Source organism: Pasteuria ramosa, from assembly GCF_056496785.1.
On sequence record NZ_CP143099.1, the window covers coordinates 1,287,059 to 1,344,729 of the forward strand.

General features: G+C 30.3%; 52 protein-coding genes (1 of these 52 cut by a window edge). 44 read left to right on the top strand and 8 right to left on the bottom strand.

The window, feature by feature from the left end; all coding sequences use genetic code 11:
- Positions 1–534: the 3' end of a FumA C-terminus/TtdB family hydratase beta subunit gene (locus VS182_RS05520; RefSeq protein WP_479492427.1), read on the top strand. 1,116 nt of this gene lie to the left of the window's left edge; the window shows 534 of its 1,650 coding nt (coding positions 1,117–1,650); the start codon falls outside the window, past its left edge; it ends in the stop codon at positions 532–534.
- Between the two features lie 177 nt (positions 535–711).
- Positions 712–1,755, top strand: a complete 1,044-nt coding sequence (locus tag VS182_RS05525) for a DUF1002 domain-containing protein (RefSeq protein WP_479484287.1) — start codon at positions 712–714, stop codon at positions 1,753–1,755.
- Positions 1,756–1,847: 92 nt separating this feature from the next.
- Here VS182_RS05525 and VS182_RS05530 read toward each other — a convergent pair whose 3' ends face one another.
- Together VS182_RS05530 and VS182_RS05535 are read right to left on the bottom strand one after the other, a co-directional pair.
- Positions 1,848–6,746: a hypothetical protein gene (locus VS182_RS05530; RefSeq protein WP_479492428.1), complete on the bottom strand. Its 4,899-nt coding sequence runs from the start codon at positions 6,744–6,746 to the stop codon at positions 1,848–1,850.
- A gap of 820 nt (positions 6,747–7,566) precedes the next feature.
- Complete coding sequence (locus VS182_RS05535; protein ID WP_479484285.1) at positions 7,567–7,770, bottom strand: hypothetical protein; 204 nt, start codon at positions 7,768–7,770, stop codon at positions 7,567–7,569.
- Between the two features lie 1,678 nt (positions 7,771–9,448).
- Between VS182_RS05535 and VS182_RS05540 the strand changes: the two genes are divergently transcribed.
- The 3 genes from VS182_RS05540 to VS182_RS05550 all read left to right on the top strand — a co-directional run bounded on the left by VS182_RS05540 (position 9,449) and on the right by VS182_RS05550 (position 15,608).
- Positions 9,449–14,782 (top strand): hypothetical protein, encoded by a 5,334-nt coding sequence (locus VS182_RS05540; protein ID WP_479492429.1) that lies wholly within the window; start codon positions 9,449–9,451, stop codon positions 14,780–14,782.
- Between the two features lie 293 nt (positions 14,783–15,075).
- Positions 15,076–15,216, top strand: a complete 141-nt coding sequence (locus VS182_RS05545; protein ID WP_479484283.1) for a hypothetical protein — start codon at positions 15,076–15,078, stop codon at positions 15,214–15,216.
- Between the two features lie 2 nt (positions 15,217–15,218).
- Positions 15,219–15,608 carry a hypothetical protein gene (locus tag VS182_RS05550; RefSeq protein ID WP_479484282.1) on the top strand — a complete coding sequence of 130 codons (390 nt, stop codon included), beginning with the start codon at positions 15,219–15,221 and terminating at the stop codon, positions 15,606–15,608.
- Positions 15,609–15,760: 152 nt separating this feature from the next.
- Here the strand turns inward: VS182_RS05550 and VS182_RS05555 are convergent, their stop codons facing one another.
- Together VS182_RS05555 and VS182_RS05560 are read right to left on the bottom strand one after the other, a co-directional pair.
- The gene (locus VS182_RS05555) at positions 15,761–17,077 is read right to left on the bottom strand and encodes a hypothetical protein (RefSeq protein ID WP_479492430.1); all 1,317 of its coding nucleotides are present in this window, start codon (positions 17,075–17,077) and stop codon (positions 15,761–15,763) included.
- A 556-nt stretch (positions 17,078–17,633) separates the two neighbouring features.
- A complete protein-coding gene (locus VS182_RS05560; RefSeq protein ID WP_479488601.1) occupies positions 17,634–17,909 on the bottom strand; it encodes a transposase family protein in 276 nt (91 codons plus the stop codon).
- Between the two features lie 989 nt (positions 17,910–18,898).
- Between VS182_RS05560 and VS182_RS05565 the strand changes: the two genes are divergently transcribed.
- The 4 genes from VS182_RS05565 (at position 18,899) to VS182_RS05580 (ending at position 20,251) form a co-directional block, all read left to right on the top strand.
- A complete protein-coding gene (locus VS182_RS05565; protein ID WP_479488600.1) occupies positions 18,899–19,369 on the top strand; it encodes a transposase family protein in 471 nt (156 codons plus the stop codon).
- A gap of 21 nt (positions 19,370–19,390) precedes the next feature.
- Complete coding sequence (locus tag VS182_RS05570) at positions 19,391–19,561, top strand: hypothetical protein (protein WP_479484278.1); 171 nt, start codon at positions 19,391–19,393, stop codon at positions 19,559–19,561.
- Positions 19,562–19,618: 57 nt separating this feature from the next.
- Positions 19,619–19,786 (top strand): hypothetical protein, encoded by a 168-nt coding sequence (locus VS182_RS05575; protein ID WP_479492431.1) that lies wholly within the window; start codon positions 19,619–19,621, stop codon positions 19,784–19,786.
- A gap of 96 nt (positions 19,787–19,882) precedes the next feature.
- Positions 19,883–20,251, top strand: a complete 369-nt coding sequence (locus VS182_RS05580) for a hypothetical protein (RefSeq protein WP_479484277.1) — start codon at positions 19,883–19,885, stop codon at positions 20,249–20,251.
- Positions 20,252–20,450: 199 nt separating this feature from the next.
- On the opposite strand, the gene ccsA is transcribed toward VS182_RS05580, so the two are convergent.
- The 4 genes from ccsA to VS182_RS05600 all read right to left on the bottom strand — a co-directional run bounded on the left by ccsA (position 20,451) and on the right by VS182_RS05600 (position 24,497).
- On the bottom strand, positions 20,451–21,761 hold the full coding sequence (gene ccsA, locus VS182_RS05585) for a cytochrome c biogenesis protein CcsA (protein WP_479492432.1): 1,311 nt from the start codon (positions 21,759–21,761) through the stop codon (positions 20,451–20,453).
- 71 nt (positions 21,762–21,832) lie between these two features.
- Positions 21,833–23,413, bottom strand: a complete 1,581-nt coding sequence (locus VS182_RS05590) for a cytochrome c biogenesis ResB family protein (protein WP_479484275.1) — start codon at positions 23,411–23,413, stop codon at positions 21,833–21,835.
- Entirely contained in the window at positions 23,410–24,315 is a 906-nt protein-coding gene (locus VS182_RS05595) for a pseudouridine synthase (RefSeq protein WP_479492433.1), read from the bottom strand. Before VS182_RS05595 ends, VS182_RS05590 begins: the two co-directional genes overlap by 4 nt.
- Before the next feature lie 35 nt (positions 24,316–24,350).
- Entirely contained in the window at positions 24,351–24,497 is a 147-nt protein-coding gene (locus VS182_RS05600) for a hypothetical protein (RefSeq protein WP_479484273.1), read from the bottom strand.
- A gap of 874 nt (positions 24,498–25,371) precedes the next feature.
- Between VS182_RS05600 and VS182_RS05605 the strand changes: the two genes are divergently transcribed.
- The 35 genes from VS182_RS05605 (at position 25,372) to VS182_RS05775 (ending at position 57,586) form a co-directional block, all read left to right on the top strand.
- Positions 25,372–26,592, top strand: coding sequence for a cysteine desulfurase family protein (locus VS182_RS05605; RefSeq protein ID WP_479492434.1), 1,221 nt, complete (start codon positions 25,372–25,374; stop codon positions 26,590–26,592).
- On the top strand, positions 26,582–28,810 hold the full coding sequence (gene recD2, locus VS182_RS05610; RefSeq protein ID WP_479492435.1) for an SF1B family DNA helicase RecD2: 2,229 nt from the start codon (positions 26,582–26,584) through the stop codon (positions 28,808–28,810). Before VS182_RS05605 ends, recD2 begins: the two co-directional genes overlap by 11 nt.
- Positions 28,811–29,054: 244 nt before the next feature.
- Positions 29,055–29,252 carry a hypothetical protein gene (locus VS182_RS05615; RefSeq protein ID WP_479484270.1) on the top strand — a complete coding sequence of 66 codons (198 nt, stop codon included), beginning with the start codon at positions 29,055–29,057 and terminating at the stop codon, positions 29,250–29,252.
- A gap of 107 nt (positions 29,253–29,359) precedes the next feature.
- The gene (locus tag VS182_RS05620) at positions 29,360–29,554 is read left to right on the top strand and encodes a hypothetical protein (protein WP_479492436.1); all 195 of its coding nucleotides are present in this window, start codon (positions 29,360–29,362) and stop codon (positions 29,552–29,554) included.
- A gap of 347 nt (positions 29,555–29,901) precedes the next feature.
- Positions 29,902–30,834 (top strand): AI-2E family transporter, encoded by a 933-nt coding sequence (locus VS182_RS05625; protein ID WP_479492437.1) that lies wholly within the window; start codon positions 29,902–29,904, stop codon positions 30,832–30,834.
- A 448-nt stretch (positions 30,835–31,282) separates the two neighbouring features.
- A complete protein-coding gene (alaS, locus tag VS182_RS05630; protein WP_479484267.1) occupies positions 31,283–34,174 on the top strand; it encodes an alanine--tRNA ligase in 2,892 nt (963 codons plus the stop codon).
- An 81-nt stretch (positions 34,175–34,255) separates the two neighbouring features.
- On the top strand, positions 34,256–34,672 hold the full coding sequence (gene ruvX / locus VS182_RS05635) for a Holliday junction resolvase RuvX (protein ID WP_479492438.1): 417 nt from the start codon (positions 34,256–34,258) through the stop codon (positions 34,670–34,672).
- Between the two features lie 238 nt (positions 34,673–34,910).
- A complete protein-coding gene (locus tag VS182_RS05640; RefSeq protein ID WP_479484266.1) occupies positions 34,911–35,222 on the top strand; it encodes a DUF1292 domain-containing protein in 312 nt (103 codons plus the stop codon).
- A gap of 33 nt (positions 35,223–35,255) precedes the next feature.
- Positions 35,256–36,341, top strand: a complete 1,086-nt coding sequence (mltG, locus tag VS182_RS05645) for an endolytic transglycosylase MltG (RefSeq protein ID WP_479484265.1) — start codon at positions 35,256–35,258, stop codon at positions 36,339–36,341.
- Between the two features lie 51 nt (positions 36,342–36,392).
- The gene (locus VS182_RS05650) at positions 36,393–38,114 is read left to right on the top strand and encodes a hypothetical protein (protein ID WP_479492439.1); all 1,722 of its coding nucleotides are present in this window, start codon (positions 36,393–36,395) and stop codon (positions 38,112–38,114) included.
- Between the two features lie 543 nt (positions 38,115–38,657).
- A complete protein-coding gene (locus tag VS182_RS05655) occupies positions 38,658–39,854 on the top strand; it encodes a transposase (protein ID WP_479492440.1) in 1,197 nt (398 codons plus the stop codon).
- 200 nt (positions 39,855–40,054) lie between these two features.
- A complete protein-coding gene (locus VS182_RS05660) occupies positions 40,055–40,867 on the top strand; it encodes a M12 family metallo-peptidase (protein WP_479484262.1) in 813 nt (270 codons plus the stop codon).
- Between the two features lie 24 nt (positions 40,868–40,891).
- Positions 40,892–41,341, top strand: coding sequence for a type II 3-dehydroquinate dehydratase (aroQ, locus tag VS182_RS05665; RefSeq protein WP_479484261.1), 450 nt, complete (start codon positions 40,892–40,894; stop codon positions 41,339–41,341).
- Position 41,342: 1 nt separating this feature from the next.
- A complete protein-coding gene (locus tag VS182_RS05670; protein WP_479484260.1) occupies positions 41,343–42,425 on the top strand; it encodes a M24 family metallopeptidase in 1,083 nt (360 codons plus the stop codon).
- A 17-nt stretch (positions 42,426–42,442) separates the two neighbouring features.
- On the top strand, positions 42,443–43,000 hold the full coding sequence (gene efp / locus VS182_RS05675; RefSeq protein WP_479484259.1) for an elongation factor P: 558 nt from the start codon (positions 42,443–42,445) through the stop codon (positions 42,998–43,000).
- 23 nt (positions 43,001–43,023) lie between these two features.
- Positions 43,024–45,165 (top strand): heavy metal translocating P-type ATPase, encoded by a 2,142-nt coding sequence (locus VS182_RS05680; RefSeq protein WP_479484258.1) that lies wholly within the window; start codon positions 43,024–43,026, stop codon positions 45,163–45,165.
- 870 nt (positions 45,166–46,035) lie between these two features.
- A complete protein-coding gene (locus tag VS182_RS05685; RefSeq protein WP_479492441.1) occupies positions 46,036–46,269 on the top strand; it encodes a hypothetical protein in 234 nt (77 codons plus the stop codon).
- Between the two features lie 451 nt (positions 46,270–46,720).
- On the top strand, positions 46,721–46,963 hold the full coding sequence (locus tag VS182_RS05690; RefSeq protein WP_479492442.1) for a hypothetical protein: 243 nt from the start codon (positions 46,721–46,723) through the stop codon (positions 46,961–46,963).
- A gap of 196 nt (positions 46,964–47,159) precedes the next feature.
- Positions 47,160–47,402, top strand: coding sequence for a hypothetical protein (locus tag VS182_RS05695; RefSeq protein ID WP_479484256.1), 243 nt, complete (start codon positions 47,160–47,162; stop codon positions 47,400–47,402).
- 196 nt (positions 47,403–47,598) lie between these two features.
- The gene (locus VS182_RS05700) at positions 47,599–47,826 is read left to right on the top strand and encodes a hypothetical protein (RefSeq protein ID WP_479492443.1); all 228 of its coding nucleotides are present in this window, start codon (positions 47,599–47,601) and stop codon (positions 47,824–47,826) included.
- 451 nt (positions 47,827–48,277) lie between these two features.
- Complete coding sequence (locus VS182_RS05705; protein ID WP_479492444.1) at positions 48,278–48,520, top strand: hypothetical protein; 243 nt, start codon at positions 48,278–48,280, stop codon at positions 48,518–48,520.
- 189 nt (positions 48,521–48,709) lie between these two features.
- Positions 48,710–48,934 carry a hypothetical protein gene (locus tag VS182_RS05710; protein WP_479492445.1) on the top strand — a complete coding sequence of 75 codons (225 nt, stop codon included), beginning with the start codon at positions 48,710–48,712 and terminating at the stop codon, positions 48,932–48,934.
- Between the two features lie 189 nt (positions 48,935–49,123).
- On the top strand, positions 49,124–49,354 hold the full coding sequence (locus VS182_RS05715; RefSeq protein WP_479492446.1) for a hypothetical protein: 231 nt from the start codon (positions 49,124–49,126) through the stop codon (positions 49,352–49,354).
- A 197-nt stretch (positions 49,355–49,551) separates the two neighbouring features.
- Positions 49,552–49,788: a hypothetical protein gene (locus tag VS182_RS05720; RefSeq protein ID WP_479492447.1), complete on the top strand. Its 237-nt coding sequence runs from the start codon at positions 49,552–49,554 to the stop codon at positions 49,786–49,788.
- A 196-nt stretch (positions 49,789–49,984) separates the two neighbouring features.
- The gene (locus VS182_RS05725; protein ID WP_479492448.1) at positions 49,985–50,215 is read left to right on the top strand and encodes a hypothetical protein; all 231 of its coding nucleotides are present in this window, start codon (positions 49,985–49,987) and stop codon (positions 50,213–50,215) included.
- A 451-nt stretch (positions 50,216–50,666) separates the two neighbouring features.
- On the top strand, positions 50,667–50,906 hold the full coding sequence (locus tag VS182_RS05730) for a hypothetical protein (protein WP_479492449.1): 240 nt from the start codon (positions 50,667–50,669) through the stop codon (positions 50,904–50,906).
- Between the two features lie 189 nt (positions 50,907–51,095).
- Complete coding sequence (locus tag VS182_RS05735) at positions 51,096–51,329, top strand: hypothetical protein (RefSeq protein ID WP_479492450.1); 234 nt, start codon at positions 51,096–51,098, stop codon at positions 51,327–51,329.
- Between the two features lie 196 nt (positions 51,330–51,525).
- Positions 51,526–51,750: a hypothetical protein gene (locus VS182_RS05740; RefSeq protein WP_479492451.1), complete on the top strand. Its 225-nt coding sequence runs from the start codon at positions 51,526–51,528 to the stop codon at positions 51,748–51,750.
- Between the two features lie 189 nt (positions 51,751–51,939).
- Positions 51,940–52,173 carry a hypothetical protein gene (locus VS182_RS05745; protein WP_479492452.1) on the top strand — a complete coding sequence of 78 codons (234 nt, stop codon included), beginning with the start codon at positions 51,940–51,942 and terminating at the stop codon, positions 52,171–52,173.
- A gap of 454 nt (positions 52,174–52,627) precedes the next feature.
- Complete coding sequence (locus VS182_RS05750; protein ID WP_479492453.1) at positions 52,628–52,861, top strand: hypothetical protein; 234 nt, start codon at positions 52,628–52,630, stop codon at positions 52,859–52,861.
- A 189-nt stretch (positions 52,862–53,050) separates the two neighbouring features.
- The gene (locus VS182_RS05755) at positions 53,051–53,305 is read left to right on the top strand and encodes a hypothetical protein (protein WP_479492454.1); all 255 of its coding nucleotides are present in this window, start codon (positions 53,051–53,053) and stop codon (positions 53,303–53,305) included.
- Between the two features lie 189 nt (positions 53,306–53,494).
- The gene (locus VS182_RS05760; protein ID WP_479492455.1) at positions 53,495–53,719 is read left to right on the top strand and encodes a hypothetical protein; all 225 of its coding nucleotides are present in this window, start codon (positions 53,495–53,497) and stop codon (positions 53,717–53,719) included.
- Positions 53,720–54,385: 666 nt separating this feature from the next.
- Entirely contained in the window at positions 54,386–54,520 is a 135-nt protein-coding gene (locus VS182_RS05765) for a hypothetical protein (protein WP_479492456.1), read from the top strand.
- A gap of 762 nt (positions 54,521–55,282) precedes the next feature.
- Positions 55,283–57,310 (top strand): hypothetical protein, encoded by a 2,028-nt coding sequence (locus tag VS182_RS05770; RefSeq protein ID WP_479492457.1) that lies wholly within the window; start codon positions 55,283–55,285, stop codon positions 57,308–57,310.
- Between the two features lie 123 nt (positions 57,311–57,433).
- Entirely contained in the window at positions 57,434–57,586 is a 153-nt protein-coding gene (locus VS182_RS05775) for a hypothetical protein (RefSeq protein ID WP_479488584.1), read from the top strand.
- Positions 57,587–57,671: the final 85 nt, after the last annotated feature.

Consider the following 57,671-nt stretch of genomic DNA (forward strand, 5'->3'; position numbering starts at 1 on the left):
TTATTAAATGGACCTATCTATACAGGACGGGATTCATTACATAAACATTTAATTAACCATCACTCACCATATAATTTGCAAAATGGCGTCATCTATCATTGTGGACCAGTAGCTTTAAAAAATCTTGAGATCGATAAACAAACAAAAGATCAATGGCTTATTAAAGCAGCAGGCCCAACAACAAGCATACGGGAAGAACCATATCAAGCTGATATTATCGCTAAATTTGGCATAAGGGCTGTCATCGGTAAAGGTGGCATGGGGACAAAAACACTAGCTGCATTAAAAAAACACGGTGCTGTATACTTAAATGCCATCGGTGGCGCAGCACAATTCTATGCCAATTGTATTAAACAAGTTCTTGGTGTAGAATTTATGGAATGGGGTATTCCTGAAGCTATGTGGAACATTGAAGTAAAAGATTTTCCTGCAATAGTCACAATGGATGCTCATGGTAATAGTTTACATCATGATGTTGACAAGAGCTCTGCAGATAAATTAAAAGAAATGGCTGAACCTGTATTTAAAACATAGATCGTTTATAGATATAATATCTTCCATTAAATTATTTAGTTTTTTATTTATTCATTTGGTGGATTTTTATTTATTAAAAATAACCAGAATATTTTTAAATAATAAATAAATTTATATAATGATAACTTAATAAAAGAAAAAGCTTGGCTATTTTTTAAAATCAAAAGGAGTGAAAAGTTGTTTAATATATTTGGTATAATTCAAAAATTTAAAATAAAAAAAATAAGTACCATATTTATGCAAAAATTTCTCTTATCCATCTTCCTCATACTTAGTACCTGCTCCATGGGATCAATTAACTACATCTATGCAGACGCTGTGGAAGAATTAGTCGTCACTGTAGGAGCGGATTTAAATCCGATGCAGAGACAAATGATTTTACAAAGATTTGGGATATCCTTGGTAGGCCATGATCAAATCACAGAAATGAGCACAGGAAAAAAAGGTCGCTTAATTGTCGTCACCAATGCTGAAGAACATAGTACACTAGGACAAAGTTTTGATGCTCGGACAATCGGTAACCAAGCACTTTCATCAGCTAAAATTTCCATGCACGATACAGTGGCAGGGATATCTATAAATACAAATAATATTTCTAATGTTACAAAAGAAATGTATGCTGGAGTTTTGACGACAGCAGGTATTAAAAATGCCGATATAAACGTTGACGCACCTTTTAGAGTATCAGGTACGGGTGCCTTAACAGGTATTATAAAAGCTTTTGAAATAGCAACAGGCAAAAAAATCGACCCTAAAAATAAAAAAATCGCTGCAGATGAGTTAGCCTTAACATCCCAAATTATGCAAACCACTAACGATCCTAACAAAACAGCCCAATTTATGTTAGCGCTAAAAAAAGAAATCTCGGATAATCCACCAAAAACCCCTGCCGAGTATACACAAATTATTAACAATATAAGCCAAGAATTAAAAATAAATATAAGCCCAGAGATAACCCAGAATATAAGTAATTTTGCCGAAAACTTTAAAAGTCTCAACATACCATGGAGTGAGCTCCTACCACAATTTCAAGGTATGAGCGAAGAATTAAAAAAAGTTTTCAATCTAGAACATATTAAAAATATCACAGGTATTGAATTTGATGATAATTTTTTCACTAAAATAACAAACCTTTTAGGCCAATTATTAGCTTTTGCATTAAAAATAATAGAAGTTGTGCTTGAATTCATACGTGGAATTTTTGTAAATATAGCCAAATAAAATTTAACATAAAATAAAAACCAAGAGGAAGAAATGGAAACCTCTCGGTTTTTATTTTTTCTAAATATATAATAAGACTTAATTAAAAATTTTTATATACGTTCTAAACCGGGAATCGTACGTTCTAAACCTGGCGTTATAAGTTCTAAATCAGGCATCGTACGTTCTAAATCAGACATAGCATACTCTGGATTATGAATCATATCTTCTGGATTATGAATCATATCTTCTGGATTATGAATCACATCTTCTGGATTATGAATTACATCTTCTGGATTATGAATCACATCTTCTGGATTATGAATCACATCTTCTAGATTATGAATCATATCTTTTGGATTATGAATCATATCTTCTGGATTATGAATCATATCTTCTGGATTATGAATCATATCTTCTGGATTATGTATCGTGCGTTCTAAATTAGTCATCGTACGTTCTGAATCTGGTATTATAAGTTCTAAATCAGGTATTTTATACAATATAGCTAATTTATCTTCAATATTTTTAAAATAATTATCTATATCGTTTAGATTAGATCCAGAAATAGGAATGGTATATTGACCCCCATCATACTTAGACTTGATATCTTGTGCATCTATTAATGTTTGTTTTAATGTTACGCTTAAATTGTCTGACTTACTAATCTTTTCTTCAAATATTGAAATTAATTTCGATAAGTCCTCAATTAAAATATTTCTGTTATCAGATATTTTAATTTCTAAATCTGTATGAAATTTTAGTTTAGTCATAAAGTCCGTTTTAAAAATCAGTAAATGTTCATTTAAAGCTCTTACTTGTTCACGGTTACCAGCATGCTTAGATTCATTTCTAAAGTAATCTATTTTTTTATTAATAATATCATAAAAAAAATCATATAAAGATTTATTTAATTCTTTAAATACATTATTTATCTCCAGGTATAGATTAATATTCTTAATACGAGCATCAAAAGAATTAATATTATCCAAATTTCTATTTATAAATTCATTGCGTAAAATATATCCCATAGCAAGTTCTAATGACTCCGAAAATTTTTGCGCTAATGGTAAAATAAGTTTGTTCTTCTCTGAAAAATCACCATTATTTAATAATTGTATATTAAACTCATCCAACTTTGCGGAAGCTGCCTTAAAATCATCAATATATCTATGAACCATAGGTGATGGAGAATCTGCGTATGAAGATAGAAAATTAATTTGTGCATCGAGTGCGTCTTTCCATCTTTTAAAATTTTCCAGACTAAAAAATTTAACTTTATCAAGCATAACCTCCACGCCTTCTATAAAGAAAGGTCGAGATTTAGAATTACCTCCATTACCAGAATATAAAAATGAAGTTTCTTGAGATGTCGATGCTTCTGATATATATCTTTGTAATTCTGGTAAATTAGTAGATGCTGTGTTTAATGTGGGGTGAGAAACTGAAGAAGATTTTAAAGACATACTTTTTTTAAAATATTCATATTTAAGACAAAAATTTTCCCATTCTTTAGTGATATTATAAAACTGTCGATCAAGCACAAATAATTTTTCAACTAATTCTTGATATAAAACCATGTGTATATACTTTTCAGCGGAGCTACGTAGCAATTTTTTCTTTTTTAAAAATTTTATCATATAATTTAACTTATCCTTAGCCTCGTTATATATTCTTTCCCATTTTTCATAAGCTTGCTTAGCCTCTTCATATACCTCTAAATTCATTTCAATTTCTTTGGATTTTTTGTTCAAGGAAGAAAGAATATCATCTGATTCTTTAGTTGTATCGTATTTGGTAATATACTCTTTTTTAAAAGAATCTATTTGAATCAATAAATTCTTTATATCTGGTTTTTCTTTGCTTTTGTTTACATTATTAAAGAAATATTTCCTCGGATATTCTTGTGCACTATATTTTTGTTCAAATATCTTAATTCGATCATCTAACAAATCTAACCATTTAGGGATATAACTACGATAATCTAAAACTTCTTTACGTAAATTTAAAAACATTTGTTTTGATATTAAACTTTGAAATTTATCTTTATCAATATCTACATCTAAATCGATTTTTAGCTTAAAAAAATTTTCTTTTATTTTTTTATATTTATCCACACCTTCTTTATAAGCTTTAAGCAAATATTCGGGAGATTCAAATGTTAATCCCAAGTTTGGATATGGCTTTGGTGTTTTTTCTTCCATCCCTAAAATATGATCTTTTATTTCATGTATAGTTTGATTTTCGCTGAAATCCTCCCTATACTTCTTGATTTTATCTGCATCCTCTTTGCCTAACAACATTTCTAAATATAATGTCATATCTTCTTCCCGAGGTCTTTTATTTTCTAAAGATTGTGATGAATTAGAACCGGTTGCAGGTTGTTCTGCATTAGAACCGGTTGCAGGTTGTTCTGCATTAGAACCGGTTGCAGGTTGTTCTGCATTAGAACCGGTTGCATGTTGAGAAACTGAAGAAGATTTTAAGGGCATACCTTTTTTTAAATATTCATATTTAAGACAAAAATTTTCCCACTCTTGAATGATATTATAAAACTTTCGATCAAGCGCAAATGATTTTGCAGCCAATTCTTGATCTAAAACCATATATATATAACTTCCAGATACGCTGTTCTGCAATTCTTCTTTTGAATTTGATAAAAATTCTATTATATAATTTAACTTATCCTTAGCCTCGTTATATATTCTTTCCCATTTTTCATAAGCTTGCTTAGCTTCTTCATATACCTCTAAATTCATTTCAATTGCTTGGGATTTTATTTTCAAGGTAGACAGAATATCACTTGAGTTGTTAGTTGTATCGTATTTGATAATATATTCTTTCTTTAAAGAATCTATTTGATCAAATAAATTCTTTATATCTGGTTTTTCTTTAATCTTCTTTTCATGATGAAAGAAATGGCTCCTTGTTAATCTGATTTCACTATATTTTTTTTCAAATATCTTAATTCGATCATTTAAAAAAGCTAACCATTTCTCGATATATGTATGATAATCTAAAACTTCCTTACGTAAATTTAAAAATATTTGCTCTGATATTAAACTTTTAAAGTTATCTTTATCAATATCTACATCTAAATCGTTTTTTATATTTAACAAATTTTCTTTTATTTTTTTAAATTTATCTAGTCCTTCTTTATAAGCTGTCAGCAAATATATGGGGGATTCAAATTTTAAAATCCTGTTTGGATATGGCTGTGGTGTTTTTGCTTCCGTTACCAAAATATTATCTTTGATTTCATATATATTTTTATTTTTTATAAAATCCGCCCTATACTTCTTTATTTTATCCGCATCATCTTTACCTAACAACATTTCTAAATATAATGTCATATCTTCTTCCCGAGGTCTTGTATTTTCTAAATATTTTGATGAATTAAAACCGGTTTCATGTTGTGCTGCATCAGAGCCTGTTGCGTGTTGAGAAACTGAAGAAGATTTTAATTGCATCCCTTTTTTTAAATATTCATATTTAAGACAAAAATTGTCCCACTCTTGAGTGATATTATAAAACTGCCGATCAAGCGCAAAGGATTTGTCAATCAATTCTTGATATAAAGTAATTTGTATATTCCTACCAGGTAAACTTCGCTGCAATCCTTCTTTTGAATTTGATAAAAATTCTATCATATAATTTAACTTATCCTTAGACTCGTTATATGTTATTTCCCATTTTTCATAAGCTTGCTTAGCCTCTTCATATATCTCTAAATTCATTTCAATTTCTTTAGATTTGGTTTTCAAGGAAGAAAGAATATCATCTGATACTTTAGTTATATCGTATTTGGTAATATATTCTTTCTTTAAAAAATCTATTTGATCAAATAGATTTTTTATACCTGTTTTTGTTTTAATCTTCTTTTCATCATAAAAGAAATTTTTCCTTCTTCCTTTTATTTTACTATATTTTTTTTCAAATATCTTAATTCGATCATTTAACAAATCTGAGCATTTCTGGATATACGTACTATAATCTAAAACTTCTTTATGTAACTTTAAGAACATTTGCTTTGATATTAAACTTTGAAATGGATAGTTAAAAATATCTAAATCTAAAAAGATTTTTAGATTAGACAAATTTTCTTTTATTTTGGCATATTTATCCACCCCTTCTTTATAAGCTGTCTGCAAATATTCAGGGAATTCAAAGATTATTTTCCGGTTTGGATATGGCGGTGGTGTTTTTTCTTCCATTTCAAAAATATTATCTTGGATTTCATGTATATTTTGATTTTCTATAAAATTTGCCCTATACTTCTGTATTCTATCTGCATCATCTTTACCTAACAACATTTCTAAATATAATGTCATATCTTCTTCCTGAGTACTTTTACTTTCCGCAGAGTTTCTAGATTTTTTATAACTCTGACCTCCAGTAATAGATTCAACATCATCCGTCCTTTGTCTTTTACCTCCTTCACGATTACTTTGTCTAGAAACTGGATTACCTGAAGAATGTGCAGTTAATACTGAAGCATCAGCCGAGGATGATCGATTATGTAAAGAAAAATCTATTGACAAGGCTTGTTGAACATTTGTACGTAATAATGGCATACTATTTACATTAGGACCAATTACATGTGTTACTAATCCCCTATTTACATTAGTATTAGTTGCATGTTGTGCTACATTAGTATTGGTTGCATGTTGTGCTACATTAGTATTAGTTGCATGTTGTGCTACATTAGTATTAGTTGCATGTTGTGCTACATTAGTATTAGTTGCATGTTGTGCTACATTAGTATTGGTTGCATGTTGTGCTACATTAGTATTAGTTGCATGTTGTGCTACATTAGTATTAGTTGTATGTGTTACTAATCCCCTATTTGCATCTGACAATGATTGTCCTGTTCGAATCACTTTTACTGCATCAACAAATGTCAATAGAGGTGTAAATAGAATACTAGATGAAAAAATCAACGATTTATTTAATAAATTCCATTTTTTAAAAACTGTTTTATTTTTATTTATTGGTTCAGATATATCTATCACTGTTGAACACCTATCCTAATTATATTTATTTAGTTAATATGACCTCGATATATCTCGACAAAAAAAATTAAACTTAAAATTCCTTGGTAACTGATAGCTTTGAATACTTAATATAAAAGCATACAAAAAAGCTTTTTTATATTTTATTCAATTTTTTTAATATTTTAAAAAATATTTTAATATCTAAAAAATGTTGATTACATAGCGTTGTTTTTCAAATTAATATATAAAGATTTTCCAAAAATCACTGTAAAGAGAGTTTAAGTACATAATAGAATACATTATAATTGCTACTTTTATGTTTAAATTCCATAATATAGAAAGAATTAATCAACTCAGAAAATCAAGATTTATAATACATAAATTATTAATATTCTAAAATATAACAATTATACGCCAAACAATTTAAAAAGAAAAAGTAATGATTGAACCAACATTTTTAAGTTTAGCAAATTAATTTAAATAAAAAATCTGAACTTTACAGAAATATATACTAAATTAAAATCCATATGCAAATATCTGTTATCCAAAATCAATATTTGCATCTCATAAAAAATCAATTTAATATTAAATTAAGATTAATTAATTATCTTAAGACGATAATATACTTATATGTAACTAACCAAACTATATATTATAATACTATAAAAAATAATCTTTGTCAAAAGTATTGCCCTAAATTTAAATATAAAAACCACAACAAACACTAGATAATATTGTAATTTTAAGCATAGATATAAAATAAAAATAATAAACCTAACAGAATGTCATAATTTGATTTAATAAGAATTTATATTTGAAATTTATACTTTTGTTATCTCTATGCACATACAATAGCCATCCCTATATTAAACTTATTCAACTTTGCTGAATCTGCCTTAAAATCATCAATATATCTATTAACCATAGGTGATGAAGAATCTGCGTATGAAGATAGAAAATTAATTTGTTCATCGAGTGTTTTTTTCCGTCTTTTAAAATTTTCCAGACTAAAAAATCTAACTTTATCCAGCGTAACCTCCACGCCTTCTATTATAAATAAAGGTAGAGATTCAGAATTACCTCCATTACCAGAATATAAAAATGAAGTTTCGTGAGATGTCGATGTTTCTGATATAGGTCTTTGTAGTTATGGTAAATTAGTACATGTTGTGTTTAATTTGGGTTTAGAAACTTTGAGAAGATTTTAAAGACTATATTTAATCAAAACAATAAATTGCAGGAAAATTTTTTACTTATTTTACTTATTTTACTTATTTTACTTATTTTACTTATTTATGGTCGCTTTGATTATAATTAATAATATCTTTGATTTTTAATCGTACAAGTTAATTTTAAAACTATTTATTGAATTGAAACACAAAAATATAACTTTTAGTGCATTCTATTAGGTGTTTAAACGCTCTTTACAGCGATGCTTGGATCAGCTCTAATTACAGTAATAAGGAAGCATAATTATAGACTAGCTTCTTCTGTAGAATTAACATCCGTTATGAGGTCTGTTTTTTCTACATACATTGAGCTTTTCAAATAACCCATGTTAAATAGGGGTTAAGACTCTAATTTAATGCACAAAAATCTATGATAATGGCTATTTTTGTGCATTAAATTAGACATTACTAATCGGCTATATTAATATTTCTGGACAATTCCGATTTAAAACTTATTTTATAAAATGGAGTTGTATTTTCTATCTTGTAAAATATTTGTTCAAACCTTCTTTTTGTGTTAAAATAAGTATATTAGTCGATATTTATTTTTCTCATCTGTTTTGGATTTTGTTTCAGAACAATTTCTGTTTTATACATTAGAATGATAGAATGTCTATTTTTGTGTTTTTTCCTATCTAAATTTATAATTACATTTTTTACAGTTATTTAACGTTTTTACAGCTATTTTTAGTAGATACAGGATGTTTATTTTATCAATGATGAATTTTTAGAGAAATATAAAGTGGGTTTATCATCTCGAAAAAAAATTTTCTATTTTTCTATTTTTCTATTTTTCTATTTTTTAACATTTTTTGCTATATAGTATAAATTATTTTAATTTTATATTTAATGGTATGGTAGTTATAGTTATAGTTATAGTTATAGTTATAGTTATAGTTATAGTTATAGTTATAGTTATAGTTATAGTTATAGTTATAGTTATAGTTATAGTTATAGTTATAGTTATAGTTATAGTTATAGTTATAGTTATAGTTATAGTTATAGTTATAGTTATAGTTATAGTTATAGTTATATAACTAATATTTCGCAATATTCGCAATATATTGTTTATATAAATTAAGAGTTGATTTTTATTATAAATATCTTTTTAAATTTAATATATTAAAATATGTTTATTTAACGTTATATTTTGTATCGAAAGCAAATATTTCTATAAAATCTTGATTGTATAGTTTGAATGAAAAATAGTCATCATCATAATTTTTAGTACATCTTATTAGTTTTTTAAACTCTCTTCAACACAGATTTTTGGATAAGATCGAAGGCTATTTTTTTTATTTATGATATGTTTAGATTCGAATTACAATATATTAGTTTTTTATATTTTAAAACTATTTATAGAATTTAAACACAAAAGTAGTCATTATTATATCCTTTATTACATGTTATTAGGTTCTTAAACGCTCTTTAAATTTGTTTTTGGACCAGCTCAGTAAATATAGATCATTTATTCGTATAAGGGGATTAAGTATGGATATGCCTAATTTTAGATATAAATTAATATATTCATGGTTTGTTTTTTCAGCAGGTGAGTCATTTACTGATTTATTTGTCAATCCTGTTTCTGCTATAGAAACTGGGATAAATGATGAATTTAAAAAATCGTATATTATTATGACGGATAAAATAATTAAAGCTAATAATGCATTGCAAAATTTAGATATAGACAAACCAGCATTTAAGTTATTTGAGGAAGCATTGGAAGATTTATCAACTTTTCCAGCTAGATTTTCTGTAAGTGTAACTTCTGAGTTAGAATCTGAATTATACCATATGAAAGAATTATTAGAAAAAAACTATTTGCTATATAAGGATCAATTTTCTGAAGCTGCAATGACATATAAAGCTAAAAAAGAATCAACAGCTTTGTGGGAATCTTTGATTTTACCAGGTAGTAATTTATCTGGTGTTTTGTTGCTTGAATCAAATAAAGAAAATGATTTTATGGATTACTTGCGATTGTTTTTAAATAAAATACCTAAAGAAGATAACAAAGGTAGTTATTCAGCCGAAAAATTAAATATGATAAATGATCGATATGTAAAATTGTGCTTTTATTCTATGGAAGCTTATTTGCAAAAAGCGATATACTTAATGGAATTTTCTATGCTAAATTATCGACCAGGTGATTATGTTAAGGCTTTAACATATGTTGATGAAGCTTTGTTTTCTATAGAAGCTTTTGCATTTAATTTCCCATCGGAAAAAAATAAATTACAGGAAATATCAGACTTATTTCGTGAGAATGTTAGTAAATATAAGAAATATTATAAAGCTAGTTTGTGGGATAAAACACCGGAAGCGCTAGAAAACTATCGAGGGTTATTTAAACTATTTAATCAAAAATTTGAATCATATATAAGTTCTTTTGATCAAATATCGCTGGCAAAAGTTATGGAATTTTTATTAAGTGTTTTTATGCCTTTAGAACAGGCTAAAATAAATGATAAATTAGTTGTGTTGAAAAAAGACTTAGATGAGTTTAAAGATGTTTTATTAACAGAATTGAACTCTTCGCGTATATTTTTGGATGATATCCAAAAAATTAAGGATATAGATGGATCGATGATCGATGATCTTTTTATTAAGCATCTTACAAAAATAAGGTCGCAAGAATTTAATGATCTTGTATATGGCGGAGGTGATTTAGCAAGATCTCATGATGAAAAGACAAATATGAAAGATGTTATGAATAATTATATAAATAACGCCAGAGGTAGAGGTGATGTTTATCCAACGACTCTTAAGTTAATAACGAGTGAGTTTGTTGATCTTATAAATCCTGTGATTACATCGATCAAAAGTAAATGTATGACGATGGATGATTATGTTTGTTCTAAAGCTATTAATGTCATTGATAACTTTTTACGTTCTTTTGATGCAGCTAAAGATAAGTATCAAAATTATGAGCAAAGTAGTCAAGGATTGAAATTATTTTCCGATGCCTTGTTTAGGTATTTTTCTATTTTAAATCCAGATAGGTATAAACTTTTAAACGAATATTATAAACTTCGTAATGATGAGCATAATAATAAACAAGAATTGCTTATGGAAGCATTATTGGAGATCAAAAAAGATTTTTATCGGCTATTTAAGGAGGATACTTTTGGTAATATTTTAATTTATGATTTACCCTATAATCAATGGATTGATATTTTAGGTTTTAGCAGAGAAAATGCTATACAAAATATTAAGCAAGGTAATTTGGAAAAAAAAGACAGTCAGCTAAAAAACCATTTTATACCTTGGAACAATGATCTAGATACTGTTTTGTTGGTTTTTAAGGATTTATTTAAAGATTTTTTGATGCATATATCAACAAAAAACAATTTTTTAGATTTAGTTAATTGGTCCACATTTAATGAATATCTGCCTAAAGTTTTTCGTGATTTGCCAACATTTAGAGATAATTTAGCGTTATTTCAAAATAAATTTGCAGAATTTATTGATTCAAATGAAAAAACTAATTTGGGTACGCCATTTTCGGCTTTTATGGCGAATATTGAGCAAAGTACTATAAATTTTATTGCTAGTAAATTACAATCAGCTAGTGAAATTAATGATATTTCGACCGCAGTCTCAAAAATTGGCCATTTAGGTTTTTTTAAAGAATTAAAAGAATTTTGGTTGAATATTAAAAAAAACCAAGATAACTTTATTTTGGATCATGATCCGCATCTTATGTGGGATCAGTTTATTGTTTATATAATGGATAAATTACAAATAAGCTATGCGCTTAAAGATAGCGTCAGGGATAAATTTAATAAATATCGCGAAATTTTTGTTTGGCTTACATCGGATTTAGCTGAAATAAAAAAATCCTTTAAAACTGAAGATTTATCCAAAGCAATTGATGCTATGACATATATAATAGATGAAAAAATAGCCTTGTATTTTATAGATGATTATTTTCGTAAAAATATAGATGGTGATTTATTTAAAACCTTTTTAAATTCATTTCTAAATCATTATTATAATTATCAACAAAGACGTCATGAAATAGAGAAATTACTTAGTCCTATTACAAAAAATCATTATGTAATTCCGATGGTTTTGTCACCTTCTGCACGTCTTATAATAGATGAAGATCATAAGACAAATAAAGAGATTGCGAAGATTCATTTGGAAGATAATAAAGCAAAAGAGATTAAAGATCATTTATATCAGTATTATCATACATATGGTGATGAGCACCTCATAAAGCTGTGGAGTGCTTTTGTTGATTATACGATGCCGTTGTTTTATCAAAAAATAGCAGATGAATATATGCGTCTATATGGTGAAAAATTACCATATATTTATTCATATCAGAAATTAGCTTCTTATAAAGAAAGAATTGAAAGTGTATTTTTTAAATATTATTCAAATGATAAATTAAATCAATTTCAAGCATTACTTGGTTCTAGCTATGAAGATGGCATGAATAAAACTAAGCTTGTGACTGATGTAGACATATTTCCAAGTAATTCTTTAAAATCCTTAAAAACTAATTCAGAGGGTCTTTCTAAAAATAATTGGGCAGGCATACAGAATATAGTATTTGCAAATGAATTGATAAATTTCTTTCGTTCAGAATTGCTTTCTAATATAAAGTCAGATGGAAAGATTTATAATTTTAAGGAGATTGTTTATAAGTATTTGATTAATAAGCATCACACAAATGCTACTGAGAAAGAAAAAGAATTATTCAAACAAAAGTTAGATTCGGATCATGGTGTTCAAGATTTTTTTCGTCAAATTTCTGGTGCGAATTATAAAACTAATTTAAATAGTTTAATAAAATATCAAGAAAATTTATTTAAAAATATTATTTATAATGATAGATATAGATTTAAAAATGGTAAAATAGAAGAAATTTTCATTGCAAGCAAAGATATATTTAAATTAATTGCTGATTATTTGGAAGATATGATATATAATTCACCTTTAATTTCAAATGATGATATAATTTTACCTCTATATGATTATTTATCAGTTGATATATCTTTGGAAGATTTTAAAACATATTTAGGTAATGGTAGTTTAGATGATATTCGTAATCAATTCAGTAGGGATTTAAAACATGCTGAGTATAGTAAAAATAAAAGACAGATAGCTGATGAAGTATTAGAATTTTTTAATTCTTTTAATTTTATAGATAGTATTTCGAAGCATAGACGTATCAATCATTTTAGTCAATTTCTTAAACAACGTTATGATGTATATTTAGATGAATTCAAATTACTGTTAGGCGATGGTAATATTGATAAAATTTATATCAAAATCAAAAATCAAGTTCATGATTTTTCAATCAATGATGTTTATAATGCATTTAAAATATTATTATCAAAAATTACAAAGGAGCCTGAAGTTACAATAACGGGTGATCTTTTAAAGAATTTTTTAGCTGATATAAATGGTGATCGATTTACGATATTTTTTAATCAATTGGATGCACTTTTATACTATAATTTAGCAAAAGAAAATATTGGTATTTTGAACCAAGAATTAAATATATATGAAAAAGAAAAAAGACCTGAAATAGGAAATGATTTGACTATTTTGGATATTACGTTAGACTCTTCACTAGAGAACATTTTCTCAGAATTGCTATCAGATAATTTGCCTGTTGCAGCAATTAAGAATTTGTATTATTTGTTAAAATCTTCATCTAAATCTTTACAGCCACCTCTTATGGGAGAATATGTTGTTAATAGAAATAAATTAATTGAATTATTTCGTGATAAACTTGGTTCTAATATAATGATTTTGCAGGAAGTTTTTGATCTAATTTCACACCGAACACAAGATCCGCTAAGTTATATAACATCAAAATTAAATTTTGTTAATAATAATATGATAAAATATGAAAGTTTCAAAAAAAATTTAAAAGAATATGATGCTAATTTAGATGCATATAGACATAAAATTATGGCATTAGATATGAAAGAAAGGGAAGAAGCGCTTAAAAAATTAAAAATAATTTATTATACTAGCCTGGTCTCAAATACATTGTTGAATCCTTTATACTATCCGTTTTTTTATCCTTTGAAGTTACTTATTTTGAAAATACAGGATACAATTAATAATAAAGATTCTTTCGGTAAAGAAGTTTCGGACTTTCATCTCAATCAGGAATATAATGAAAATAAAGATAAAATAGACAGTTTTCAGGGAGATGAATGGAAAAGATTTTACTTTAAATATAAAGACAAATTTATATATGAAATGACTTTATTTAGTGCAGATCTTTTGTCTGCAGGTATTGATTATTTACCCCTAGAGATTTTTATCAAAAATTTGACAAGAAATAAATCTATTTCTTTAGGAAATTTAGCAGATAATTCACAGATACCTTTGGATATAGATAAGGTTTTACATAGTATTGATCCTAAATTATTAAGATCATCTCAATTAACATCCATAGATGATTTCTCATTGCATACAAGATTATCAGATACGATATTACCGAATTTTAATTATGCACTCAATCAGACAAAGATATTAACATCTGGATATCTACAAAGCCGATTAATAGCACCTTCAGCAAGAGTAGGGAAGCGCTTAGCGGAAGGCCCAGATGATTTAAATAAGAATAGTAAGAGTAGTAATTTACCATCTGGATATCTACAAAGCCCATTAATAGCACCTTCAGCAAGAGTAGGGAAGCGCTTAGCGGAAGGCCCAGATGATTTAAATAAGAATAGTAAGAGTAGTAATTTACCATCTGGATATCTACAAAGCCCATTAATAGCACCTTCAGCAATAGTAGGGAAGCGTTTAGCAGAAGGTTCAAATAGTGAAAAAATTGTAGTGCAGATATAAGTTTTTCTAAAGTCAGGGACAATGTTGTTTTGTTTTGGGAAATAATTAATAGTTAGAAATGAAATATAAATCACTGAATAAAACAATAATCGGTATGTATTATCGATATAATTACTACTGTACATGAAAAAAAGCAAAAAAATGTAAATTTTTAATAAAAATAATAAAATGTTATTGTATTTCCAAAGGTTACAATATATTATATTTTAAGATTTTGCAAACAAAAATAGACATTTTTCTATCCCCTGTGTAGAATATAAGTTTCCTAACAAAAAACAACAGTAGGATAAAGAATGTCTATTAATTGTAGGTTAACAAATAAATCTCATTTGGTCAAATTTTTTCGTAAATTGGGGTTAATATCCCAATTTACTTCATCATTTGCGTTAAGGAAGGTCAAGATATATCTAAATCAAAAGCTTTTATTTGCATAGATATGAAGCTAAGTCATGAAGAAATTCTAAATTATTATTCGAAAAGATGGGAAATCGAAACCCATTTTATAAAAGCTAAAAATTATCTTTCTTTACAAGGATACCAAGGCAGATCCAGCAAAGCTTTAGATAGATACTTAATTTTACAAATTTTTGTAGAAATTTATTGTACACATACATGTAATGTTAATCTTCTAAAGGGATTACGTAAATATCATGCTAAAAAAGAATCTGATCGAATAGAAGATATGATTGATATATTCATTTCATCCTTGAAATATATCGTATTTGAATATGACTACTATATCTGTGAAGCTTATTTTATCACGTGCAAAAAAGGATTAAGAGTAGCACTAAGGTCCTCCTGTTATCAATTTAAAGAGGTAACCTAAATCTGCAAATACAATTAAAAAGGATAAATATGGTAAAAGCCTAGGTTTTATTTACCATTAATAAATATAATTAAATTTATTATAACGATACAAATATATAAATTATCTTTTTTGTATAAACAAATAATTAAATTTATATTATAATAAAATTTTTAAGTTAATTTTTGATTTTCAAAAATTCTGGCCTTATGCTTCTTCTCCAGCTTTAGTCGCAGCTTTTCGGTATCTTCTTCGGTTTCGGGTGTTGCTTTTTCGGCTATTATGGCTGCTTTTTCGCTGTCTGCGGCTTGATCGTCTGCGATTGTAATTTCGTAGTCTGCTTCATCTTGTGCAGCATCTAATTTGATTATCAGTGGAGTTAATTCTTCTTCTTTATATGTTTTTATATTTAATTCTTCTTGCGCTTTAGCTAATTTTTTTTCCGCTGGACTTAATATTTTCTTTTTAGATTTTTTTTGCACATCATTTTCTTTGTATTTATATCTATTTAATTCTGTTTTCGCTTTATTTTCTTCTTTTCGCACTTCATCTTCTGTTTTTCGCATTTCATCTAATGTTTTTCGCGCTTCATCTGCTGCTTTTCGCACATCATCTTTTGCTTTTAGCACATCATCTGCTGCTTTTAGCTTTTCCTTTGATACTTTTAATACTTCTATTACTTCTTTTGTTGCCGCTTCTGCTGTAATTGCTAATTTTCTTTTTGTATATAAATCGGCTGTTAATTTTGTTAATTTTGTTAACATTTCATGTAATGTTTTTTTTGGTATTCGATTTTCATCTGTTATATCTGCTGCTGCTGTGTATGCTTCATATGCTGCTTTATATTCTTGATATGCTTTGGATGCTGCTTTATGTGCCGCTTCATATTCTTGCGGTTTATATGCTGCTTTATATGCCTCATATAAGTCAGATGCTACTTTATATTTTGTTTTATATGCTTCATTTAATAATTTAAGTTCTGATGCTTTTCGTAATTCAACTGCTACTTTTCGCAATTTATCTTCTGCTTTATATGCTTCATCTAATACTATATCTGCTGCTTCGGCATCTAAGAATTTATATGCTTCTTCTTCACCGAATAAGTCAACTAATTCATCTGTTATTTTTCGGAATTCCTCTGCTCTTTCATATGTTTCAACTGCTTCTTTATCTAATTCATCTGCTAATTCATTTAATGTAATTGCTTCTCCTAATAGTGCTTTTTTTCCTGAATTTTTGGCTTCTTCTGCTTTTGAATTTGATTTTATTATTAATGCAGTTAATGATGTAATTTTGTCTTTTATAATTTTTTCTTTTATCATTTTGGATGAATTATTATTTCCATGTATTGCTGGTGATCCGGTTTGAACCATGGCTAATGATTGGTTCAAAGATGATATACCATTGCTTGTAATAGCTGTAATTCCTATGATAAAAAATGAAGGTAGTAAGATTCTTTTTAAGTTTTTTTTGGTTTTAATATCTTTCAATTATTACACCTCTAAGATTATGATATTTTAGATATAAATATAATTGTTTATATAATTAGTATATAGATTGTCAACACATTTGTGTTATTTTTAAAATTTCACAAAAAAATTTTATACTGTACGTGCTGGAAAATGCAGTAAAAATTTAAAATAGATTTTAAGCAGGAAAACAAGTGTTCCTTTCTTAATAATTACACAAAAAATCCCCGATAAGGGTTATTTCTAAGCGGATTAATAACTGGCTTTATAAATTGCATTTTAAAATATATTATAAAATTATAAAATAAATAAACAAAGCTAAGTATTAATAATTGATTATCTATATTAATATAGCATTTTTGGTATTATATGTCTATACAACGGATTTGAAAGAAGCAAAAAATGTAAAAAAACTAAGATTCTTTTTTCTAGGGATTTTATTGGTAGGTTTAATTTTTCATTTTTGTAGTTATAACCAATGGAATTATATCGAAATTGCCTAACTAATACATATATAAATTATCATAATTTTTAATTTTTTATTTATTTAGCTTGCTTTTTTATCTTCTTTAACTTTCTAAAATTTCCCTAAAGATAGGCGGACATTGAACGAAGCACATATTAAATCAAATTGTTCTGGGAATTTTTTAGTATTATTATGATATCTATTAGAAATAATCTGAAATCTTTTTAACCAATCTATAACTCTTTCTACCAATGATCTTTTTAGAGCAATTTTTTGATCATGTATCTTTTGTTCTTTAGTCAAATATTTTAACTTACTTCTTTTAGATGATAGAATTACGTATGGGAATCTCTTGTGTGAGCCTAAATCAGCAATTAAAGTGTTCAATTTTTATAACCAAAGAGTATGTGCATATTTAAACAGTTTAAAATTATGTACAATCCTAGAGGCAAAATTTGTATAGCCAATCAAAGCTTTTTCAGCACAAATTGCAATTAAAGATTTCTTGATTGGATACTTTTTCTTCCATATTCATGTTTTTTATTATCTTTTTTTGTCTTTCTATTTGTAGTTCAGTACAATCTAAGATGAGTACACAAAATATTAGAGATACTAAGGGCTTTTCCAAGAATACTAATATAGCCGATTAGTGCAGATTATTGGTACTTATTGTCAATTTTAAAATTTTATTAAAAAAGCTTAAAATCAAGCTGCCTTTTATATATTTTTAAGATATATAAATACTAATGTTGCAATTATTTGAATATTAATAATTATATACCAAAATTCATATATTTTATTAATAGTTTTCAGTTTATGATAAAAAATAAGTTTTAATGAAATAATTTTATCTCTTTCTAATATTTTTAAATTTAATATTGCAATATATATCAAAAAAAATCACAATGTTATATTTATATTGTTATTTTTTTTGATATATAGGACTTGTCCAGAAATATTAATATAGCCGATTAGTAATGTTTAATTTAATACACAAAAATAGCCATTACCATAGCTTTTTGTGTATTAAATTAGGTTCTTAAACACTATGTAACATGGGTTATTGGACAAGCTCATACTACTATAAAATTTGATATTTATAAAGAGAGTATTAAGCATATATGTATAAATCTAAAGTTAAATACTTAAATATGGAATATTCCAAAATAGCAGCATTTGATGAAGGTAAATTCATGTCTGCTGTCTGTGTAGATAAAATCATCTTTTAAAAAATATTTAATGGAGTTAGAAAAATAAATTTAAAGACTCAAAGAAAGGGTGGAAGGCAAAATATCCTCGACCCTGAAAATCAAGTATACTTATTTTTTCATAATTTTTTCTTTTTCCATAATTTTTTTCTTGGGCTTACAAATAGAATGATTGCACAAATTTTTGGTATTAGTAAAAGCGCGGTTAATAACATCACACAAAAGATACAAGGTATCGCCAAGAAAGTATTATCCAAAAGATATCCTACAAATCAGAGCCCATATTTTGCATCGCTCATATTTGGTTTGTTTACATTCGATTGTACTGAAGTGCGCATAGAAAGACCAAAAAAATGTAATAAAAAATATGAATCTGGAATAAAAAAGTATCCAACAATGAAGTCTTTCCTTGCAATTTGTGCTGAAACAGCTTCTATTGGCTACACAAATTTCTCACCTGGTAGTGTACATGATTTTAAGCTTTTTAAAGATTCGTACATTCCATGGTTATATGAATATGCCACTTTAATCGCTGATTTAGGCTTTCAGGGCTTACAAAAGCTATTTCTATACGTGATTTTACCATATAAAAGAAGTAAGTTAAAGAATTTGACTCAGGAACAAAAGGAGTATAATTAAAAAATTTCTCGTAAAAGATCATTGGTAGAAAGAGTTATAGGTTGGTTAAAAATATTTAAGATTATTTCTAATAGATATCGTAATAATCCTAAAAAATTTCCAGAACAATTTGATTTAATATGCGCAATGTTTAATGCTCACCTAGCTTTAGGGAAATTCCAAGAAGTTAAAGAAGATAAAAAAGCAAGCTAAAGAGTAAAATTAAAAATTATAACAATATTTAGTGATTATTTGATTAAAGATAGACATATGAAGCATGCGGAATCACAAGCTAAAGTTAAAGCTTATTGGCAAAAATGGTTGCCTAATTTAACATCTAAGGAAGTTAATATATCCTATCATAGAATTTCGCAAAATAAATTACAAAAACAGTTTTGGCATAAATTTTTAAAATTTGCGAATAAATATAGCAAATAATTATCTAGTATATATCAATTAAATATTTTATTAGCGAATTTTAAAGCTAACCTTCATAAAATATCTTCTTTATCGGGTAATGATTTAAAACAGGAATTGTTAAAACTTAAGCAAAATTTATTCAAAATTACTGCGGATCATAAAGAGTCGATCGAAGAGCTCTTTAAGATAACGGATAATGCGAAAGATTTAGTAAATGGACAAGATTTGGATCTGAGAAAATTTGGCGTGCTTATGATGATTTTACAAAATGATTTGATTAATAAGTTAGTTTATAAAGTAAATAAGAAACAAGGTATTCCAGTTATTATCTTAAGAGAAGAAATAGCAGCTATTTTAGTATCTCTTCAACAAGAAAGCAAGATAAATATTGAAAACAATATAAAGGATTTTTCTGTTTTATCTGAAGAAACCGGTGTGATGTTTAAGAATAATAAATTTATCTTACTTCCTGGATATAAATAGCCTTTAAAAGATAATGTAGTTAGCTTTATTTATATAACGAGTTTGGGTTTTGATTAAAAAATTTATTTTAAAATATTTTATATAAAATATAAACTGAATTATCAAATAGGTAACAAAATGTATAAAATTGTGTTTAAAAATGGGTACCCGTGGGCTGCATATGCTTAAAAAAAAAACAGTCATAATAACTGTTTTTTTTTTAAGCATATGAGTGTAAGCCAAAAAAGAGATAGTTTACTGCAAAAAGATTGAAGAGGATAATAAGTAAACCTATAATGGCTAACCATGCTGATTTTGTTCCTTTCCATCCACGTGATAGTCTTAGATGGAGATATGCGCTATAGAATAACCAAGTTATTAAGGCCCAATTTTCTTTGGGATCCCATCCCCAAAATCTTCCCCAAGCAAAATGTGCCCAAATCATGGCGAAAAACAGGGCTCCTAATGTAAATAGGGGATATCCAATGCAAATAGCACGATAGCTTAGTTCATCTATTTTGTTGGGGGATAGGTTTTTTGTTAAACGATGCAGGATGATCGATAGTTGCTTTTTTGCGATGAGGCGCATTATAAGATAGCTCGTACTACCTATTAAGATAGCCCAAGTGATGGTATTTATATATTTTGTTAATGAAGTTATATTTTCGTATTTGTTTAACCATAAAGGTGCTTCTAAAGCAATTGATTGCCAGAAACCAGTTATTTGACCTTCGGGTGGGAGTATTAGAGGTGGTATATCGTATATTATATTTGTGTTGTCGATGAACAAGGATGTTAAAGGGTATGTTACATTATATGGTCCATGCAATAGTTTATTGAACCAAATGAAAATTGTATATCCTAACCAGACACATAGAAACCAAATTGCTGTTTCTAGCCCTCTTAAAATTGCTGTTCTTTTTTTTGTTATTTGATCAAGTATGCGTAATAGATAAATTAGACCAGCAACTGATCCGAGGATGAAAGCACCTTGACCGATAGCTGCTAATGGTACATGTATCCATCGCCAATGACTTTGTAAGGCTGGCATAAGTGGTTTAATATCTTGTGGAAATACAGCTGCATATGCTAAGGCAGCTACAACAAACCACATTGTGAACATCCCGAATGTCGTAGAAGGATAGGTCTTATAGAGGGAGAGGAAAATAATTGCAATAGATAGACAAAAAAAGATACAAAATTCAAAAATATTATTTAAGGGGAATGTTCCACTCAACCACCAGCGATATATTGTGAAGCATATATGTGAGATTATACCTATACCAATCATGATTAGAGGCAAATTTTTTTTTGTTATCTTTTTTGTTATCTTTTTAATATTATATTTATTTTCTATATTATTAAAATTAACGATATTATTATCACTTAAGAGACGATCATTAATTTTTTGCGGATCAATTTTTTTCCCTTGTACATTGATATTTGTTTGTATCGTAAATATCAGAGCTGCGAAGAGATAGAGCAAGAAAGACGTTAGTAAAAGGGATTCTAATAATGGCTCCATCTGCATAAAAATCCTTTCTTTATCTTTTCTCTTTATTTTTTCGCTTTATGTTTTTTTTATTTTTTCTCTTTATCTTTCTATAAAATATAATTATCTTTAAAAGGTTCATCTTTTAATGGTAACTTAGCTAAATCTCTTTGGAGTCCTTGGGGGTATTTATTCGTATGAGCGCCTAAGTATAATGTGGTAATGTTGTCTTCTGTTTCTAACATTACCCAAATACGTCTATGTTGCCGATAAAAACCTATAAAAAGTCCAATAATGAAGATTAACCCACCTATGAATATAAAAGGCAATGCTCTGTCAATGCGGATTGTAAATAATGGAACTTTTTGATGTTTAATAGAACAATTGTCGTCTGTTTCAAAGAGATAATTTGTATTATTACCATCGATAGTTGTTATTTCCATGAAAGGACGATAACGTATTTTTTCGCCATCTGAGTGGTTTTTTGAGTCTATTTCTAAATCAATAACCGGTAATTTACCAAAAATATCGTCTAATATATCATTTTTGTCATCCATTCCTTCAGGATAATATTTTAACATACGCCATCTATGGTCTTGATTTAAAGGGGACCATTGATTTAGCTTTATATTATTTAAAGGGAAATCAATTTTTCCTAAAAAATGTTTTTTTTCTTTTGCAAAAACTAAAGCGCATAAATTGCTTATTTGCGTTCTTGTAGCTGTTTGAAAGATTTCTAAATCTTTATATGTAAAAGGAGTATTTACAACTGTTTTTCCATGGGCCAGTTCATTTGTTGGTTTAAGTGTTTCTTTATCAAGACCATAAAGGGTGACATCGCTTTTAAATTCCTGGACCGTTTTCTTATCAGCATAATATTTTTCCTGATATTCATTGGTTTTTAACATATAATCGGTGTTCGGGATAGCCACTATTTCCCCTGGCGGTGCTATAACAATTTGATCAACGTTCCATCCAGGTATATTACGCAAGGCAATGCTGATCAAAAAAACAATTAAACCGATATGGTTTATATATGGCCCAAAGCGACTTAAGCGTCCTTTTTCGGCTAGCAGTGCGTTATCTTTTTCGTAAATTTTATATTTTAATTTATCAAGATTTTTTTTAATTTCTAATAGGGCTGTTCGTTCATCTGTTAGCTGTATTTTACATGAAAATTTTTGCAATTGCAGAAATTGTTTATCTTTTTTAATCGTGGGTCGTGAAAGTGCTGCATAAAGAGGTATGATACGATCCAGACTACAGATTATAAGAGAGATACATATTAAGCATAGCAAACTGATGAACCACCAGGTAGTATACACATCAGTTAACCTAAGATTATAAAATACGGTTCCTATTAAGCCGTATTTTTCTTTATAATAAGCAGCTTTATCGATAGCTTGTACAAAAACTTCACGTTCGAGGATACTGCCTAAAATAGTTGCACCAGTTGTTAATAAAATCAGGACGATTGCTGTTTTTACACGGGAAAAAAAAGCCCATATTTTATTTACAATTGATAGGTTTTTTTGTTGAGAGTACCTATGCTGTCCTTCATAACGCATAGCACTCAAAAATTTTTTTTGCTCTACTAAATCATCAGTAAGCGGTTTGCCGCATTTTGCGCATAATAAACTATCGAGATGATTATCATTTCCGCAGCTACATTTTTTGAGCTTATTGTTCACGTCCTCTTCCGCCCCGCATGGAATGATTTTTGCTGTTTCTTGCTGTTATTCGCTGCTTGTGATTTAGGTTTTTTGTTATTTGTTTTATATGTTTGATTAGTTTTGTCAATATGATTAGTTTTGTTAGTTTTGTTAGTATGATTAGTTTGTTGTATTTGATTGGTTATTTTTTTAGTTGATGGTTTAGTTGTTTTTAGATTATCCAGATATTCCTGTTCTTTAGGTGTTAGATGTCGCCATTGACCAGGTTTCAGTTTTTGATCTTCAATTTCACCAATTTTAATACGTTTAAGTTGTACAACAGGATGACCGATTGCTTGGCACATGCGGCGTATTTGTCTTTTTCGTCCTTCGTAAATTGTTAGATGCATAAAAGTATGTCTATTTTTTACATCTTGAATTGCAACGCCTGCTTTTGCTGTCAATCCATCAGATAATTTTATACCCTGAGCTAGCTGATGTTTTTTTGGTTTTGTTAAGATGCCTCGTACAATTACATAATAAACCTTGGCGCAACAATATCTAGGATGTGTTATAAAGTTGGCCAAGGTACCATCGTTTGTCAATAACAAAAGACCTTCTGTTTGATAGTCAAGTCTTCCTACGGGGTATAGGCGTTCTTTTATTTCCTGATATAGGTCATTTACTGTTTTGCGTCCCCAAGGATCATTCATGGATGTTATGACGCTAAGCGGTTTATAAAATAAAATTGTTTTTACAGTTTCGGGTTTAGCTGATTTATTATCAACCGTTACTTTGTCGCTTTCTGTATTAAGACAAACGCCCAATTGAGTAACTGATTGGTCGTTTATTTTTACTTTGCCAGAGGTAATTAATGTTTCACAATATCGTCTTGATCCATATCCGCAGCGATTCAAGAATTTTTGTAGGCGTTCTTTCATGATTTTAGTTATCTAGATCCTCTTTTCTTTATTAATTATTTTTTTAGCATTTTTAATATACTATTTATCATCTTAACTTTTGGAGACATTGGTTGATTAGTATTTACTTTGGTACTTCTTTTAAGTGCTTCTTGGATAGTATACTTTAGAATTTTTTTAAATATTTTTTTCTTGATAGACAAAAGGACAACCTCCTCGTAATTTTGCGATAATTAATTATATCATGCGGGCATTTTTTTTTCATTAGTAGATAAGTTAGTTTATTTAATTATATAGTAGACAAATAAACTTATATGCTATAAAATATAATCTGATGATTTTAATTTCGAGATAAACTTTTTAAAATTATTTTTTGCTTTTAAAACTGCTATTTTCATGGTTATTTTTATGCAGTTTTTTCATCGCAAATGAGTTAAAAATTTATTTATGTTAATGAAGATCGATGTTATTATTAGATTATACGAAGGAACTTCATTTATTTAAACGACTATTTAGAATGCTTATCTTTAGGTTATCTTTTTACTATTTTATAACTGTCTTTTTTAATTAGTTTATTTGTGTTTTTTAGTTTTGATTTATCTTTAATTTATCTTTAATTTAATTTTTGATTAAGTTAATTTGTTATTAATTTGATGTTTTATAGAATTCTTTTTTATATTTAATGCAACTGATCAACTTTATTAAGTTAATTTGTTATTAATTTGATGTTTTATAGAATTCTTTTTTATATTTAATTCAACTGATCAACTTTATTAAGTTAATTTGTTATTAATTTGATGTTTTATATAGAATTCTTTTTTATATTTAATGCAACTGATCAACTGTTTAGTTTTTATATTTTTTTCAAGGGTTTTTAACTATCAAAACTCGTTTTGTTTTAGTGTGGCTATTTTAGTGCAAAATTTTCATTGCGTTTTGTTACTAGAGACCGATAGAATTGTTCTGAGGGTATTTTTGTGAAATTTACTTTTTGTTTTTGTTTGATCACAATTTTACATATTATATTTTTTTAATATATTTTTTGCTTTTAACTGCTAGGAGGTTATAAATGGATTGATGCATAATTTTAAGATAGGTGATAAACGATCTATGATTCCTAGCCAGAGGCATATTTATCTTGATCATGCTGCTGGGACAAATTTAGCTCCTGGTGTTTTGGAAAGCATGTTACCATATTTTGGTGATATCGTTGGCAATCCATCTAGTACTCATTTATTTGGGCGTAGATTGAAGGGTTTGTTGGAGGAAGCGCGTTTTCGGGTGGCGCAATTGTTTGGTGTTTCACCTCGGGGGATTACTTTTGTTAGTAGTGGTACAGAGGCGAATGCTTTGGCTCTGCATAGTTTAGTTTATGAATCGTATCAAAGAGGTAAGTTTGAGCTTTTAATTACAGAAGGTGAGCATTCATCTCTTTTGAAGCAAGTTATGACTTTTGTTAAGAAGAAGTCTCAAGTTTTGTCTGATTATCCTGAATTTGTTGTTAAGCGGATTCCTTTAAATCCTTCTGGGCGGTTATCTTTAGCTGATTTGAAGCTTTTTATTACGAAAGATACGGGTTTAGTTGTATTGCAGTATGTTAATAACGAAACTGGTGTTTATCATCCTGTGGATGAAATAGCTTTGTATTTGGCTTCGCAAGATATTTTGTTTCATGTTGATGCGGTACAAGCTGTTGGTCTTTTGCCGCTAGATTTTTCTGCGACGTCGTTATCTTTAGCGGGTATGAAGATTGGAGGTCCTGCTGGGACAGGTTTGTTAGTTATGAGGGATGATGTTCCTGTATGTCCTTTGTTTTTTGGTGGTCATCAAGAGCATGGTAAACGAGCAGGTACTGAGAATTTAGCTGGTATTTTAGGTTTTTCTACCGCGCTTTTTTATGCGTTTGACCGACGCCCCGTTCATTATGATCATTTGATGCAGGTTCGTGAAGTTTTTTTGCATGCGCTATATGAAGGTGAATTAGCTATGGTGCTTAATGGTGATCTGTTATATGCTTTACCACATATTGTTAATATCAGTTTTTTAGGTATTAAAGCGCCTGCTTTGCGCATGTGTCTTGATTTAGAAGGTATTGCTTGTTCTTTTGGTGCTGCTTGTGTTACTGGCACATGGAAACCTTCGCATGTTTTACAAGCGATGCAATTGCCTGAGGAACGCTTAGTATCAGCGCTTCGTTTTAGTTTTGGTATGTCAACGACACTTGATGAGGTGAAGCTAGCTGCGCAGAAGATCGTTTATATTTGTCAGTCTTGGCGTGGTTTAACTAATGACCGTTAAGCAGCGTTCTTTTGTACGTGGGATGTTGAGCAATTTATTATATTATGATGAAAGTAATCATTATGCTGTTTTTCAATTAGCAGTTGAAGAGGCTTCGGAAGAAATTACACAAGAGATGATTGTGGTCATCGGTAAAGTCGTTCAACCGAAATGTCAGCATATTTATGTATGTTATGGTACGCTAACAAGACATGCTTCATATGGTTGGCGTTATCAAGCTGAGCAAATTTTGTTGACTTTTCCACGGAAATATGAAGCAATTGTCAATTATTTAGCTAGTTCGCTTTTTCAAGGTATCGGTAAAAAAACGGCGACGAAAATTGTTAATGCTTTGGGCGAGGATGCTCTTGCGCTTATCGTTAAAGAACCCGAGTTGTTAGCGGGGATTTTAAGTAAAACCAAGATTACTTCTTTAATCGATGCTTTGCATCTTGAGCAACTTGCTCAGGAGACGTTTTTATTTCTTTATTCTTTAAACTTAAGTGATAGTTTTGTTACGCGTATTTTTGCTAAATATGGCGAAAAGACAAAGTCTTTATTGCAGGATAATCCTTATTGTTTATTGGAAGAGATAGATGGTTTAGGTTTTAAACGTATTGATATGTTGGCTCATAAATGCGGGATATCTAAAGATGCACCGATGCGTTTTCAAGCGGCGGTGATTTGGGTTTTAAAACGTGCGTCGCAGGAACAAGGTCATCTTTTTTTACCTGAACATGTACTTTTAGCGCAGGTATCGGAAGTTTTAGATGATATAGATGAAAGATATTTTACTGAAGCAGGGCGTTTTCGTATTTTAGCTGACCTATGGTCGAAACGTTCATTGATTGTTTTAGGTAAGAAGTATTATTTACCCGCTTTGCATCATGCGAGTGAACTTTTGGCGATGCGGATTAAAGCTCTTTTGCAACAGACGCCTTGTTTGCTTGATGTCGATGCTGCTTTTTGGACATCGATGTTTCAACGAATGGAACAAGAAGATGAGATCGTTTATGCAGAGGAACAAAAAGCTGCGTTGCAGATGGCTTGTACGGAAGCTATGTCTTTAATTTTGGGTGGGCCAGGTACAGGAAAGACGTTTGTTTTGAAGTCATTGTGTAAGTTGTTGACTGATATTATTCCTACATTATTACAAAAAAAAGCAGCGCGCATTTTATTGGCAGCGCCTACAGGTCGGGCAGCTAAGCGTATGTCTGAAGCGACACGTTTGCCAGCGATGACTGTCCATCGTTTGTTAGGCTGGTTTGGGGAACAAAAATTTACCCATGGACCAAAAAACCCCCTTGAAGGCGATATATTGATTGTCGATGAGGTTTCGATGTTAGATGTTAATTTAGCATATAGGCTTTTCCAGAGTATTCCCAAGCATATGAGATTGTTGTTCGTTGGGGATCCGCATCAATTACCATCTGTAGGGCCAGGTCATTTTTTGCAACAGCTTATAAGTATTGATCAAATTAAACGTGTTGTTTTACAGCAAATTTTTCGTCAAAAGCAAGGATCATCTATTATACGTTTAGCTTCGGCGATTAAAGAAGGTGAACTGGGTCTTGAATGGAAAGACCGCCAAGATGATTATTATTTTCTACCTTGTCGAAATGAGCAAATTGTACCTTTAGTCGTGCGTTTAGTATCTAGGGCTATGCGTAAGGGGTACAGTTTGAGTGATGTACAAGTTTTAGTCCCTATGTACAAAGGGCTTCAGGGTATTGATGTTTTTAATCAGCAATTACAAGCTGCTTTAAATTCTCCTAGTAGTCATAAGCCGGAGGTTATGCTCCGTGATGGTATGTTTTTTCGCCAAGGAGATAAGGTTTTACAGATCGTTAATCACCCAGAAAAAGCTGTTTACAATGGTGAAATTGGCTTTATTAGCGCTCTTGATCCGCATGCTGAGCAAGATGAGCCGATACTTTGGGTTAAGTATGATGATGCCGAAATTCCTTATGTTAAAGATGAACTAGGTCAGATGACACTGGCGTATGCTTGTTCCATTCATAAAGCACAAGGATCTGAGTTCCCAGTTGTTGTTATGCCTGTTCTGCATTCATATGGGCGTATGTTACAGCGAAATCTTTTATATACAGGTGTGACGCGGAGTCAAACGACTCTTATTTTATGTGGTGAATGGTCGGCGTTTGCTTTAGGTGTCAAAAAACAATCGGAAGAAAATCGTTATGATTGTTTATCTCGCCGTTTAATTGCTGCTATGAGGTAATATTTTCCTGTATGTGCGCTCTATCATCTTCCCCATACTAACAGCATAAGGGGGTGAAGTTAACGATCGCGCATCTCAGGGAATTTCGGTTGCAGGGTTAAATATGGGGCGGTTGATATATGACCGAGCCATCCAAAATGCTTTTCGCAACTTGTGTTTTAGAGATATAGGTGATCTATCCGATTATTCTCTTCTTGCTTGTTGAACCCAATTTAAAGATGCGCGATGAAGGAAGGGAAGAATAGTGTTGCGTTGTCCTAATTGCAATTCACATGATCTTGGTAAAGTTGGTACTAATCAATTGTATTGTTGGCATTGTTTTATCGAAATGACAACGGAAGATAATCGTATTTTATCTGTTTACCAAATAGAAGAAGATGGTAGTCTTAGTGTTTTAAACGATCTTTTTCCAAACAATGCTAACCATATTTCCCGAGTTTGATTTTTGTATTACAATTTCAAAACATTTTATTTTTCCATATGTTTTTTAATGCTTTAATAAGCATAATAAGCAGATTGTAAATAAAAAGTGTTAGGAGATATATTATTATGTCAAAGAATTGTTGGCAAAGATTATTATTTACTGCATTAGGTGGTTTGTTAGTTATCTTAGTTAGTAGAAAACAAAAAAAACGCACCTGTTTTCTTTATAAAAATTGCAATTTTTGGCGTTATCTTTCTTATAGTATGTACAAGATATTTTGGTTTAAAAAAAGACTTATGCGACGTTTGTTATCAACTTAAATTACGATTAATGGTTTACCATGGATAAGTAAACAGACTTGTCCATGGTTTGTTAATTTTGGCCATTTTCCGGATTATAAAAAATACTATTATTTTTATTGTATATGTTTCGTGTTGTATCATATATATTTGTCATTTTTCGGACTAGTTGGTTTGGATTGTAGATAAAGATGGTTTTCATAAAGGGGATTATTGTGAATTTAACTCATTCAAAATTATTCCGCTTTTTTTTGATCATGAGCTTATTTTTTTTTATCATTTTCTTTTGGCCTTATCTTGTTGATCACTTGCACAATCTTTGGCTTTTTATTAAAGCTGTTTTTTCTCCCTTTGTTTTCGCAGCCATCTTGGCATATGTTTTGCATCCTATGGTGGGATTAATAAGTCGTTTTGGTCTGTCATCAGCTTGGTCAATAACAATCGTTTATGCTTTCTTTATCTGTTTTGGTGTCATCGTGGTCACTTTAGCTTTGCCAACTTTGGAAGAGCAACTTGAACAATTAGTTAAGCAATTTCCTTCGTGGATCATACGTTTTCAAGCATCTTTACATCTCTATCATCAACAAGGCGAACAAAACTTACCTAGCTTTATTTGGGAAGGCATTGAACATTCTCTTGATCGTGTAGAGGAAAGTTTAAGTAAATGGATCGAAAGGTTGATTATGGATATAACAGGGTTACTAGACCGCTTGTTAACAATCCTTCTTGTACCATTTCTTTCCTTTTATATGCTTAAAGACGCTGCGCTTTTTGAACGTTACATTTTTCGTTTATTTAACAATGTACACAGACAGAAAGTTTTAAATCTACTTAGTGAAATCGATCACATTTTAGGCCATTATATAAGGGGTCAACTTTTTATCTGTTTCCTCGTTTTTATCGCTACCTACATCGGCTATATCTTCATCGGCTTACCATACGCCTTATTATTAGCCAGCATCGTAGGGATTGCGAACATCATTCCCTATATTGGACCTCTAATTGGAGCTTTCCCCGCACTGGTTGTTTCTTTCTTATTTCTACCAGAATTACTTATAGGTGTTATCATTGTTAACTTAATTGTACAAATAATCGAAGGTAACATTATTTCACCAAATGTTATTGGACGTACATTAGACCTTCACCCATTATCTGTCATCTTATCCTTACTCATTGGAGGTGAACTAGGTGGCATTACTGGCTTGCTTTTTGCGGTACCTATAATGGCTATGAGCAAAGTCATCTTTTGTCATTTTTCCGAACATTATTTAAAAAAATGGTTTTCAGCATATTTAGCTTAAAAAAATAAAACAGGCATTATGTCATCTTGGTTCATGAGAAAGCTTATTATCCGTATTGTGAATATATTGCTTATGTTGATAAATTTTGCATCATGATGTTGCTTTAGCTTATAATAGACACCTGTTTATTGTGCTAGGCGGAAACAAATGATAATGTATATGTGGTGTGCAATCACTTGGATTGTTAATATAATATATAAGGGATTTTTACCTAGTTTTGGTGGGTAATTTTGCATTGTACTTTTTATTTTTGTACGGTTACCTGCTTAAAGTTTTTGTTAAAATATTTTCGTTTCTTTAAAATGATGTTTTGTTTTAACTTTGATTTTGTTTTGTTTTGATTTTTCGATCTCTTTTTTATTTTTTTTAATTAATGCATAATAAATCATTATTTTCATTTATGATCATTGTGAACGCAGATTTTAAATTTACCAAAGGAGGATTGCTTTTGCAAACCGATCTCATTTTTAATTTGTTTATCGATTTTTTTAGTAAACGTGGTCATAAATCTTTAGCTAGTGCACCATTAGTCCCTCTTGATGATAAAAGTTTGTTGTGGATAAATAGTGGTATCGCTGCTTTGAAACGTTATTTTGATGGTCGAGAGGTGCCTCCTTGTAAACGATTAGTTGGTGTGCAAAAATCTTTGCGTACAAATGATATTGAGCATGTAGGTTTTACGGAACGTCATCATACTTTTTTTGAAATGTTAGGTAATTTTTCGATTGGTGATTATTTTAAAGAAGATGCGATTAATTTTGCTTTTGAATTACTTACATCGTCTGAAGGTTTTTCTTTACCGGTCGAACGTCTATATATCACGGCGCATCCTGAAGATGATGAAACATGTGATTTATGGTATAAATTAGGGATTCCTCGCCAGCGTATTGTGCAGTTGAAGGATAATTTTTGGGATCTCGGTGTCGGTCCAAGTGGTCCTAATACGGAAATTTTTTATGACCGCGGGGAAGTTTTTGGTTCAAGCAAGGCACCTGGTGGAGATGATGGTCGTTTTCTAGAGATATGGAATCTTGTTTTTTCTCAATACAACCATATGCCTGATGGGAGTTATGCTCCTTTACCAAGTAAAAATATCGATACTGGCATGGGTTTGGAACGGATGGCGCTAGTTTTACAAGATGCGGAAACTACATATGAAACAGATCGTTTTACACCTATTATTGATTTTTTAGCCGATATTTCCAAAACTAACTATGGTATGTCGACAAAAAATGATCGTTCCATGCGTGTAATTGCTGACCATATTCGTGCGTTAGTGGTTACAATTGCAGAAGGTGTTAATCCGTCAGCTGATGGTCGTGGTTATGTTTTGCGCCGTCTTTTGCGTCGTGCAATGAGGTTTGGTCATGTCATAGGCCTTAAAGACCTATTTTTACATCGCTTAGTACCTGTCGTTATCTCGACATTAAAAACCCCTTATCCGGAGCTTGTATTAAAAGAAGCTCAAATAGAAGCTGTTATTACGGGTGAAGAAAAGCGTTTTAATAGAACGTTAGGAGATGGATTGACTCGTTTACAACATATTGTGGATAACTTAGGTTCTCAAAAGGTTTTAGATGGTAAAGAGGCTTTTCGTTTATATGATACTTATGGGTTGCCGTTAGATGTTACAGCTGATGTATTACAAGAGCAAGGATTAGGTGTTGATAAAGATGGTTTTGTTCATGAGATGGAGGAGCAGCGGATACGAGCTCGTTCTGCTCAAGTAAAGACAAGTGGTATGAATATTCAGAGTTCACTGGCTAATACGAAATTACCAGAAAGTCGTTTTGTCGGTTACGGTGTTAACTTAAATCATACTGTACGGATTACATCTTTAGCTAAAGAAGACAAATTGTGTTCACGTCTTTCTGAAGGTGAAGAAGGTATCATTTGGTTAGAAGCAACGCCTTTTTATGCTGAATCTGGGGGTCAATTAGCTGATCATGGCATGATTGTCGGTGACAAAGGTAAGGCTGAAGTTTCTAATGTTCAGCATACGAAAGATCTTGGTTATCATCATTATGTGAAAATAACGCAGGGTTATTTAAGCAAAGAAGATATTGTGCAATCGATTGTTGATATGTCAAGGCGTCGTGATATTGCTCGTAATCATACAGCTATACATTTGTTGCATTATGCTGTACGTAAGTTACTTGGATCGCATGCTGTACAAGCTGGTTCATTAGTAACACCGACTAAATTGCGCTTAGATATTTCCCACCATAAGGCGCTTACGGAAGAAGAATTGTTGCAGATTGAGGTAGATGTGAACCAGAAAATTGATGCTGATATACCTGTGCAGATTTTTTCAACATCGTTGGCTGAAGCTAAACGTTCTGGAGCAATGGCGTTGTTTAGTGAAAATTATGGTGAAAAGGTTCGCGTAGTGCAAATTGGTCGCGATAACTTGGAACTGTGTGGAGGAACACATGTTGAGCGTACTTCAGCTTTAAGATCTTTCGTCCTATTGAGTGAAGGAAGTATTGGGTCTGGTATGCGTCGTTTTGAAGCTTTAACTGGTCGCTGTGCTCATGATTATTTAGACAATTCACGTCGAATGGTGCTTTCTTTAGCTAAAACAATGAAAGTTAAATCGGAAGAAGTATTAGTGCATATAGATGATTTAAAGAACAGATCAGCGTTGTTAGAACAGGAGAACAATGATTTAAAAATTCGTTCTTTGAAGCAAGAATTAGTACCTTCCATCCTTAAACAGGTACAACAAGCAGGTTCTTTATCGTTTGTTGTGTCTAAATTAGAAAATATTTCTCCGAAACAACTGTTGGTTATTTTAGATCAGCTGCGCACGCAAATCGATGGCGTCATTGTATTAGGTTCATCTTTTGAAGATCGAGCGCATTTTATTGTCCATGTTGCTAAAAAATGGATTGAGAATGGGCTGCATGCCAATCAAATTGTTAGTATCATGGCTGAATATTGTGGTGGTACAGGTGGTGGTCAGTCTCATTTAGCCCGTGCTGGTGGTAAAGATGTTGCTAATTTAAAAAATGCGCTTGGTTATGCGAAAAATTGGTTGAAAAAACATATGGAAGATAATGTTGATGATAAAACAATTTGGTTTCGCGCTAAAATAGAAGAAGATGTTAGTCCGAGAGAAGTATTGCAGCGTGTTTATAAAGCTTTGGAAGAGGATAAATGCTATAATAGGGTTTATCAGATTGTTGGATATCTGCTAACTGGTGAACCAGCTTATATTCCACGTCGCAATAAAGCGCGTTTTTGGATTAGTAAAGTTGATCGTGATAAACTTTTAGAAGAACTTCTTCGCTCTTATCCTGGTTTATTTGATTATCAAGGTGATGTAACAAACGATTAAATAAGGGAAGTGTAAAGGATACTGTTATCGCGTATAAAAGATCAACTAAAACATAAACAAGCACGTATTATTGGTTTAGATATGGGTGAGCAGCGGATTGGTGTTGCTATTAGTGATCCGCTGCGTCTAACAGCCCAGGGTTTGACCAACCTGAGTCGTGTTTCTTGGTGGTCAGAATTTGATAAGATCATTAAAAATTATGATAAAATAGAGCGCATTATTGTTGGTCTTCCCCTAACAACAAATGCACAGCAAATGGAACAACGATCGGCTACATTTCGTAAATTGGCACAACGTTTACAGGGTAGGTACAAGTGCCAAGTTCTTTTATGGGATGAACGTTATTCAACTAAAGCAGTGGAACGTGTGCTATTAGCTGGTGGTGTTAAACGTAAACAACGCCGTGAAATAGGTGATAAATTGGCTGCTTCTTGGATTTTGCAGGGTTATCTTGATTATCTCCAATATAAAGAAGTGGAAGCAGTAAAAAAGCATTAGGAAATGAATAAATAAATAAATCTTATTTCTTAGATTATATTTTTTATGCTATAAATTGTTTTTTAAAGCTATTTATTTTAATTTTGTCTTTTTTATCTATATCTTTTTTATTAATTATGAACTGTTTATTTAAAAAAACCGGGCTGTTTATGTAAAACAAATTATTAATCAGGATTTAAATTAATTTTTTTAACAAATTTTAACATCCTAGCGAGAGAATAGTGGAAGGAGTATTTTTTTGGACAATAAGAGTATTAATGAGAGCATCATTGGTGATTATGTTATGATTCCTAATCGTAAAGGCCAAGAAGAATGTTTTGAGGTTTTGTTTGCTTTTCTATGCGAAGATAATTTAAATCAATATATGATGGTGTCCCCTCTTGATAAGGAGGGTAAGGGACAGCAAGAAGGAGAGCAAGATGTTTATGCTTTTCGTTATCGTGAAGAAGAAGGACGTCTTGTCTTGTTTTGTGTCGAAAATGATCAGGAATGGGATATAATCGAAGAAATGTTTCAAATGTTTTTACAGAAGCATCAGCCTGCGTTTTAGATTTAACAATTTTGTTTTAAAGAGGTTTACATCATGACGACGAAAAAGTTATTTTCTTGGACATTCAGCTTAATACTGGGCTGGGGTTTGCTTTTAACTTCTTTCATCTACTATAGTTTAGGTCGAGAGCCGTTTACAAACACGGTTTATTTAGATGTTAAGCGTGGGACAACGATTAAACAAATTACTATGGAGTTAGAAAATAAAGGTGTTGTTCGAAGTGGGAAAATTTTTTATATTTTCTATCGTTTAAAACTTTTATTGAATAATACAAAAATTGATCAGGTTAGTATCCGTTTAGGATCATATGGAGTACCTCCAGAGGATAATGCTTGGGATACCATGACTAAGTTAGAAAAAGGCATGAGTTTTATAAATAAAATTTCGATTCCTGAAGGCTCGAATGTGATGGATATTGCTGATATTTTACAAAAATCAGGTTATGATAAGTTGGGATTTTTAAGAGCGCTTGAAAATCGTAAACCTAAGTATGAATTTGAATACAGTATACCGAAAAAAGATACGGTTAAGTTTCATTTAGAAGGATATTTAGTACCTGTTACATATAATTTTTCTCCTGATGCCACAGGGGAGCATATTGTAGATGATATGCTTTATCAATTTCAAACACGTTATTGGGAAGGTTTATCTTTAGCCAAAAATATGGACCGTCTTAAAGTGTTCAATGGCAATAATGCATTATCTGATTGGATAACCGCGGCATCCTTGGTGCAATCTGAGGGTAGGGTACGCGATGAGTTTCCTAAAATTGCTAGTGTGATTATTAATCGTTTGAATTCTTCTATGAAATATGAGTGTTTTTTACAGATTGATGCTTCTAATCTATACCCATTTCGATTGCGTGGAGATAAGCCAACAGGATTGAGTGATCGTGATAAGATGTCTGGTGACCCTTATAATACGTATAAGAATTGTGGTTTGCCCCCGGGGCCAATTTCTAGTCCTGGTATAGCTGCTGTAAAAGCATTTTTAGAACCTGACAACCATGATTATCGCTATTATGTCCGTCGTTGTAATGGTGGAGGTAGGCATAATTTTAGTCGTACGTATGCAGAACATAAAATATTTGTTGAACAATATAAAAGTTGTAAAGTTTAAGCCATGGTTTGTATTAATTGTTTTTTTTAACATATATTTAGTTGTTGATCATTGTTTCTTTGGGTCCGTAATATAGAAAAACAATTACGGAAGAGGGGTTTGCAGATGGTCTGTCTTCCAGAAGCTAACAGAGATTTTTGGGCGCGGGCAGATTTGTTTACACATGCTAGTAAACATGCTAATTTTTCATATCGTTTACTGCATCGTTTGTTAGCTTATATTGTGCGCGATGATCTTTTATCCAGAGAAAATATTTTTTATTGGCATAACTTAAGCAGCCATGTTGTTAGGAATAACAATTTGGATGTCTTTTCTCCTGAGATCAAATACCCGAATATTCATAAATTTACTCATTCAAGTAACTTATTATGGACTAGCTGGGTTCGAGGCCTAAGAATACAAAAAGCTGATCAACAAAGTGTCAGAATTATTCAACGTCCTCGAACAACTAAACATAAGAAGCGTAAACCGCGGATAAGCATGATAAAAACTAATGTTATCACACCGACAGAAATTGAAGCTATTGGTAAGATTAAGATGCCCGCGTGGCGTTCGCTTCTTTTAAAGTTGAATTTTGAACTTGAGGATAATATTATTCAGCCATTTACCCATGGTTTCGTTTATGTCTTAACAGATAGACGGATGTTGTTAACAGATAAAGGTAATGCATGGTGTCCTCCACAAAAATATTCATCCAAAAGATGGGGTCAAATTAGACGTAGTCGTAGCAATCGACGCCAAGTAGAACAAGAAGTTGTTAGCTATGCTAATGTTCGTCCAGGACGTACTGATGGCATTGCATTGTATCATGCGTGGTTGGTGTATGAAGATGGTATTTTTTATGGTGAAAATCAGGAAGCGATTAGTAAATTAGGTGATTGGGTCCGTAACGTTGTGATCAGAGGCTATCAATTATGGGGAGATCTTGGTGAGACTAATGCGAGGCGTGTTAAAGCTTTAAATGACACGATTGTGGTTTGTAATGATACTTTAGGTAATATATATCATCGGCGTGCTTTACATAATAATCAACGACGTTTTCTTGTTGAAATACCTCGTGATGATCCTTTGGTAGTAAGTACCATCACAGATGCTTATCATCAACGGCAGCGATGGTCGACAATTACTGATGATCAAGGTGGGCATTGGTTTTATCATGAATCTTCACCTTCAGATGAAGAGCCTCATATACGACCAATGATTTTTTTTAATTTAACCCCCAGCGAAAGATCAAAAAAAGATATTAAGACAACTCTAAGAGGTTTTACATTCATTTTAGCGACAAATGTTACAACATTAAATCCCATCGATAGTTTGAAAGCTTTTTTAACATGGCGTACAAAATCATCACAAACCATTAATTGGTATCCGAAAGTTTGTACGGGCGACTATTTTTTAAACACCGATTTACGCAAAGGTTTTTGTACGCTTATTTATATACATATCCTTCATAGACATTATCTTTGTAACTGGATTTCATATATGATAAAGAAAAAAAATAAAGAATTGTGTTTTTTAAATAAAACAACCATGCATCCTTCGTTAGAAGATATTAGCTATTTACTGGAAAATATAACTTTAAAAAATGACAAACACAAAATCATCTTAGAAGTCGCACAACAAAAATTAGCACCTGTTAGAACGCTATTACAAGCATTGGGTTTGGTTTTACCGATTGTACCTCTTATTGACAAAGTAAAAGTAGAAGAGGAAAAAATAGCACAAGAAAAAATAGCACAAGAAAAAATAGAACAAGAAAAAACAGAAAATTAGCATTTAAAAAATATAAGCAAAAACAAAAAAATCTCTTTTTTGTTTTTGCTTATTAATTTTGATTTTCCTCAGAAATCATAGATTTATATTTAACTTGTGCCTAAACTTTAACACAACCTTGGTGTCAACGGGTTTTCAAACAATCTTCTTCAAACAATGAACTTGCCAATCAATAGTATATACCCAATTAGTAATTATGTAATTTAAACACGAAAACAAATATAGCGTAGCTTTTGTTGCATTCAATTATTTTTTTCTATTTACATGGGTTTTTGAACAAGCTTCTGAAAACTATTTTTTCTTCTTAAAACTATTTTTTAAAAAAACTTGTATTAAATATATCTATTTAACACATATATGTTTTTTAATTGTTTTTTTAATAAATGGAAATTAATAGTTTATAATCGATAGAAAACCAAATAAAAATATAGACTATTTTTTGTTAAAGGTTTACAATTAATGAGCAGGATGTTTTATTGTTTTATCTAAATCTGATTTTTATTTATGAAATATTCGAAGCAAACATCATAGGAGGCAGTAATTTTGAAACGCAAACATTATAGTAATGATTTTAAAAGAAGATTAATCCAAGAAGCTAATGATTATGGTAATACAGCTGAAATAGCTCGTCGTAATAATATATCATCTCAGTTGCTTTACAGATGGAAAAAAGAAGGTACTGCTGTTAAGCAAAAAAATATGTTAGATAATTTAGCTAATAATACGATGTTGATGCGTGATATTATAAATGTACAACAATTTCAAAATGAATATGAAACTTTGAAGTTGAGGGTAACTAAATTGGAGCATATCCTGGTTAAGCTTAATTTGACTGGTATTGATATGACTTCTGGTAACGAAGACATCCAAGATACCTCTAGTTTATCTGTTATTCAAGATACTTCTAGTGTATCTAGTGTTAAAGATACTTCTAGTGTATCTAGTGTTAAAGATACTTCTAGTGTATCTAGTGTTAAAGATACTTCTAGTGTATCTAGTGTTAAAGATAATTACGGTGTATCTAGTGTTAAAGATACTTCTAGTGTATCTAGTGTTAAAGATAATTACGGTGTATCTAGTGTTAAAGATAATTACGGTGTATCTAGTGTTAAAGATAATTACGGTGTATCTAGTGTTAAAGATACTTCTAGTGTATCTAGTGTTAAAGATAATTACGGTGTATCTAGTGTTAAAGATACTTCTAGTGTATCTAGTGTTAAAGATAATTACGGTGTATCTAGTGTTAAAGATACTTCTAGTGTATCTAGTGTTAAAGATACTTCTAGTGTATCTAGTGTTAAAGATAATTACGGTGTATCTAGTGTTAAAGATACTTCTAGTTTATCTAGTGTTAAAGATAATTACGGTGTATCTAGTGTTAAAGATACTTCTAGTGTATCTGGTGTTAAAGATACTTCTAGTGCATCTGATCGTAATTTTTCGTATGCTAAGAAAGAAAACAAGCGTAATTATGAAAGTAACAGTAATAATCGATTTAGATCTGCTTTTGATGATGTGAAAGTTGATGTTAATAATGGTTATAATAAGAAGAATGTAAAAAATGAGTATGGTTTTGGTAAAGTTGATAACTTTTACGCAAAAGATGTTTCGGCTGAAAATTCAGAAAATAAATCAGGGCATAAATTTACGAATCAAAATGAAAAAATAAATAAAAAGTTTCAAGGTATCGATAAAGTAAGTAAAATTGAGAAAAAAGAACAATATAGCAAGATGCTTTAATTGAAGCTTAGATTAAGATATAATAGTTCTTATTTATAACTTATTGCGTATATCGATCTATTGTGATATTCTTTTCTTTTTATGTAGTTAATTATATATGTTCTTTTGAAATATTTTAATATATAATTTAAGATAACCAATGCTTTATTAATAAAGCGTTGGTTATCTTTTTGAGAAAACTTTTCGCGGGAGGATATTATGTGTCCAAGATACGTGATTGGTTTTTAATTTTATGTGGACTATTATCTTTAGTTTTTAGCATTTATGTTATTGAGCTATATCGTGAAAAAGCAGAAGTTATTGATTTTCCTTCGATAAATGATGTCAGCTTAGAAAATGTTAAGGCTGAGAAGTATATATATATTTCCGTTTATGCTGATAAATCTTTTCGTACACTTTATTCTAATTGGCAAGAAATTATCCAGAATATTGTTCAGCGTGCGCATGTCAATCTTGTGAAGGCTACGGGTATCGGTATAAAAATTGTTTGTTATCATAAATGGGATACGCGTTTTTTGAAAAAGCAAAATTATAACAGCAAAGATTTTATATACAATTTAAAAAGCTTAGATCATCATAAAAAACCAGCACCTTTCAATTTTGGTATTGGGTTTACCTCTGATCGTAGCTTTTTATATGAGACATCTGAAGATAGTAACAAGGATGTTGTTAATAGTACCCTTGGTATTTCCGAGCCTCGTCATATTTCGCGTGTAGATACGAAGGAAATTTTAGGTCCGGATGTTAAAAGTCCTTCATACGGGGTTATTTATGTGGACAATAAACGTTTTAAAGATGCAGATCGTGTATTCCAACATGAACTTTCCCATTTGTTAGGTATTTTGCAACATGATGATCATTCCCCTAATATTATGAATACCGTCTATAAAAAGCAAAGTAGGCGAGCTGATGAATGGTTACCTGAGCATATTTTAATAATCAAAAAATGGGCTGCTAAGTATATTCTTGGGACGCATAAAAACTCGCACCGTTGTAACAGGCCGGATAGCTAGAGAGGAGGTTTTTGAATTTTTTCTATGAATGTTTGGGTGATTAATGGTCCTAATTTAGGACGTTTGGGTAAACGTGAAATATCCATATATGGTTGTCAAACGTTAGAAGATTTACATACAAACCTTCAATTGTATGGTAAACAGTTGGCCCTTAAGGTAACATGTTTGCAGTATAATAATGAAGGCGATTTAATTACCGCTCTTTATGAGGCTGAAGATCAGCAGATAACAGGTGTTATTTTTAATCCCGGTGCATATACCCATACAAGTTATGCTTTACGTGATGCTGTTGCAGCGATTACCATACCTGTGATTGAAGTTCATTTAACGAATATTTATGCACGGGAGCCATTTCGTCATAAATCAGTTATTGCCGAGGTTTGCTTGGGTCAAATAAGTGGTTTAGGTATTTTAAGTTATAAGGCGGCAATGGTAATTTTGGCCGGAGATGATTTGGTTGAAAGGGGTTCCTAACATGGATACGAGTGCTCGTGTTTTAAAGTTACGTGAACGAATCAAGAGTGAAGGTATACAAGTGATGGTTATCACAGATCCTACTAACAGAAGGTATTTGACTGATTTTACGGGTTCGCATGGCATTGTTGTTATCACGGAAAATTATCAGCTACTTATTACCGATGCGCGATATACGAAGCAAGCTGCTAAACAAGCGCTCAATTATGAAATTATTGATCAAGGGCGCGATGACTGGTTGTCCATTATTGCGGCACAGATCAAGCGTTTAAGTTTATCTACGGGTGCTTTTGAGGCTAGTCATTTAACCGTAGATATACATCAATCTTTGTTACGTAAGACGCCTGATTTTGTCTGGCGGTCAACCACAGGTTATGTTGAAAATCTACGTTCGGTCAAAGATGATCAGGAGATTATTAACTTGCGTAATGCGGCACGTATTGCCGATGAGGCTTTTAATGCGGTTGCGCGGCAATTGGCACCTGGTATGACAGAATTAAAAGTTGCTCATCTTTTATATGAATATGTGTTGCAAAATGGTGGTGAAGGCATGTCCTTTTCGACTATTGTTGCAGCAGGTAAAAGGTCAGCTTTACCTCATGGGGTAGCTACTGATGCTAAACTAGAGGCAGGCGATATGGTTACGCTTGATTTTGGTGCCATATATAAGGGATATTGTTCTGATATAACAAGGACTGTTGTTTTAGGTGAGCCAACGAAAAGACAAAGAGAACTCCATGCTGTTGTGTTGCAGGCACAAAATGAAGCGATTGCGAAAATTCAACCGGGTTGTACAGCAAAAGAAATTGATGCTGCTGCGCGTAATTATATTGTTGAAAAAGGCTATGGGAAATTTTTTCTACATAGTACAGGTCATGGTATTGGCCTATGTGTGCATGAACGACCATCGATTGGTCAGCGTAAAAGTAGCATGCATTTAGTTCCTGGGATGGTTATTACGATTGAGCCCGGTATTTATCTTGAAGATCAAGAAGGCATACGTATTGAAGATGATATCCTAGTTACCGAAGCGGGTGCTGAATATTTGACTAAAGCACCTCGTTCATTAGGGTTACCAACTTAATTAAAGGAGATATACATTTGATTAGTGTAAATGATTTTAGAACGGGAACGACGATTGAACTGGAAGACGCTGCATGGCAAGTATTAGAATTTCAACATGTGAAACCAGGTAAAGGAGCGGCTTTTGTACGTTCTAAGTTGCGTAATATTAAGACAGGAGCTATTCAGGATCGTACCTTTAGAGGTGGTGAAAAAGTTGCACCGGCTCATATAGATACGGTAGCGATGCAATATTTGTATAATAATAATAGTCAGTATACTTTTATGAATACTAATACTTATGAACAAACAAATATTAATGCTGATCGCCTGAAAGACCAACTGCCATTTTTGGTTGAAAATATGGAAGTACAAATTGTTTTTCATAAAGGTGAGATTATCGGTATTCAACTACCTAATTCTGTTACACTGGAAGTTATAGAGACAGAACCTAGTACAAAAGGTGATACAGCTACAGGTGCAACAAAAACGGCGAAGTTGTCGACGGATTTAGAAGTACAAGTACCGTTGTTTATTAATTTAGGTGATAAACTTGTTATTGATACGCGTAATAGTAAATATGTTTCCCGTGCTTAATCTAAGAACAGGAGATTTTTATGATGAAGCAACAAATTTTGCTTGTTCAAGGCATTTCATGTGAGAGTTGTGTAACGGCTATTAAAAAAAAAATGATGGCTTTAGATGGTGTCAAAGAGATTACCGTTAATATTATTACCGGTCATCTCTTTGTTTTAGGCGATGTTGATGTTAAACAACTCATAGATTGTTTAACGCGTTTAGGATACAAAGCTAAAGTGCTTCAAAAGACATCCCCAATAACAACAAACCAACTGATGGTAGAAGATCTTTGGCCCTTTTGGGCAGTTGGTTTGTTGTTTGGTTTAACGATACCATTTTGGTTACATATGTTTATCCCATTTAAGATGGCACCTATTTTACAATTAAGTTTAGCAACGATGATCCAAATTACCTATGGCGCTCGTTTTTATAAATATGCTTATGTAGCTTTAAAACAACGTACGCTTACAATGGATGTACTTGTTATGATGAGTGCGACAATTGCCTATGGTATTGCTTTATATGACCAATTATATTTAAATAGCCTTTTTTCTTATGAAGAAAGTGTCCTTTTACTCTTTTTTATCTGGCTAGGACGTACGTTAGAAGTGCGTATTAAAGGTCAGACGAAGGCCACATTACAAAGTATTTTAGAACTACAATCACCACAGGCTAAGGTGCTTAGGATGATTGATGGTAAGTGGCAAGAAATGATTGTGCCTTTGATGGAGATTTTACCTGATGAGACCGTTATTGTTTTACCAGGTGAATTAATTCCTATTGATGGAATTATTCTTAAAGGCGAAGCTATGGTCGATACAGCTATTTTAACAGGCGAGAGTTTTCCTGTGCAGGTTAAAGCAGGGGATGAGGTTAAAGAAGCCACGAAAAATTTAGATGGTTATTTAGAAATTAAGACAATCTTAGTAGGTCACAAAACAGCTGTGGGACAACTAGTTCAGGTCGTTGCACAGTCTTTAAATCATCGACCAACGGTGCAGCAGTTAGTTGATCGTGTGGTAAGTAAATTTATACCTTTAATTTTATTTTTTGCTGCTTTAGCACTTATTATCAATTATCTAAAAAATGGTGATATAAGCAATGCCCTCTATGCTTCAGCAGCTGTACTTGTCGCTGCATGTCCCTGTGCTTTAGGCTTGTCTGCCCCATTAGCTGGTATTATCGGCTTAAGGATTGCTTTGAAAGAAGGTATTTTAATCCGTGGTAGTTTAGTTTGTGAAACTTTAGCTAAAGTAGATACAGTTGTTGTAGATAAGACAGGTACTTTAACAGCTGCTAAACCGAAAGTTGTTGATTTCTATCTAACTTCAAACCATGATGAGGAAAATATAAAAACTTGGGTTAGTGCAACAGAACGCGCGACAGCGCATCCGCTAGCTACAGCTTTAATAAATTGGGCTGATATAGAGCATCATCTTAAGCCAACGTATACGAAGACATATCCGGGTAGTGGTGTAAGAGCAACTGTAGAGAAACATGATATTTTAATTGGGACAAGTGCTTTATTAGAACAAGAAAAGATTTCCATTGTACCTTCAGACAAGCTTGAGGCAGCTTTTTCTTTAGGTAAAACCGTTGTCTATATGGCCATTGATCAACAATATGCTGGTCACTTTGTTATCGATGACCCATTACATAAGGATGCTCAGGAAGCCATTAAAAACTGGCAGCAACAGAACTTAGATGTTATATTGTTAAGTGGCGATGATCATCAAACAGTTAAACGTATTGCTACACAATTAGGTCTTAAAAAAGCTTTAGCTAAACAATCACCTGCTGATAAAGCCAAGGAAGTACGTTTATTACAAAAACAAGGTCGTAAAGTAGCGATGATAGGCGATGGTATAAATGATTCAATCGCGCTAACATCTGCTGATATCGGTGTTGCCATAGGCGGTGGAACAAAAGCAGCCCGAGAAGTAGCCGATATTATTCTTTTAAAAGGGACAATCGGTAGTTTTCATAAAGCAATGCTTTTAGCAAAAAAAATTGTTAAAAACACCAAACAAAACTTAACCATCGTTTTCCTTTTTAACGGCATAGGAATTATTTTAGCTATGTTAGGACAATTACCACCTTTCCTAGCAGCAGCAGCTATGGCGGGAAGCTCATTATTTGTTGCTTTAAATGCCCTACGTCTTATAATAGATAAAAAACAATGAATAATAGATAAAAATTTTAAATAAAAATTTTGTTAATTAATTTATATTTTATATAATTTATATTATTGATTTATTAATAATTAAAGATAATTTTATGATTAGTTTTTTGTCATTTATTTAATTATAAAAAAAGACCAAAACATCCTATAGATGCTATGGTCTTTTTTTATAATAACATCACTTATATTATGAAATTGTCCAAGCAGAAACAATTTAGAAGAACATAATCTAAGTCACTAAAAGCTATGGCAATGACTATTCTTTTTTTAAATTATATTGATAGTTTTAAAATATAAAAAAGCAATATTTTATAAGTATTTTATCAATAGTTTTAATTTAATATTTTTTATTTATAAACAATGTAATTATATCAGGAGTATTTAACTAATATATTTATAAATTATCAGAATTTTTAATTTTATGTTTAGTTAACTTGCTTTTTTAGCTTCTTTAAATTTTTGTAATTGAGAATATAGCGCATATTGAATTTTTCTAGGATTTTTTTGATTATCATGATATTTATCATAAATAATTTTAAATATTTTTACCAAAACTATAAGCATTTCTATAATAGATAGTTATTATTATGTTTTAAATAATTTCCACAAACTTACCTTTGATTAAACACAAACTTTCGATTTATAATAATATCATCATCAAACGAAATATTAATAGCCTTAAAAACAAATATCTTGGTGAAAAATCTATATTATGTTTTAAATAATTTCCACAAACTTACCGTTGATTAAACACAAACTTTTGATTTATAATAATATCATCATCAAACGGAATATTAATAGCCTTAAAAACAAATATAATATTTTTTAAATAAAAATTATACAAATAAAAAACAAAAGGGGTTTGATCACTATGTTGAAAAAAATAACAAAAACAGCTATCGCAAGTTTATTATGTCTATCTGCTTTAAGTGCCTTTTCTATAAGTTCTGCTAGTGCTCATCGTTATTGTGGATATGGTGGATATTGTGGATATGGCAATGGCGGCTATGGCTATGGTTATGGTTATGGTTATGGTTATGGCAGTTATTATAGTAGAGCTGGCGGTTATTATGCACCTGTTGGTTATTATGGTTATGGTTGGTAATATGAATTCGATTAAAATGATATAATTTATTAATATTTAAATATATTTATAGCTTTTATTATGATAATTATAAGGATGAAAATATTGATAATAATAAAAGATAGCATCTCTATCATGGTTGTTTAATAATAACACCATGATAGAGATTGATAATATTAATTTAATCTTGTGTTGCAGTGATATCCAAATTTAGATTTATACTTAATTGTTTTAAACGATATCTTTATATATATGTGATTTTAAATTAATTGCATTAATATCAGGATAAAAAGAAGCTAATATAATTTAATATAAGTTTTATATTATTTGTTTCTTAGGAAGAAATCATACCATAATCCGATATCACTGTTGATTTTATAACATGCCCAAAAATAAATAAGGCAAAAGCTTCTAATATAGATATGATATTGTTTAAATAAAAAATATAAAAAACCAAAGGGGTTTGATCACTATGTTGAACAAAATAACGAAAACAGCTATAGCAAGTTTATTATGTTTATCCGCTTTAAGTGCCTTTTCTATAAGTTCTGCTAGTGCTCATTTTGGTTATGGTCCTCATCGTCATGTTGGATATGGTTATGGTCCTCATCGTCATATTGGATATGGTTATGGTTATGGATATGGCGGCTATGGATATGGCGGCTATGGATATGGCGGTTATGCACCTGTTGGTTATTATGGTTATGGTTGGTAATATAAATCTGATAAAAATGATATAATTTATTAATATTTAAATATATTTATAGCTTGTATTATACTAATAAAAAGGATTAAAATGATTGATAATAAGAAAATATAGCATCTTTATTAAGGCAAAAGCTTCTAATATAGATATGATATTGTTTAAATAAAAAATATAAAAAATAAAAAACCAAAGGGGTTTGATCACTATGTTGAACAAAATAACGAAAACAGCTATAGCGAGTTTATTATGTTTATCTGCTTTAAGTGCCTTTTCTATAAGTTCTGCTAGTGCTCATCGTTATTGTGGATATGGTGGATATTGTGGATATGGCAATGGCGGCTATGGCTATGGCTATGGGTATGGTGGCTACGGCGGATATCGTGGATATGGCGGCTATGGTTATGGCGGTTGTTATGCACCTGTTGGTTATTATGGTTATGGTTGGTAATATAAATCTGATAAAAATGATATAATTTATTAAAATTTAAATATATTTATAGCTTGTATTATACTAATAAAAAGTATTAAGATGATTGATAATAAGAAAATATATCACCTCTATTAGGACAAAAGCTTCTAATATAGATATGATATTGTTTAAATAAAAAATATAAAAAATAAAAAACCAAAGGGGTTTGATCACTATGTTGAACAAAATAACGAAAACAGCTATAGCGAGTTTATTATGTTTATCTGCTTTAAGTGCCTTTTCTATAAGTTCTGCTAGTGCTCATCGTTATTGTGGATATGGTGGATATTGTGGATATGGCAATGGCGGCTATGGCTATGGCTATGGGTATGGCGGATATGGATATGGCGGATATGGATATGGCGGTTATGCACCTGTTGGTTATTATGGTTATGGTTGGTAATATAAATCTGATAAAAATGATATAATTTATTAATATTTAAATATATTTATAGCTTGTATTATGATAATTATAAGGATGAAAATATTGATAATAATAAAAGATAGCATCTCTATCATGGTTGTTTAATAATAACACCATGATAGAGATTGATAATATTAATTTAATCTTGTGTTGCAGTGATATCCAAATTTAGATTTATACTTAATTGTTTTAAACGATATCTTTATATATATGTGATTTTAAATTAATTGCATTAATATCAGGATAAAAAGAAGCTAATATAATTTAATATAAGTTTTATATTATTTGTTTCTTAGGAAGAAATCATACCATAATCCGATATCACTGTTGATTTTATAACATGCCCAAAAATAAATAAGGCAAAAGCTTCTAATATAGATATGATATTGTTTAAATAAAAAATATAAAAAACCAAAGGGGTTTGATCACTATGTTGAACAAAATAACGAAAACAGCTATAGCGAGTTTATTATGTTTATCCGCTTTAAGTGCCTTTTCTATAAGTTCTGCTAGTGCTCATTTTGGTTATGGTCCTCATCGTCATGTTGGATATGGTTATGGCGGCTATGGCTATGGCTATGGGTATGGTGGCTACGGCGGATATCGTGGATATGGCGGCTATGGATATGGCGGTTGTTATGCACCTGTTGGTTATTATGGTTATGGTTGGTAATATAAATCTGATAAAAATGATATAATTTATTAATATTTAAATATATTTATAGCTTGTATTATACTAATCACAAGGATTAAAATGATTGATAATAAGAAAATATAGCATCTTTATTAAGGCAAAAGCTTCTAATATAGATATGATATTGTTTAAATAAAAAATATAAAAAACCAAAGGGGTTTGATCACTATGTTGAACAAAATAACGAAAACAGCTATAGCGAGTTTATTATGTTTATCTGCTTTAAGTGCCTTTTCTATAAGTTCTGCTAGTGCTCATTTTGGTTATGGTCCTCATCGTCATGTTGGATATGGTTATGGCGGATACGGTGGCTATGGCTATGGCTATGGCTATGGCTATGGCTATGGTTATGGCGGGTATGCACCTGTTGGTTATTATGGTTATGGTTGGTAATATAAATCTGATAAAAATGATATAATTTATTAAAATTTAAATATATTTATAGCTTGTATTATACTAATAAAAAGTATTAAGATGATTGATAATAAGAAAATATATCACCTCTATTAGGGCAAAAGCTTCTAATATAGATATGATATTGTTTAAATAAAAAATATAAAAAACCAAAGGGGTTTGATCACTATGTTGAACAAAATAACGAAAACAGCTATAGCGAGTTTATTATGTTTATCCGCTTTAAGTGCCTTTTCTATAAGTTCTGCTAGTGCTCATTTTGGTTATGGTCCTCATCGTCATGTTGGATATGGTTATGGTCCTCATCGTCATATTGGATATGGTTATGGCGGCTATGGTTATGGCGGATATGGTTATGGCGGTTATGCACCTGTTGGTTATTATGGTTATGGTTGGTAATATAAATCTGATAAAAATGATATAATTTATTAAAATTTAAATATATTTATAGCTGGTATTATACTAATCACAAGGATTAAAATATTGATAATAAGAAAATATAGCATCTTTATTAAGGCAAAAGCTTCTAATATAGATATGATATTGTTTAAATAAAAAATATAAAAAATATAAAAAATCAAAGGGGTTTGATCACTATGTTGAAAAAAATAACGAAAACAGCTATAGCGAGTTTATTATGTTTATCTGCTTTAAGTGCTTTTTCTATAAGTTCTGCTAGTGCTCATCGTTATTGTGGATATGGTGGATATTGTGGCTATGGCAATGGCGGCTATGGCTATGGGTATGGTGGCTACGGCGGATATCGTGGATATGGCGGCTATGGTTATGGCGGTTGTTATGCACCTGTTGGTTATTATGGTTATGGTTGGTAATATAAATCTGATAAAAATGATATAATTTATTAATATTTAAATATATTTATAGCTTGTATTATACTAATAAAAAGTATTAAGATGATTGATAATAAGAAAATATAGCATCTTTATTAAGGCAAAAGCTTCTAATATAGATATGATATTGTTTAAATAAAAAATATACAAAATAAAAAACCAAAGGGGTTTGATCACTATGTTGAAAAAAATAACGAAAACAGCTATAGCGAGTTTATTATGTTTATCCGCTTTAAGTGCCTTTTCTATAAGTTCTGCTAGTGCTCATTTTGGTTATGGTCCTCATCGTCATGTTGGATATGGATATGGCGGATACGGTGGCTATGGCTATGGATATGGCGGATATGGCTATGGCGGATATGGATATGGCGGTTATGCACCTGTTGGTTATTATGGTTATGGTTGGTAATATAAATCTGATAAAAATGATATAATTTATTAAAATTTAAATATATTTATAGCTTGTATTATGATAATTATAAGGATGAAAATATTGATAATAATAAAAGATAGCATCTCTATCATGGTTGTTTAATAATAACACCATGATAGAGATTGATAATATTAATTTAATCTTGTGTTGCAGTGATATCCAAATTTAGATTTATACTTAATTGTTTTAAACGATATCTTTATATATATGTGATTTTAAATTAATTGCATTAATATCAGGATAAAAAGAAGCTAATATAATTTAATATAAGTTTTATATTATTTGTTTCTTAGGAAGAAATCATACCATAATCCGATATCACTGTTGATTTTATAACATGCCCAAAAATAAATAAGGCAAAAGCTTCTAATATAGATATGATATTGTTTAAATAAAAAATATAAAAAACCAAAGGGGTTTGATCACTATGTTGAACAAAATAACGAAAACAGCTATAGCAAGTTTATTATGTTTATCCGCTTTAAGTGCCTTTTCTATAAGTTCTGCTAGTGCTCATTTTGGTTATGGTCCTCATCGTCATGTTGGATATGGTTATGGCGGATACGGTGGCTATGGATATGGATATGGCTATGGATATGGATATGGCTATGGCGGATATGGTTATGGCGGTTATGCACCTGTTGGTTATTATGGTTATGGTTGGTAATATAAATCTGATAAAAATGATATAATTTATTAATATTTAAATATATTTATAGCTTGTATTATAATAATAAAAAGTATTAAGATGATTGATAATAAGAAAATATATCACCTCTATTAGGGCAAAAGCTTCTAATATAGATATGATATTGTTTAAATAAAAAATATAAAAAATCAAAGGGGTTTGATCACTATGTTGAACAAAATAACGAAAACAGCTATAGCGAGTTTATTATGTCTATCCGCTTTAAGTGCTTTTTCTATAAGTTCTGCTAGTGCTCATTTTGGTTATGGTCCTCATCGTCATGTTGGCTATGGCTATGGCGGATATGGTGGCTATGGCGGATATGGCTATGGCGGATATGGCTATGGCGGATATGGTTATGGCGGTTATGCACCTGTTGGTTATTATGGTTATGGTTGGTAATATAAATCTGATAAAAATGATATAATTTATTAATATTTAAATATATTTATAGCTTGTATTATACTAATAAAAAGTATTAAGATGATTGATAATAAGAAAATATATAAACTCTATTAAGGCAAAAGCTTCTAATATAGATATGATATTGTTTAAATAAAAAATATAAAAAATAAAAAACCAAAGGGGTTTGATCACTATGTTGAACAAAATAACGAAAACAGCTATAGCGAGTTTATTATGTTTATCTGCTTTAAGTGCCTTTTCTATAAGTTCTGCTAGTGCTCATCGTTATTGTGGATATGGAATAGGCGGCTATGGCGGCTATGGCGGCTATGGCGGATATGGCGGATATGGTGGATATGGCGGATATGGCTATGGCGGTTGTTATGCACCTGTTGGTTATTATGGTTATGGTTGGTAATATAAATCTGATAAAAATGATATAATTTATTAACATTTAAATATATTTATAGCTTGTATTATACTAATAAAAAGTATTAAGATGATTGATAATAAGAAAATATATAAACTCTATTAGGGCAAAAGCTTCTAATATAGATATGATATTGTTTAAATAAAAAATATAAAAAATCAAAGGGGTTTGATCACTATGTTGAAAAAAATAACGAAAACAGCTATAGCGAGTTTATTATGTTTATCTGCTTTAAGTGCCTTTTCTATAAGTTCTGCTAGTGCTCATCGTTATTGTGGATATGGAATAGGCGGATATGGCGGCTATGGTGGATATGGTGGATATGGCGGCTATGGTGGATATGGCGGCTATGGTGGATATGGCTATGGCGGTTGTTATGCACCTGTTGGTTATTATGGTTATGGTTGTTAATATAAATCTGATAAAAATGATATAATTTATTAACATTTAAATATATTTATAGCTTGTATTATGATAATTATAAGGATGAAAATATTGATAATAATAAAAGATAGCATCTCTATCATGTTTGTTTAATAATAACACCATGATAGAGATTGATAATATTAATTTAATCTTGTGTTGCAGTGATATCCAAATTTAGATTTATACTTATATTTTTTTAAACTATATCTTTATATATATGTGATTTTAAATTAATTGCATTAATATCAGGATAAAAAGAAGCTAATATAATATAAGTTTTATATTATTTGTTTCTTAGGAAGAAATCATACCATAATCCGATATCGCTGTTGATTTTATAACATGCCCAAAAATAAATAAGGCAAAAGCTTCTAATATAGATATGATATTGTTTAAATAAAAAATATACAAAATAAAAAACCAAAGGGGTTTGATCACTATGTTGAACAAAATAACGAAAACAGCTATAGCTAGTTTATTATGTTTATCTGCTTTAAGTGCCTTTTCTATAAGTTCTGCTAGTGCTCATTTTGGTTATGGTCCTCATCGTCATGGTGGATATGGTTATGGCGGATATGGTGGCTATGGCTATGGCGGATATGGTGGCTATGGCTATGGCGGATATGGTTATGGCGGTTATGCACCTGTTGGTTATTATGGTTATGGTTGGTAATATAAATCTGATAAAAATGATATAATTTATTAATATTTAAATATATTTATAGCTTGTATTATACTAATAAAAAGTATTAAAATGATTGATAATAATAAAATATATAAACTCTATTAAGGCAAAAGCTTCTAATATAGATATGATATTGTTTAAATAAAAAATATAAAAAATCAAAGGGGTTTGATCACTATGTTGAAAAAAATAACGAAAACAGCTATAGCGAGTTTATTATGTTTATCTGCTTTAAGTGCCTTTTCTATAAGTTCTGCTAGTGCTCATCGTTATTGTGGATATGGTGGATATTGTGGCTATGGCAATGGCGGCTATGGCTATGGCTATGGGTATGGTGGCTACGGCGGATATCGTGGATATGGCGGCTATGGTTATGGCGGATATGGTTATGGCGGTTATGCACCTGTTGGTTATTATGGTTATGGTTGGTAATATAAATCTGATAAAAATGATATAATTTATTAATATTTAAATATATTTATAGCTTGTATTATACTAATAAAAAGTATTAAGATGATTGATAATAAGAAAATATATAAACTCTATTAGGGCAAAAGCTTCTAATATAGATATGATATTTTTTAAATAAAAAATATAAAAAATCAAAGGGGTTTGATCACTATGTTGAAAAAAATAACGAAAACAGCTATAGCGAGTTTATTATGTTTATCTGCTTTAAGTGCCTTTTCTATAAGTTCTGCTAGTGCTCATCGTTATTGTGGATATGGAATAGGCGCATATGGCGGCTATGGCGGCTATGGCGGCTATGGTGGATATGGCGGATATGGTGGATATGGCTATGGCGGTTGTTATGCACCTGTTGGTTATTATGGTTATGGTTGGTAATATAAATCTGATAAAAATGATATAATTTATTAACATTTAAATATATTTATAGCTTGTATTATGATAATTATAAGGATGAAAATATTGATAATAATAAAAGATATCATCTCTATCATGGTTGTTTAATAATAACACCATGATAGAGATTGATAATATTAATTTAATCTTGTGTTGCAGTGATATCCAAATTTAGATTTAGGACTTGCCAAATATTACTAATATATCCTATTAGTACATATCATGGGTCTTTATTGTTAATTTTAAAATTTTATAAAAAGCTTAAAATAAACAATAAAGCTGCCTTTTATATATTTTTTAAAAAATATAAATACTAATGTTGTAATTATTTTCATATTAATAATTATGGATCAAAATTCATACATTTTATTAATAGTTTTAATTTTATACTAAAAAATAATTTCATGTAAAATTATTTTATCACTTTTTAAATGCCCAAGAGCCAAAATTTTGCTCGAGAAGCTGTACTGAGGCACAGGGGTAAAAAAACACAATCCCCGATACTTGATAAGTATTAATAATGGTCCCTCTTAATTTTATCACCTGATTTTAATATATATCAAAAAATCACAATATCAATATAACATTGTGATTTTTTGATATATATTAAAATAAAATTTTATATTTAAAATAGATTATTAATCATATATGTATAAATCTAAAGTTAAATACTTAAATATGGAATATTCCAAAATAGCATCATTTGATGAAGTTAAATTCATTTCTGTTATCAGTTTAGATAAAATCATCTTAGGATGGACCAGCTTCAAATTAAATTGGTAATATGTATATATCTCCTAATAGTTCTTTAAATGCGCAATATACAACAGTTATGACAATGTAAGCTGATTTAACAACTTGAACGTTTACAAAACCAGGTGTATATCTTGTCTTTTATTCCCTAGTTTACCTTATTTCTCGAACAACAAATATTACCAATCTTACACTTCGGTATGTTTCAAATCTTAATAAACAATACACCCCTTCCTGGAATCACACTATATGCTAACTACCATACCCCCAGGTAACAAAGCTAACTCTTTTTATAATCGCAGAAACGGTAAACCTTCACAAAAAAGTTTACAGCAAAAACCATATTACAAATCCAAAAACTTTTAATCCAATATCAAGCAGCTGGATGTAACAATACAATGCTTCCAGTTCAACAAAGAAAAAGATAGAAAAACAAATTAAAAATTTTTAGATAAATAATTTATTTAGAAATAAAATAATATAGAACTTGTCAGGAAATATGAATATAGCCGATTATTAATGGTGTAATTTAAACACTATTTAACAAGGGTTATTGGACAAGCTTATAGAAAAAATCAAAATGTATGCAATTTAAAAAACCTAAAACCAATATATTTACATATTATTAATATGTTGACAATATCTTAATAATAGGTGATAATTAAGATATATAATTATAATTACCCCTTAAAATAAATCTTAATCTAAAAATAGATCACAAAAGGAAGGTTAAATATTTAAAATTAAATTATGAAAAAAACATATCTAGTAAATACAATATTGTTAACTGTCTTGTTTTCAGAAAACATCATATCATATGCTAATAAACAAAATATAGAAATAAATCCGGGGGAAACAGCAGAAGATAAACAATACAAGGATAACATATTCGAATCCAATGAATACCAAAATGATGAAGGAACTAATGATTCAGAAAAAAAAGAAATTCTGACAATTCTTAATTTTATTAAAAGAAAACCCGAGATATATTTAGATACAGAAAAAATATTAGGGTCTCCATTTGATATTTTTAAGGATAAATGGTTAAAAATACGAGGAAAAGATAGAGTCAACACTTCTAAAAACAATTCTGAAAGAAGTAAAGTATTCTTAGATTTTAAAAATAAATTTATAGAAGAAGGGTATCTGGAAATCTCAGATATAGAAGAAAATAAATTTATACATGAGATATATCCATATATATATTTCATATATAACAATTCCATAAATCAATCTCAAAAAATTTCTAATAATGAAAGCGATTCTAGAATATCAAAATATATCTGGCTATTAGAAGAAAAAAAATTACCTGAAACAGAAATATTGGATTATGAAAAAAATAAATTCAATTCATGGCGCGAACTATTCTTAGAAAGTAGTTCAATAGTTAAGAATAAAAAAGAAGAAATTAATAATCTTGAAACTAAATTTAAATATTTAGATATTTGGTCCGATAAGTTTAAATTAAATGAAAATATAAGTAGTGAGTTTGTTGATAAGGCAATTGAAATTTACGCATTAGAATTAATATACAAAATAAATTCTAATATTAATTATTTAAAATTAAAACTAAAAAGAAAATTAGAACCTTCGGTTTCACTAATAAATATAGATAAAGTTTTAAATAAGCAAAATGTAATGCTTTCAAGAATTAAAAAAACAGAAAATGATAAAACAGAAAAAAAGAATGAAAACAAAGATGTAATAGAAAATGATTATAATAACAAAGCTATATCTATAGGGGTAGCTGGTACTTCAATAATTTCAGCTGGTCTTTTGTTACCTAACGCCCTAGCTAGTTTTCCAGGGAAAATAGCAGGAGCATTTAATGGGCTAATTAGCAGCATAACAGGTGCTATATCGAGAGATCCAAGTAATGACAATGATTTATTTTTAGAGCCAATTAATTCTTCATACGTAGTAATAGATGAGGTAGTAAGGGAACAAGCAGATGCAGTAGTAAGAGAACAAGCAGCTGAGGTAGTAAGGGAACAAGCAGATGCAGTAGTAAGGGAACAAGCAGCTGAGGTAGTAAGGGAACAAGCAGCTGAGGTAGTAAGGGAACAAGCAGCTGAGGTAGTAAGGGAACAAGCAGATGCAGTAGTAAGGGAACAAGCAGATGCAGTAGTAAGGGAACAAGCAGCTGAGGTAGTAAGGGAACAAGCAGCTGAGGTAGTAAGGGAACAAGCAGCTGAGGTAGTAAGGGAACAAGCAGCTGAGGTAGTAAGGGAACAAGCAGCTGAGGTAGTAAGGGAACAAGCAGCTGAGGTAGTAAGGGAACAAGCAGCTGAGGTAGTAAGGGAACAAGCAGCTGAGGTAGTAAGGGAACAAGCAGCTGAGGTAGTAAGGGAACAAGCAGCTGAGGTAGTAAGGGAACAAGCAGATGAAGACGAGGGTATCGGTTTAAACTTATTCGAAAATCAACCCGATTTACCAGTTAATCATGACGGGCAGCAAGTTGTTCGACAAGTGGGTCGTTTTCGTGTGGAGCTTGTTAGAGAGTATGAAAATGAAGCAGGTTATGTTTCTCAAGATGACGAGGTCGCTTCAGTAGAAAATGAATCTTTGGAACCGGCTGAAGGTAAATTGAGATTGAATATTAGGAGATTAAAAAACAATATTAAAACATTGAGGAAATCTAAAGCTTCAGATCAAGAAATTTCCTATGCAGAAAATAGATTAAAAACAGCTGAGAAAGAATTGAAAAAGTATCTACAGAAAAAAGAACTAAAAAATCAGTACGCTAGGTCTTTATCAGATGATAATAATGTATCTAATGATGTTAATAATACAAATAACGATACTATTAATTATTTATAGAATATATAGTTATAAAAATGGGCCATTTAAGGTCCATTTTTTGTAGCAATTTATTGTAATGTTAATCTTCTAAAGGGATTATGTAAATATCAGGCTAAAAAAGAAGTTGATCGAATAGAAGATATGATTGATATATTTACTTCATCCTTGAAAGGGATAATATCATATTTAGATATTCCTACTAATATATCTGTGAAGCTTATTTTATTAAGCGTCAAAAAAGGATTAAGAGCAGCACTAAGGTCTTACTGTTATCAATTTAAAGAGTTAGCCTAAATCTGCAAATAATATTAAAACTTAGATTATAATAAAATTTTTAAGTTAATTTTTGAAAATCAAAAATTATGGCCTATTTTTTTGG

Bases quoted from the DNA above. Each gene is read 5' to 3' on its own strand.
- VS182_RS05540 (WP_479492429.1), top strand. From the start codon at position 9,449: ATGGATATGCCTAATTTTAGATATAAATTAATATATTCATGGTTTGTT.
- VS182_RS05545 (WP_479484283.1), top strand. From the start codon at position 15,076: ATGTCTATTAATTGTAGGTTAACAAATAAATCTCATTTGGTCAAATTT.
- VS182_RS05550 (WP_479484282.1), top strand. From the start codon at position 15,219: ATGAAGCTAAGTCATGAAGAAATTCTAAATTATTATTCGAAAAGATGG.
- VS182_RS05565 (WP_479488600.1), top strand. From the start codon at position 18,899: ATGATTGCACAAATTTTTGGTATTAGTAAAAGCGCGGTTAATAACATC.
- VS182_RS05575 (WP_479492431.1), top strand. From the start codon at position 19,619: ATGAAGCATGCGGAATCACAAGCTAAAGTTAAAGCTTATTGGCAAAAA.
- ccsA (WP_479492432.1), bottom strand. From the start codon at position 21,761: ATGCAGATGGAGCCATTATTAGAATCCCTTTTACTAACGTCTTTCTTG.
- VS182_RS05595 (WP_479492433.1), bottom strand. From the start codon at position 24,315: ATGAAAGAACGCCTACAAAAATTCTTGAATCGCTGCGGATATGGATCA.
- VS182_RS05605 (WP_479492434.1), top strand. From the start codon at position 25,372: ATGCATAATTTTAAGATAGGTGATAAACGATCTATGATTCCTAGCCAG.
- recD2 (WP_479492435.1), top strand. From the start codon at position 26,582: ATGACCGTTAAGCAGCGTTCTTTTGTACGTGGGATGTTGAGCAATTTA.
- VS182_RS05620 (WP_479492436.1), top strand. From the start codon at position 29,360: ATGTCAAAGAATTGTTGGCAAAGATTATTATTTACTGCATTAGGTGGT.
- ruvX (WP_479492438.1), top strand. From the start codon at position 34,256: ATGGGTGAGCAGCGGATTGGTGTTGCTATTAGTGATCCGCTGCGTCTA.
- mltG (WP_479484265.1), top strand. From the start codon at position 35,256: ATGACGACGAAAAAGTTATTTTCTTGGACATTCAGCTTAATACTGGGC.
- aroQ (WP_479484261.1), top strand. From the start codon at position 40,892: ATGAATGTTTGGGTGATTAATGGTCCTAATTTAGGACGTTTGGGTAAA.
- VS182_RS05670 (WP_479484260.1), top strand. From the start codon at position 41,343: ATGGATACGAGTGCTCGTGTTTTAAAGTTACGTGAACGAATCAAGAGT.
- VS182_RS05680 (WP_479484258.1), top strand. From the start codon at position 43,024: ATGAAGCAACAAATTTTGCTTGTTCAAGGCATTTCATGTGAGAGTTGT.
- VS182_RS05685 (WP_479492441.1), top strand. From the start codon at position 46,036: ATGTTGAAAAAAATAACAAAAACAGCTATCGCAAGTTTATTATGTCTA.
- VS182_RS05690 (WP_479492442.1), top strand. From the start codon at position 46,721: ATGTTGAACAAAATAACGAAAACAGCTATAGCAAGTTTATTATGTTTA.
- VS182_RS05695 (WP_479484256.1), top strand. From the start codon at position 47,160: ATGTTGAACAAAATAACGAAAACAGCTATAGCGAGTTTATTATGTTTA.
- VS182_RS05700 (WP_479492443.1), top strand. From the start codon at position 47,599: ATGTTGAACAAAATAACGAAAACAGCTATAGCGAGTTTATTATGTTTA.
- VS182_RS05705 (WP_479492444.1), top strand. From the start codon at position 48,278: ATGTTGAACAAAATAACGAAAACAGCTATAGCGAGTTTATTATGTTTA.
- VS182_RS05710 (WP_479492445.1), top strand. From the start codon at position 48,710: ATGTTGAACAAAATAACGAAAACAGCTATAGCGAGTTTATTATGTTTA.
- VS182_RS05715 (WP_479492446.1), top strand. From the start codon at position 49,124: ATGTTGAACAAAATAACGAAAACAGCTATAGCGAGTTTATTATGTTTA.
- VS182_RS05720 (WP_479492447.1), top strand. From the start codon at position 49,552: ATGTTGAAAAAAATAACGAAAACAGCTATAGCGAGTTTATTATGTTTA.
- VS182_RS05725 (WP_479492448.1), top strand. From the start codon at position 49,985: ATGTTGAAAAAAATAACGAAAACAGCTATAGCGAGTTTATTATGTTTA.
- VS182_RS05730 (WP_479492449.1), top strand. From the start codon at position 50,667: ATGTTGAACAAAATAACGAAAACAGCTATAGCAAGTTTATTATGTTTA.
- VS182_RS05735 (WP_479492450.1), top strand. From the start codon at position 51,096: ATGTTGAACAAAATAACGAAAACAGCTATAGCGAGTTTATTATGTCTA.
- VS182_RS05740 (WP_479492451.1), top strand. From the start codon at position 51,526: ATGTTGAACAAAATAACGAAAACAGCTATAGCGAGTTTATTATGTTTA.
- VS182_RS05745 (WP_479492452.1), top strand. From the start codon at position 51,940: ATGTTGAAAAAAATAACGAAAACAGCTATAGCGAGTTTATTATGTTTA.
- VS182_RS05750 (WP_479492453.1), top strand. From the start codon at position 52,628: ATGTTGAACAAAATAACGAAAACAGCTATAGCTAGTTTATTATGTTTA.
- VS182_RS05755 (WP_479492454.1), top strand. From the start codon at position 53,051: ATGTTGAAAAAAATAACGAAAACAGCTATAGCGAGTTTATTATGTTTA.
- VS182_RS05760 (WP_479492455.1), top strand. From the start codon at position 53,495: ATGTTGAAAAAAATAACGAAAACAGCTATAGCGAGTTTATTATGTTTA.
- VS182_RS05765 (WP_479492456.1), top strand. From the start codon at position 54,386: ATGTATAAATCTAAAGTTAAATACTTAAATATGGAATATTCCAAAATA.
- VS182_RS05775 (WP_479488584.1), top strand. From the start codon at position 57,434: ATGATTGATATATTTACTTCATCCTTGAAAGGGATAATATCATATTTA.